Below are 49,084 nucleotides of genomic sequence, written 5' to 3'. Positions count from 1 at the left end.
ACACGTCTCGCTCTGTCGCAGTGAAAATAATACGTGGCCTATGGGTCGTAAAATTAGTGAGTGTTCCACTTAAGATTCCATTCTGCGCACTGATGGTCAAACCAATGTCAGAAAGTTGACCTGTTCCGCTTGCACCTAAGGTGTAAAGTGTTCCATCGGCATTCACCAGACGGGCACTGTAAACCAGTGCATCACTTTCTGGGTCATAGAATAAGCGACTGGCATTGTAGCTTACGCCTCCTAAACCACCAATGACTTGCGGATCGTAAGCACTAGAACCTCTTTCTGGAACAACTACTGAAGCATCCAAGGCTTTCCAACCATCCCAGCATGGGCCTTGACCTTCGTTATTCATATCAGAATTTGTAGGATCACAGCTGGGCTCTTTGTAGTTGTATTCGAATTCAAAGTGAACTCCCCCGCCCCCTTCGCCAAAGCGCATTTCAAAAGCGTACACGTTACCTTGACGTAAGTGAACATAACCATCGCGGCGAGACTGTGTGATGCTATCCATGTCAAAGAACAGGCTCGTGTCATAACCAAGGGCTTGGTAATTCGTAAACGAACCCCCTGTGCCTTGCCCTGCGAATTCGCTGTTACGACTTTCTGGGCTTCCAATACCTGGGGCTAAACTTTGTAAAACAGCTTCTAAGGCGGTATCCTGCCAGTTTGCCAAAAATACATCAATGGCATCCTCAAGATATTCCGTTGGTGCCATTCTAAGCATAATGGTGTTGTCGATCAATCTGGTTCTAAATTTATAAACACCTGTCTTTGCAGGAACAAAGTATCCAGAGTAAATCTCACCATAAGATCGGTTGGCGTTAATACATGGGATGATCTTACCATACTGCCCTGTAAATATAGTATTGTTACAATAACTGTAACTGCTCAATGGATACTTATCATCCGTATGCACAGGATTTGAATTCCACCCATTATGAACTTCACTACCATAAACATCGCCTGTAATATGAACCGTTTGCTCTGGGTCAGTTGTAATATCATAATACCCACCATTTAGGGTGATGTAGGGCTTAAAGATAAAATTATCAATTTCAATGTGAACCACATTGTTTCCTCCGCCCGTTCCCCCAAAACGCATTAACGACACACCACCACGATCTTCATCACTAAGTGTCAACAAGGATAAAGGAGATTTATTGATATAAGTTCCTGATCCTGTACGCGTGATCGTGAATGTGGTAAAGGCTGCGGCCCCACTTGGATCTTGAGCCAACACACCTACAGCTTGATTTGTTGTACCTGGAGGCGGAATAAAGCGAAGTTCATTTCCAGAAATCCACACCCATGCTGGTGCAGGTCCCTCACCGTAAATGTCTGTGGCGTAGTAAGTTAAGGCTTCTCCATCAGGGTCCGTAAAGTGAAGATCTAAATCAATGGATGTGACAACCGCTTCAATACCTCTGACTTGAATGCGGTTCACATCAATATAATTATGCCCCGCTGGATTCATCGACCCATTGGGACGAATGATCTTCACCTTGCTCGCAATCACTTCGCTTGCTAACGGAATAGTTAGACTTGTGCCGCTTTCATCTACGGGTAAAACTTCACGCGTTAAAACTCGATCATCCTCTGCTAGCACTTGTAAAACGGCGTTCCCCAATGAATGTCCTGAAGTCACATCAATGACAAAGTCTTGCACTTCAAAGAAAGGACTTACAGTAGGAAATGGCATTTCAATCCAGTGAGCTTGCCCCGCAGATGCTGATGTTTGAAAACCAGCTCCACCTGCAGCAATGATATTTGCAAGCGCCCCTGCCCCAGTTCCTGAAGCCGAAAGGTCTCCCGCTACAAATGGAATCGACACCACTGTGTTATCAAAAGCTACTGTTCTGTTACCGATAACTGTTGAAAGCACTGGAGGTTGGTTTTCCCCAGTCACTGTAATGGTCACCGTAGCAGGTGCACTTGTAGTGGGGGTTTCATCTGTGATGGTGTACTGGAAAGTACGCACATAACTGTCCCCTGCACCTAGCATTAAAGACGCGGCATTGACCTTAAACAAGAAGGTTCCATCAGGATTAAAACTTAGAGACCCTAAAATGCCACCCGTTCCTGTGTGTGAAGCAGGAACGACATCAAAGGTATGAGCTTCAGAAGAATCTAACCCTTTATCGTTGTACGACACATTCCCAATCACATTCACATCACCACTTCCGTCCACAATAGATTCTGACACTACATACTCATCACTGTGAGCTACAGGTGCTGAGTCAGGAACGTCTAAAATTCGGATAGTAAAGGCACGATCATACTCTGTGGCATCAGGAAGAACGATTCTTACAGTGACTTGTTCATTGGCCTTAACTTCGGTGTCTATGCTCCCCGTCGCAGAACGAGTTAAAGCCCCCGTATTTGCATCTAAACTAAAAGCATTTCCAGTAGATGTATCTCCGTCTAAGTGAAACACACCGCCAGTTCCGTCAGCGTTGATGAGTGACACTGTACCTACCAGTGTACCACTTGACGCACCTTCAGAGATTTCAGCATTGTCGATCACAAGTCGCGGTTGGTTGACACCATAACCACAAGTAAAACCTGTAGGAGTATAATTCACATTGATCAAATCACCTTTTGCAGGCAAGTAGTCCGCCGTGAACTCTAGGGTCACCGCTAAACTATTATAAATCCACCCCCCAGAAACTCCAGTCGCTTTGGGAACGCTAATCTCTACCCCACCAGCTTTTACAAGTTCAACTGTGATCGAGTTCTCTACGGCAGGACACTGAAGAGGGTAAGCTGTGGCACTTACTAAAATTTGATCTTTAATGCTATTTAAGTTGGTGACATATTCTTCTGTATTAGCGTTGATATCAAACGCGACTCCCCCAGAAAGCGTAGCCGCAGTTCTAGCGATGTTGTCTGATATATTCATATCCACAATAGAATAAATGGCAAATTGGCCCGACGGCTTAATGTCGTTTTCAATAAAATCAATATAATCTTGGGCAGAATGAGCATTAGCATCGACCGCTCTGTTATAGGAAGATTCTGGATTTAAACTGTCACGAGACGCATCTTGTTCGTCAGTGATGATAATAATAGCTAAAAACGCATCATCACGAACAAATCGAGTAGGAGCATGGTTTTTATCATAATCTAAAAAGGCCCGAATACTTTGTAGTGGACGCTCATCGTTGATGTAGTCAGAGATCGCACCACGATATAAATCATAAGCCGACTCGGCAAAGATGTTGTTAGGTACTGGCGAGAAGTCTCCAAACGGAGGACCAACTAAACCGCAGCCTGAAGTTCCTAATTTCACACCATAGACATCAAAATTTGTTTGGAAGTTAGTGATGAACTGGCCCAAACTTGAAGAGTTCAAGTGATCCAAAATGGCCAAGTCATCATCCACGTTAGGATAATCCACACACTCCCCTTTATGCAGCCTTGCAAAAAGAGGTTCAGAACCCTCACGCAAATAAGTCAAAGAAGGATTAGCTAGGTAAGCCTCTTCTGACCAAGCCGAAGTGCTGATCACACCCATACGATATTCATAACCATTAGTGATAAAATCGGTGATGAAGGCTTGAATGTTGCTTCGTACTTTTTCAACCTCTTCATACATACTTTTAGAAGGGTCCACCACCCACAAGATGTCCATCTTGGGATTAAAATTCAAGTCTGAATCATCAAAAGCGTCAGAAGTTGGCAGAACAGAAACACTCCCTCCGCCACCGCAAGAATTCAGCACAATCACTGAACAAATAAGTATAAGAATTTTATGGATGACACTCATATACGTTCCTTTGTTTTAAAAAACTTTGGTTTGAGATTTATTTATGCTTATTAAAAAGCTGAATCCTCTTTAGGGTACCAAAAAAGAGTCCAGCAAGAAATCGACCTTGGTCTAGGTCGAAGGAGTGTATAGGGGGCGTCAAAATCCCCAACCCTCTCCTCCGCTCTGTGAGGTCAAACCCCAGAAGACCATACATTCAAAATGTAGCTGTCTGACCTAAATATCTTGTTATAAGCTTGGATGATTTCAAAGATGAAAATTTTAAATCCATAAAAAAAGACACCCTCTTGTGAGAAGGTGTCTTTCATTACAAACCCAAGTCGCTTAAGGTTGTAATTTGATCGCTAAAGATTCCACTTCTGCTTCTGCTGATGTGAATCGCTCTTTAGCTTTAAAGATGACTCTTGGACGCTGGGCTTCAGGAAGACTGGTGTAAGTTGAGTTGAGAGTTCCTGATAACATTCCACTTGAACTTCCCATACTTAAACCAATTTGCTCTACTGCACCAGAACCGTACTGAGTTCCGTTAGGATTGACCAAGCGTGCTGTGTATTCCAGAGCATCATCTTCGGCGTCATAGAATAAAGCTTTGGCATCAAATGGTAGAGATGAACCTACAATGATCATGGGGTCGTGCCTGTCGCCACCCTCTGATGGCACCACGACTGAAGCGTCTATGGCCTTCCAATCATCCCACGTGTTTGTACCTTGGTCTTTACGGCTGTACTCGAAGTCAAAGGCCACGACACCACCACCTTCAGCAAAGCGAATCTCGATCACATACACGTTACCTTGTTTGAGCAAGACATATCCATGCTGATAAGAGGTCTGATCGCTACCAAAGAAGATCTGTGTCGGATGACCCGCATTTGGTGTTGTGGCAAATTCATTACCTGATGATGGGCTTTGTCCACCTAAAGTGCTGTATAAACTGGCCATCATCGTGACCATTACCCCATTGGCGTGGTTAGCTGTAAAGACAGGTAAGAGGTCTTCTTGGTACTCTGTAGGTGCCATTTGCAATTGAACCACGTCATCCACAGACTGTGTTCTAAATCTATAGACACCTGTTTTTGCAGGTACAAAGTACCCTGTATAGGTTTCGCCGTAACCACGAACGTCGTTCGGTCCATCGTTACCTGTACCCGTAATACATGGATAAATCTTACCTGAGTTGTTAGAGCCAGTCATAAACGCAGAACTGTAACATCTTCCAGAGAAGTTACGGTTCGGGTAGGCGTAAGGAGGAGTCGTACTTAATGGATTTAAACTGTCCCCTGATGGATACTTTTCATCCACAAATATAGGAGTATTGCTCCAACCATTTTCTCCACCATAGTTATCACCAAAATGTGGCGTTTGGTTACTTATACCTAAAGTCACAAACTCACTTCTAATCGCTGAAGGAATCGAATTAGGATTTGTTCGGTAACCTGAAGCCTGTAACGAACACACTCCTGAACTTCCATTACAATCTCCAGCCATTATAGCCGCGCGTATAGCTTCACCCGCATAAGGGTCTAACAAGAAGTTGTCGTTCTCACCGTGACGGATTTTGTTATCCGTATTAGGATTGGTGGTTTCATTTTCTCCACCAAAACGTTTTAAGGTGATCCCTCCACGTTTTGCATCATCTAGTGCCAATAACGAGATCGGCGAAGCATTTTGAATGCTACCAGAGCCTATTCTTTGTACTCGGAATTTTTGGAAAGCCGTAGCTCCTAACTTATCCACAGCGAGCACACCAATCATGGCATCAGCACCTGCCGGTGGAATCAGTCTTAAGTTATGACCATCGCCTGCAAGAGTGGCCCATGCAGGAGCCGCACCCTCACCGTACTCATCCGTAATATAATAAGTTAAACAGTCTAAGCGTGGGTCCGATGGACTTGCACAATGCTTGTCTGGATCAGCAGGTAACATATCTGGATCAGAAAAGTAAGTATTTAGGTCAATGTTTTCAATAAAGGCTTCTCGTCCATAAACTGTCACATTGTCCAAACTTAATCTTTGATCACCCTGAGGGTTCACTGAACCTTGAGGTCTTAAGATTTTAATCTTTCTCCCAATCACCGCACGTTGTACAGGGATAGTGAGGTTGGCTCCACTTGATCCTCCCCCATCATCAACGCCAATGATCTCACGCGTGAGCACGCGATCGTTAGCATCTAGCACTTGAAGCACCGCATTCCCTAAAGAATGCCCACCCTCAATACGGAACTCTAGAACTTCAAAGTAAGACTTCACACTTGGGAAACTCAATTCCACAAAAGGCGTTCCTAGAAAGCCAGGTTGAGTACCTGTACGTGTTGTAAGACCACTTGAGGAACCTGTATTAACAAGGTCCGCAATAGAACCTGATTCAATATGGAAAGATGTCACATCACTGGCATTGAACGCCAAGACCTCTTCAGAAGCCGTAAAGTTAATAGTTCTATCTGGAAGAACCGTGGCAATGATAGGATTTTGGTTATCACGTAAGATGGTGATAGTGACCGTGGCAGTATCTGATGCTGGGGTAGAAGCAGGAGGTGTCGCCACAGTTCCTGCCACTTCGTAAACAAAAGTCACTACGGCTTCATTGCCTGTAAATGTCAGCTCAGAAAAGTTTACGTTGTAATTGAACACACCGTTAGAAACAAAGCTCGCATTGCCTGCACTGGCAGGAGTGGTTACAGAAAACGTATGAGTTTCTGAAGCATCTAAGCCTGTGTCGTTGTAGGAAACGTTACCTGTGACAAAGATATTTCCTGAAGGGTCAGCATTCGAAGCGGAAACGGTATAAGCATCATCATTGGCAATAGGATCACTATCTGGAACATCCAAAATACGAATCAAGAAGGTTTTGCTAACTTCTTCTGTACTTGAATCTTCACGAGTGACAGTAAGTTTAACTTCCACTTCATGACGAGATTTATCGTCAGCGTCTAATCTGCTGGTGTCAGCCACAAATAGCTCTGCGGTTTCTCCATTGGTGGTGATTCCAAAACCACCCGTAGACGTGTCGGATTCGATCGTGTACGCAAAAACTCCCACATGGTCTGCATTGCCGTTACGAAGACTGATCGTACCCACAGTGGTGGAGTTCGCACTGCCTTCAGCAACATCTGCATGGGTTAAATCCAACCGTGGTTGTTTACTCACTCCTTGCACAAAAGTTGCAGGGGTATAGTTCACCACAATGGCATCTTTAGGAGTAGGTAAATACTCTTCAGAAAAGCTCAGTGTCTGAGTGGCGGGGTTATATGTCCAACCTGGGCCGCCACCTACGCTTTGAGGCACTGCAACTACTGTTCCGTTTTCACGAATGATCTCGACAACAATAGAATTCACAACAGGTGCATAATTTAAAGGGTAAGCCGTAGCTTCTACTAAGATGGCGTTCTTAATACTATTTAAGTTATTGATATAATCTTGCTGAGTACCGTGAATATTTAAAGAACTTCCACCTGTTAACGCCGCAACTTGAGCGGACTTATGATCGGTAAAAGCAGGATCAGTAATAGTGTATACAGCAAACCTGTCTGTCGATCCTTTAATGGTTGTTAAAAAGTCGACATACTCTTGAGCGGTACCTGCGGAGCTGTCTGGTTCATCGGTAATGATGATCACCGCCAAGTAAGCATCATCACGTAAAAATCTTGAAGGACCACTGGGCTTAGCATGATCTAAAGTTAAAAACGCACGCATACTTTGAAGAGGTCTTTCTTCATCAATATAGTTAGCAATTAAACCTCTAATTGAATCGTCATAGGGTGGCTCTTGTGAAAAGATGTTTCCACTTGGGGGCGTAGTATAACTGCTTCTGAACGGAGGCCCCACTAGTCCACAACCTGATGTTCCGATACTTACACCGTACACATCAAATACCTTTTGGAACTTCTGCATAAACGTACTTAAGTTATCCGCAGTCAAATAATTTAAAATGGGGTCGACTGTGTTGGCATAATCCACACACTCCCCACTGTGCAATCTTGCAAAAAGTGGATCTGAACCATCTAACAGATAGGTCAAACTGTTGTTCGCCACATACTCTTCGTGGGACCACGCGGCCGTACTGATCACACCCATTTGGTATTGGTAACCTTCGTTAATAAAGTCGGTCACGAAAGCTTCGATGTTGTTTCTGACCTTTTCCACCTTGTCATACATACTTCTGGAAGGATCGACCACCCACAAGATGTCCATATTAGGATTGAAATTTAAATCCGATTCATCAAAGGCATCTGATGTTGGTAGAATAGATACACTGCCTCCACCACCACAACCAAAGATGATGAAGTTTACAAATGCAATTAGACATAGTTTTTTGAAATTGCCCATTAAGCCCCCTTCAACGTTCCACAGTATCAGCATACTACCAATGTGCCATACCTTTAACTTATCGTAAAAACACAGACTCTACTTAAGTCTAGGGATGACAAAATCTAAACACTGGCGACACACAGAACACAACTGAGCGCCTCAAAATACACCGTCACAAAACGAGACTCCCGCCCCACTCCAAAGCAAGACTACTTAGCGTCCTCCCTTAATTTGGAGTTCTGATTTTATCTTGTTATTCCCTTCTAAAAGGACCTCAAAAGTGAGCAATGCGTATCCGACATGCGTTGGCCTGTGGGGCCGAAAGGTCCCATAGGGTAACGCGTGCCGAAGACGCTTTGCACCCGTCTTTGCTGGGCCTTTTAGAAGGGAATAACAAGATAAAATCAGAACTCCAAATTAAGGGAGGATGCGGGCGATAAGGTCGTACTCCATGACATCGGTGATTTCTACAGTGACGAGGTCGCCTTGTTTTAAGATCATGCCCTCGGTGTCGTTGATGATGACTTGGCCATCTATGTCGGGGGCTTGGCCATAGTGGCGGGCGTTGATCAGTAAATCTGTCTCAGGGTGATACCCTTCAACAAGAACTTGCAGTTTTTTGCCTAACCATTTGGCATTTTTTTGCGTAACTATTGCTTTTTGTAGTTCATAGATTTCAGTAAACCGTCTGTCGATGGTGTCTTGATCTACTTTGCCACCCAGACGATAGGCAGGCGCGCCCTCTTCGTCGGAATATTTAAAAACACCCAAGTGGTCAAACTGACATTCGGCAATGCCCTGATACAGCTTTTGAAAGTCCTCTTCGGTTTCACCTGGAAAACCTACGATGACAGAGGTGCGAATCACAATATCAGGAATTCTTTCTCTTAGGCGTTTTACGCGGTCAAAAATAAGTTCGCCTTTAATTTTTCGATTCATTCTTCTGAGTGTTAAATCAGAAAAGTGCTGGATAGGCATATCCAAGTAGTGACAAATCTTTTTAGAAGCTGCGATCTTTTCGATCACCTCATCAGAAAGCTCGTCGGGGTAATAGTAAAATAATCTCACCCACTGCAAGCCCTCAATATTTTCCAATCCATCTAAAAGCTCATAAAGTTGGTGGGATTTTTTATCTTCGCTTAAGTCCATGCCGTAGCTAGACAGGTCTTGGGAGATCACATTGATCTCTTTCACCCCTCTTGCCACTAAGTTTTTGGTTTCTGCCACTAGAGACTCGACACTTCGACTTCTTAAACCTCCACGCAATTGAGGAATAATACAAAACGTGCATTTGCGATCACAGCCCTCTGACACTTTTAACCATGCCGTATACTCAGGCGTAGTTTGCAGACGAGGGTCAAACTCGGTGTGGATGTACTTGGGCACTTCCACAAAAGACTTCTTTTCAATGCGTCCTTCTTCGATGGCATTAAGGTACTGGGTGATTTTGTTGTACTCGCCCGTACCGATGATCAGGTCTACTTCGGGCATTTCAGCTTCGATGTCTTTAGCGTACATTTGAGCCATACAGCCTGACACCACAAGCACTTCACAATTTCCTGTTTCTTTGTTTTCAGCTAAATCTAAAATTTCTCGGATCGACTCTTTACGCGCCTCTTCGATAAAAGAACAGGTGTTGACCACAATGACCTGGGCCTCTGAGGGTTCGGTCTTAAGCTCATAGCCCGCAAGTCCCATGTGCCCCAACATGACCTGTGAATCCACAAGATTTTTAGAGCATCCTAAAGAGGAAAAATACACGGACTTTGCCATATCGTTTTTAAATGTAGAGCTGGCTTGAACTTCTTTCATAGCGGCCAGTTTTACTATAAAAACCTAGGGCCGCATAGAGGGAATGTAAAAAAGATTATCTGGTTTTAGCTTTAAGTGGTCGACAACCGTCAAGCGTAAAAAGCTTTATCTGACGGCGCGACCTACCCCAGACAAAATAGATCACTAGCACTTATCAATGGCCAAGGGAACTAAGACCTTACCACAGTTCAATGTCTTCTTCGATAGTGACTCTCACCACTCCGACGTCATCGGGGCCATAGGCATTAAAGTGATGTCTTTGTTTGACAAACTCTTCATCCAAAACGCGGATAAAGATGTGCATCTCGTTCTCAATAGCCCATGACTTTAGGGTCCCAGCTCCACCGCTGCCCACCACTAACTTCGGGGCACCTAGTTTAGGATATAAAGCCTTAATGGCTTTTTCTGCCAATTCAAGAGAACCTGCTGAGGGTTTAAAGTCAAAAGACATGTGTTGGGTATAGCTGTCCTTGCCGTCTCTCATAAATTGAGCGTGAAAGTTTTTAACTCCTGGCAAACGCTTTTTAGTTCTAACAAAAAACATAGAAGCGTCATCAGCGTTGGCATTACGCATGACCCAAGGGTCTACACCCATGTCTCTTAAGGTTTGTGATAATTTGTCATACCCCTTTGAAGAGTCTAATCCAAACTGCAAAAGTGTACCGACCATTTGTACAAGGCTTTGCTTTTCTTCGGCAGAAACCCCTTCGTACACTTCTGGCAATAACTGACTGGCGTCCACCACCACTTCACCCGTAATCAGGTCAGTGACATAAGGAACTTCAGTATCTACAGGAACGGTCTCGCCAGGTTGATTGAACTTTTCTTTTGGAATGTCCTTATCCCCTTGGTATCGCATACAGCCCATAAAGACCAAAAATAAACCCATAACCACCAAACCGTAACTTTTGACGGCTTCTAGATGTTTAATGACTGTATCTTTAAAAATGTTTTTCATTTTATTCCTCATTCTTCTAAAAAAGCTCAATACTGCTTTTATCTTCTTTCTAAACGTTTCATCAACAACTAAAATCTATCCCATATATACTAGGGTTTTACCAATCCAAACCTTCTTAGTAAGAAGTTCCAAATTTTTTGCGTTCCCATTTTCTCATATCACTGGTGGGGTTTTTTAAATCTGAACGACGTTTATACTTACCACCACCACTTAATGTTCCTGATCTCTTAGAACTGTACATTTCAAAGTGGAGCATAGGTTTAACATTAAGTTGACGAATCTTCCAGATCCAACCTAAGTTTTGACCCATTCTTACAGGGCGGCCCACTTTAAGACCCGCAGGCATCTTGTTTAACACCTCACCGTAACGGATGATAAAGTTATTGTGAGTCACTTCGATGGCATACACATCATAGTAAAACTTATAGAATCCACGTAAAGTCCCAGAGTCTACCGCGTACACAGGCGCACGATCTTTAGAATAAAGGTCCACACCCGCATGTAAACGTTTCCCTTTGCTTCTGTTGGCACCAAATCGTCTCATTCCAGTGGTGTAGTCATGGGTAGGGCGTGTTGCTAATGGGAAGTTACAGCATCCCCCACTTGCCGCATTGGCAGTGGATTGGGTATTGTAAGGAGTACATTCTTTTTTCTTTTTCACGTACTCTTTAGTAATCCAGCCCTCTTCGCTACCACGATCAATGAAGGTCACAGGCACCATTGTATAAGTGTCGTCCCCTGATTTATATTCTTTTTCGATATCAGAAGCATCTGATCTGATCGCTAAAGGTTCAAACTGATCCGCTTGAAAGAGCACGTCTGTTAAATCTTCGTTTCTAACATTGACAGTCCCACTTGCGGTACACACGATAGGCTGGTCGTCCCCTAGTCTTTGTTGGTAACTCACACATCTTGATATTTCAGAGACATAACTCTCAGCAACCCAACCTATAGCATTATCGCGATCAGGGAACTGAACTTTAAGAAACGTATATTCCGTGCCGTCCACTTCTTGAGTGAATCTTTCGTCATTATTAAAAGACTCCATAGGAATGATCGCCTCATAAGGGTTGGCTTCAAACAGCACCGTGCTCACATCATTAAAGGGGCGCACATTCAGTTTAGTTTGTGAAGTGCAAATCATGTAATCCATATTGCCTTCATAAAGCGGAACATCGTCAATGACGTATTCGTTATCTGACTCTTCCACGTTGGCATCATAATCATCATCTTCGAGTTCATCCTCATCGTCTGAACTTCCTGATTGGCCTTCATCATCTTGGCCCAGAATGACAGAGCCACCACTTCCAGATTTAGGATCTTCATCACCCAGAAGTACTACCCCACCCGAATTAGCGTTTGAGCCAGAACTTCCTCCTGATTGAAAGTAGGCTCTGGTTTCACTGAAGGTTCTTACTTTTATATTTCTAAAAATAGAAGCGTCTTGAGGGTCGACCGCCACAAGTCCCAATCTTTTAGAACCTGAGGAATCATAAACTTCAAACACCACAAGCTTTGATTTACCTGAACTTGATGGACAGTCTACGATTACAAATCTGTCGTTAGACTCTTTGGCCATCCAAAAGGTATGTTTGGCCGAAGCGGCGTTAAATAGTTTTTCTTCGGAGTCTAAAACTTCAAAAACGTGGTTTTCAATATTACTTAAGGAGTCATTAAAGACGTAGCCTTCATAAACTTTAGAATCCTCAGAAGTGTCGATCACTCCTCTTTGAGAGACTTCAGCTTGATGGGTTCCCACAACTTCTGCAAAAGAGTAACGATTGTCCTCAGCAGCTGGACGACCTTCCACTAAGCGTACAAGAGAGAAGTTAGGCATTTTATAAAGGACAGAACCGCCTTGATCGCGAATGTTTTCTACATGAGAAGTCCCGCTTCCTGTGTATTGCACCACACGAAATGGACTGTCATCACTTTCTGAAAGTGTACATGCGGAAGATGACACAAGTCCTGCACCTGATTTTAAGACGGAAACGTCTTGAATGCTTACAGTGGCTTGGGGATGTCTAGCATCGGGTTCATCTACGAGTGAAAAGAACTGGGCTTCTCCTTGGTAAGCGTGCCATGACAACGACACTAAGGCCGTGAACAGGCTAAGGCTTAGGGCCCACACACCATGCTTTTTAAATCTTACAACCATTGGTCTCCCCCTATGGCGTTAAAAACGGATGTCTCCAAACACTTAAGATTCAAGTTCTGTACCAAAAATTGTCACCCCCACTAACACAAAAGAACCAATATAGAAGAGGTGGCGGTGGTTTTTGTATTTTCAGAATGCAGTGTTTAGAGTTTGGATAGGCAGGTGTTTAGTTTTTGGACGGAGAAAAATTGGTTAAATATATATCTTATGGGAATCAAATAACTGGAGGATAAAATAAAAAAAACCTCTTTATTAGCAGAGGTTTTCTAAAAATATTAAGCCTAAGGGAAATGTTGTTTGCGATATATATTAAGTTATCGCAAGTGTTTGTTACCAACAAAATCGGTAGCGAAGTTCCAGTCTAAGTAATCGTCTGTAGCTGGAACAACGTCATTACCCTGAAAGCTACCCATATGAATTCCTCGAAGTCTTAATTCACCATCTTGCATCACTGCTAACATGGAACCACTGGAACCACTAACGGCATCACAATCATGGCTCAAACCTACAAACTTGACACCTTTAAATCTACACGTTTGGTGTAAAGTTGCTAATCCTTGACGAATGTCTGGAGCAATACCGATCATATGTAATTCACCAGATCCCATAGCAGATCCAGTAGCATAACTCATAGCTCCTCGAATATTCCCATTAGGCATAACATCTTTTGTAATATCTTCTTTGAGATAAATAATTACAAAGTCATCTTCTGGCCTAAAGCCCGCACCTAGTTTTTTTCTTTCCATAGGTACAGGAGGCATTTCTAAACCTATTTTTTTATGTGTAAGGCTTTTTGGATATTGTCCATTTTCACTGTCATAATAAGATACATTAGGCATATAAGAAGCACTTTGAAGCTCTTTATTGGAACATTTTGGTTTTCCAGTTTTAATATCATAAAACATATGAGACGAAGTCACAATCGCAGGTCGACCGTTGTGCATAATCAAAGTCGCATTGCCCCCTGCTTTACTACAAAAGCCTACGTTACCATATCTATCCGCCGCTTGCAGAATAGCTTTCTCTTCAGCAGTTAATGAGTTCTTTGGTTTTCGTCTAAGATTATATAAAATATTTCTGTCATTTCCGTCGTCAAAAATAGCCGTATTTTGACATTGCCAATCTTGAGTCCAAGAGGCTCGGTCTTTTAACTCTTCACAGAATTTCATGATATTAGATTTTTGGGATGTGGCTAAACAGCGGCCACTCTCACAGGAGCTGGCGGCTTCTGTGGTGGAACGACTCCATGGGTTGCTGGGCATAGCCCACACGGTGGATGTAAGGATTGTGCTTGCGATTAAAACTGATATATAGATTTTTGTTTTCATACCTCTTCTATATACAATAAGCATGCCCAAATCATAGGTTTTTAAAGGCTTGAATTTACTGTCTTATTTAGGCGTATATCATCCTAGTACGTAGATTTTTTTTACAAGCTTATATCTTCCTTAACATTTTTATCTTTATCATACCCAATTTCTATCTTTGCTGGCATACATTGTGCTTTAAACTGAGACAGTCTTTCTTAGTATTGGAGTATTTATGCGCTTTAACGTCCTTAAAAGCCTTCTGGGTTTAAGTGTATGTGTCAGCTTTATGACAGCCCATGCCCAGCCCTCTATTCAATCGGATTTACTTAACACCTTAAAGTCCTTTAATGAATATCTAACAGGTACAGGGCTTACTAATCAAAGCTGTCAAAAGACTTTGCCTCAAATTATGAACGAGCTTAGAGGCAAGGACCCAAGATTTTTTAATCTTGCCCAAGGAGTTCGTGATTTTGATGCTATTTTAAAAGAGTCTTTTGCTTTAAAACGCAATCTACGCGACCAACTTAAAAGGTTATCACAACCAGGATGTGTGAGTGCCATTCGTGAAGCGCTGGTGATCACCCGTTACTTTGAAGATTATTTTTTGGTGACCACCCTTGAGCCCGTTCCCTTTAACGCCAAAACTGATGCTAATGCAGGTCCTTTATTGATGTCCCCCAAAGAGGCTCTACAGTCTCTCAACAAAACCGTGACTCTACGTTCAGGGGATCTTCTGTTAAGCCGTGGTAATGCCTACACCAGTGCGGCGATTGCAAGAATTGGTCAAAGCCCTGCGCAGTTCTCTCATCTTTCCCAAGTGTTTATCAATGCTCCTGTGGGGACAGAGATTCCTATTGCTCAAGCTTTAAATGATCCCAGAGTTTTTACTATTGAGGCTCATATTGAAGTGGGGAGTTTTACCAGAAGCTTTGCCAAATACGCTCAAGATGGAAATGCTCGCGTAGCGCTGTTTCGTTTTAGAGGCCAAGCCAAGGCCGCACACCATGCAGCACTGTCTATTTTTAATTATGTGACCAAATACCAACGTCAAAGCATGCAAGCCCATAATCGTTCCTCCTATTCTGTTAATGACAATCCTCCTTATGATTTTGCCATGAACTCTTATGATCATAGCGAAATCTTTTGTGCCGAGATCATTTCAATGGCTTACGATGCCGTTGGCATTCGCTTACCTATGTTCCCCACAGTGATGAAACAGAATGACATGACTCAAACTATGGGCATACGAAGTAAAACCACTTTTGCTCCTGCAGATATCGAAGTCGATCCTAACTTTGACTTGATCGCAGAATGGAGAGACTTAAGAAAAACACCTTCGATCTTAAAAAAGGATGTGGCTCTGACAGCCATGTATGATTGGATGCAAAAGCATCAATATCGTTTTTATTATTACCCTGTGGATTATATCAAAGCCCAAATTGCGTGGACTGCAAGACAACTGGATTTAGGTTTTTCAGAACGCTTGCCTAAAAATATGGAACAAAAAGTGGTACGCTTAACCTTTGCTATTGATCGTGTCGGAGAAAAACTAGAACGCGAACTTAATGAGTTTGAAAAACGCCATCGCCAGTCAGGTCGAAAATTTAGACCGACCTATCCTGAACAGATGCAGGCCCTAGAACAATTTCGTATTAAAGATGCGAAGGCTTTTAAAGAAGATCAACGCGGACTATTTCATGGCTTTCATCATACGTTTAGAAAATAAAGCTTAAGCACTTAAAAATTAAGAGACGAATATTAACTCTCTTTTTTATAAAATGATTGTTAGAAATAAGAAATTAGGAGTTTCCACAAAAGGAACTCCTATTTTTTTACATCAGAACTTTTATTCTTTAAAGATTTTTTTCTTGCAGATGCTTTTTGTAACCTTTTAACATTAAGTTAAATATATCCTGATCACGCTGTCTTGAAATGTCATTAGGCCACTCTTTACTATTCGAGTATCCTGCTAATTTACCTGAAGCTCTGGCTAAAGCCAGTTTTTCTGCTGCTGTTTTTGGAACATACTTATCGGGATCAAAGGCATCTTTACCCGCCAATTTACTTTCTGCTTTTAATTTGTCCATACGGGCATCAAGTGCAGCTTTTCTGGCTTGCTCACGACTGGTTAAACTTGTGCCACTGCCACCTGCTTTTTCGCTTTTAGCAGAATATAATTGTTTATTGCCTTTTTTATCAGGACGGCTTGCACCTTGGCTGCCATTATTATAACCGCCGCTTCCACCACCATCATTCATCGGCATATAGGCAGCTCCACCTGCTGATCCGCCAGAACCCCCTCCAGCACTTCCCGAGGGTGAATATCCATTATACCCACCTGATCCAGAATCTACACTAGCTAAGTTTCTTGTAGGACCATTACTTACTGAGGGACGGTTAAAGCCATTATATCCACTAGGTGTGTTTCCTGAAAATCCACCACCCTCAAATCTATTAGCTATACTTCCATATTGATTGGTGTAATCCGCAGTCTTACCAAATGAAGAGTCTGCTGCTGTATTGCTACCCAAAGAAGGCATTCCAAACCCACCCATGCCGTTGTTATCGCTACCTGTTTTGGCCATGGCATTCGTTTTACCATTATCAGACCCATCACCTGTTTTATTGCCGTTATTTCCACCGCCATAAGCCGCACCATCTTGAGGACCTGGACGAGGAGTATCTACCACTACTCGAGAACCTCCACCTGGGCCAGAACAATTGGCTCCAACACAACCGCCACTTTGTATTTTATCAACATCACTATCTGTGATGCCTTGCAACTGTTGAATTTGTCTTAAAGCAGCTTGTGACTCTACAAGTGTTGGCTTTAAACCATCTGTTTGCTGATTGCCACTAGGTAAAGTTCCACCAGTGATTAAAACCTCTGTATCACGAGCATCTGCTGTTGCAGTCGCAAGACCTGTACGAATGTTCTCACGAGACGTTTCTAACTCAGGGCTATCCTCTGTCACGTTTTTCACCAGTGCCACATGAGCTTGCGCAACGGTAACATCTTGAAGTTCAGCCACTTGCATTTGCGCATCATCGATATTTCTTTTGGTCTCTTTACACTCATCATCACAAGACGCATTGAATTCATCTTTTTTCAATTCGGCAGGAGCACACTCTGAAGTCAAAAGGGACTCGATACATTTAAGTCCTTTTGCTGTGTTCCCTCTTGCAGACGAACAAGAGCCACTGCCATCCATAAGTTTTTTGATTTTTGTCAATAGCTGATCTGCTTTAGTCTGTAGTTCACTTATACGTTTATAAGATTTAGCCAATAGAGTCGTCATTTCTTCTTTAGATACATTTTTGTCTCTTGCATCCATAACGGCTTCAACAAGCTTTTGAATTTCTTCTTCCGCCTGTGCCACTTCGTCTTTAGTAGCTTGAATTTCACCTTCAGTTTTAGTTTTATCTGCTTCTAAGTAAAGGCAAGCTCGCTGCCGTTCTTCAAGCTTGGCTAACATAGCATCGTCCGCTTTATCTAAGGCTTCAAAGGTCTTATCCTGAAAGACCTGATTACAAAAATTTTCATCCTTATAACCATAAGCTCCTATGCATTTACTGTAAGCCTCGGCCTGTAAAGCTTCAACTAATCGTATTCGTCTACCAAAGGTGTCCATCTGTTGAGCTGACATACCAAACATGCCACCATCGCCATCAGCCAAGGCTAACTGAGGCAAAAGAATTATGATAAGTACACGAATTACACTTTTCATATATTACTCTTCGGTTTTTACTAGACCATTCAACACAAATACGTTTCATTATGTGACAAAATATAGAAATAAAACCTATTTAATTAAAAACATCACTGTTATTCGCAACAGTTTATGCAAAAAACATAAACTATTTGAATTGTTTTTGATAACCATTGCCCATCAAATTAAAAATGCTCTGATTGCGTAGGCGTGAGATGTCCTTAGGCCATTCCTTACCATCAGCTTGCAAGCCACCCAGCTTCCCTGAAGCTCTTGCCAAAGCTAATCTTTCCGCTGCTGTTTTTGGAATGTACTTATCAGGATCAAAGGCATCTTTACCCGCCAGCTTGCTCTCGGTTTTTAATTTGTCCATACGAGCACCCAGGGCCGCTCTTCTTGCCTGTTCACGAGCAGCCAAACTAGTGCTTCCCACTTTTTCATCTTTAGCAGTGTAGAGTTGCTTGTTGCCTTTTTTATCTGGTCTTGAAGTCACTTTACTAGACGAAGCATAATAAGTCCCATCACCGCCACTTTGTCCCGTTAAATTTCCAGCAGCTCCCCCTGCACCACCACCATGGTGTGAAGCCCCATTATTTCCTGCAGGGAGAAATCCTGCATTAGCAGTCCCTGACCCACTATCAGTACTACTAGGACCTCGATTTGCCGTTCCAGTATTATTATTTAAACCATTAAAAGCATTGGACCCACCATTCCAATTGCGCGTAAATCCACTAGGTGCATTTCCATTATTTATATCTGTCTTGGCGTAATATGTCGGCGAATTATAGTCCGTCTTAGATCCACCAGTACCTGATCCTAGTCCACCCAAAGAGGGCATATTAAATCCACCACTTCCATTGTTTCCTGAGGTTTTTGCCATGACACCTGTATTATCTGTTGTGGTGTCTTTTTTACCTGGGTCAGAAGGATTATTTCCTCCATAAGCTGCTCCATCGTTAGGTCCTCTTTGAGTTGGAGGGGCTGCGGCTACGACTGGAGGAGCCGCCACGGGTGGTTGTTCCGTAGAGCAGTCTAAACCAACACACACACCATCGTTATTATCAAGGTTGCCGCCACCACGTCTAAGCCCCACTTCAACAGCTGCAATAATTTCTCTTGCTTGGTTGATTTGTGGAATCACACCTGTGACTTCACCCTTTCTCGAAACTGTACCTTGAATCAAAGTGATTGCTGAGTCGGCCTGAGTATCCGCAACCGTTACTGCCTGAGAAATTCTTTCTTTTTCGACATCAACTTCAGCCGCTGGCTCGACAATTTCACTAGCCACTTCAACCTCAATCTCGGCCTTTGTAGCTGGCATTACAGGATCATACTTAACCTGCAAACGACTTCCCGTCTGTTGCTCACCAAAATCGCTGGGTCGAACAACCACAGGTCCACAATAATCATCTAATCTTTTCTTTATATAAGATAAATTCGGGCCATCCCTTTCATAAGGAGGCTCCCCCGTTCCTGTTTTTAAAAACTCAATATTGCTTTTGAACAATTTAGCTTTATACTCCAGACTGTCCAGCTCTCTCCTTCTGGCCTCATAGAATTTTTTTGTTTTTTCGTCGTCATCAGCACCTGCAATACCAGTCAAATCAGGTTCTTCAAGCTTCGCAACTACAGATGCGATTTGACCATCAATACTTTTAATTTCTGTGGTAATATCCTGGATTTTACTTTTTATCTGTGCATAAACACGATCAAGAGTTCTGCATTCTTTAATTTTTTCTATTATTTTTTCTCGGACTTTCTCATCAATAATCCCTGCATATTGCCCAACTAAATAACCTCTAATCTCGGACTGAGCTTTATCACAAAATTGAATATCTTTACCATTTGAATTACCCCCTAAACTATCACAAGTGGGAGTAAATCTTAAGGCACCGAAACGCCCATGACTACGTGCTAACTCTTTACCAAAATAATCCTTTGCACCTTGAAATCTGTCGTCAAACCATTCTGAAAAATTTTCTTTACTTGGAATAAAATTAGGTGCAGCAAAGCCAAAAGCACCAGTGTCTTCAGATTCTTCTGCGCCCGAATAGGAAATTGGGAACACCATTAACGCAGAAACTATAAAATACTTATATAAAAAATTATACTTTCCCATAATATCTGTTTCGGACCTTTGTCTGACTATATAAGAAAATTTCGTTTATTTGAATCAGTTTGATACGGTATTGTAATGAATTTTGAAACTGTGACTTGGATATTTAGATTTTCGCAACATTCTTATTTTAAAACTTATGTGTAACACTAAAATTTTTAAAATTCTACATTCTGTTCAAAAGTGTTACCACCCGTTCTTTAAACATTTTCATCGACCGCTTAATGTCCTCATTGTCATGGTTGTTAAAATCAAACCATAACATCAGGCGGTCTTCGGGGTGGTACTTGGACTTGATCTGCTTTGCGATCTCTGTAGGGCTTCCGTAAATCGCGTTGCCCACAGCCTGAGCCACCTTTGCTGGGTCAAGTGTTCCTTCCATGGCCTTCCAATAGTTGGTCCATGCTTTTTCGGCTTTGATTTTGGCCTTGGCGTTTTTTTCCTCTTCACTTGCACCTTCGGTGTCATCCATAAAGATTAAAGCCGTGCGGGGCATGTGACCTCTGGTCCACCCTCCACCTTGAGCATTGAACTCTTCAGCCATACGTTTATGTGTGGCTTCGATCACCTCTTGTGGCGTGATAGATAAATTAAATACGGATACAGGCAAAAACTCGTTGGCTAATTTTTGTAGATTAGGATCATGAGTGCCAATCGTTAAATCTAATAAACTTAAATCCACCTCTTTGGGAATCAGTTCTAAAATTTCAAAAGTCCAAAATTTGGGAATGGCAATGGAACCATCTTCAGAAAACTGAGGATCAATGGCGATGTAGTCTTTCACTACCGTTTGCCAGTCTTTGGGGGTTCTAAAATCTGAGGCCGATAAATATCTAATAGGTATATCTTCAGAACTGATCACCTCACCTTTTAAAAGTCTTAAAAAGATTTCGATGGCTTCAGATAAAATTTTTCCCTTTAGAGCAGGCCAAGCTGTTTTTTCCCAAGTGGACCGTGGGCGAATTCCGTAAGGCTCGTTGGCAAAGTCAAATCGGCCTGAAGCAAAACCGATTTGCAATCGGCGCTTCTCATCTGGGTTTAAAGAGTGTAATTTTAAAAAAGTTCTAATACTTTCCGCATGAGCAATAGGTCCACCATTACATAAAATATTTCTAATAGCCGAACCGACATTGATGTTTTTGGTTATAGAAAATGTCTTATGGGCCATTTGTAAAACATCTGTATTTAAACCTATCTCGCCTTGAAACTCTGGCACCACAGCAAAACTAGTTTTTTTCTGAGTCTGACAACTTAAGTGAGTCTCTGCGATCCAAGCTGTCCCATAGCCTAACTCGTCTGCTAATTTTACCTGATCAAAAAACTGCCTCAACATAGTGGCTTCATCAGGCATATAGCCATCGACTTCTGTCTGACAGATCGAAAAAAAGATATCAAATTGCATAAACCTCACCCCAAATCAGACATCTAAAACATAAGGGTACTCGCCCGCTAACCCATCTGTCACTTGAACGTTTACCCACTTATTTTCTTGGACGTTGCCACTGTCACCGCCCCAAATTACGCATAAGGAAAACACATATCTTAGTCCGTCAAAGTTGGCCAGATTTTCAGCACTTAAAATATGCGTCACGTCCTCCTAGACCATATTTTATGAGACTCACGAAAAAAATTTTGCTAAAATCTAAGCCTCAACCTAAGAATTAAGCACCTCGGAGGCCTAAATTGGATTTCAGAAACAAAAGACCCACTAAATACCTTTGGATGGACCTCGAAATGACAGGCCTTGATGTCACCAAAGAAAAGATCATCGAGGTTGCTGGAATCATCACTGACACCGACTTTAACGAACTTAGCGAGTACCATGCGGTGATCCAACAAGACCAAACCATCTTAGATGCCATGGATGACTGGAACAAAACCCATCACGCCAAATCAGGTCTTTTAGAGCTGATTCCAAGTGGTAAAGATCAAAACACTGTAGAACAAGAGCTGATCACTTGGACCAAAGAGTTTTTTACCGAAGAGCGCGCCATCCTTGCAGGAAACAGCATCGGTCAAGATCGCCTGTTCATCGACAACCACATGCAAGATTTTGCCGCCACACTTCACTACCGTTTGCTGAACGTCACGTCATGGAAGATCCCTTTTTGGGTTCAAGGCATTGAGATGAAAAAAAGAAACGGCCACCGTGCCATGGATGACATTCGCGAAAGCATTGAAGAACTTAAATTTTATTTATCCTATGTGAATTTTTCTTCTAAAAACAAATAAACAGATAGAATCGATGAATTGTTGGAAAAACATTTTGGATTCCTGGCTGAAGCTATTCTTTTTATTTTTATGGCCAATGTGCCTGTGGGCTGAAGAGCCTGCACCCGCAGAAGCAAAGGCGCAGAAGAAAGTTTTGGAAAAAACATCTTATGAACGGGCACGATTTACCCCTCATATTACTGCAGAAGCCGTGACTCGTCCTAAAGGGAAATTTGCTGTTCAACGTGCTGTAGGAGCAAATTTAAAAACTCATGCCCTGTTTTCGTCTACAACCTATGCTGTCTTAAATCGTATAGAAATAGGTACAATCCTTACATACTATTTTCTTGAAAATCACCGCTATAATTTTAATATCAAATACAACTTTTATCGTGGAAAAGAATTCTTTTGGTCTTTGGGCTACAGTCTAACCAACTACAAAGTAGAAACTGTAGATGATGGCTCTTCGACTTCTACTTATGAGGGTGTCGATTTAGAATTTATGGCTTTGCAATTTCTCTTCAACTATATTCCTCAACATTCCCGCTTTAAATTTGCTGCGAACTTAAACATCCTCGATGCTATTTTACATAATTGGGATGGAACAGATCGCAAAATGCTTCTAGGCCTCACCTCCGAACTTGGAGTAGACATCAGCTATAGTTTTGACGAACCCTATGATCTGACTTTTGGTTTTGGATGGCTCAGAGAAGCTGGAATGAGCGCCCTCGAAGAGCGAGCCTTTGGATTTGGGGCCAGTGTCAGATGGTATAGACCAGAAAAGTTATTCTCCTCACCTACTATAGGCGTACACTATACCCCCCAAAACGGACAGATAGAACCCCTCTTCTCAACCACTTTCTACTAAAAGCTGAAGTCCCAAAATATAATTTCACAAATAAAAAAGGAGCCCCATGGGACTCCTTTTTTCCTAAAGTTTGTAACAACAAATAAATTAGTATCTATAGTGCTCGGGCTTAAATGGGCCTTCAGGCTTAAGTCCCAAGTACTCTGCCTGCTTAGAAGTAAGTTGAGTCAACTTCGCCCCTACTTTTCCTAAATGCAAGGCCGCCACTTTTTCGTCTAAATGTTTAGGCAACATATAAACGCCGATTTCATACTTCTTAGGATTTTGATAGAACTCAATCTGTGCCATCACTTGGTTGGTAAAAGAGTTGCTCATCACAAAAGAAGGGTGTCCCGTAGCGCAACCTAAATTCACTAAACGGCCTTTAGCTAAAACAAGAATACGGTTGCCATTTTTTAAAGTGTGTAAGTCCACTTGTGGTTTGATCTCACGCACTTCAGAGTTGGCACTTAACCACTTCATGTCAATTTCAATATCAAAGTGACCAATGTTACATACAATGGCGCCATCTTTCATCTTTTCAAAGTGTTTGCCCACAATGATGTCGCAGCATCCAGTTGCAGTGACAAAGATGTCACCCAACGCAGCCGCCTCTTCCATGGTCATCACTTCGTAACCTTCCATCGAAGCTTGCAAAGCACAGATGGGATCAATCTCAGTGACGATCACGCGCGCGCCTAGACCTTTAAAAGATCCCACAGAGCCTTTGCCCACATCACCAAAGCCATTCACCACAACCACTTTACCTGCGATCATTACATCCGTAGCACGTTTAATCGCGTCCACTAAAGATTCACGGCAGCCATACAGGTTATCAAACTTAGATTTCGTGACCGAGTCATTCACGTTGATCGCTGGAAATTTTAATTTTCCATCTTGAAGCATTTTATACAAGTGATGCACACCTGTTGTGGTCTCTTCAGTCACACCGATGATCTGTTTGGCCTCTTCAGCAAAACGGGGTTCGTGCATCATATTAGTCAAATCCCCACCGTCATCTAAAAGCATATTGGCAGGAGTGTTGCCCCAACCCACAATGGTCTGTTCGACACACCAGTTGTACTCCTCTTCTGTTTCACCTTTCCAAGCGTAAACAGGAATCCCAGCTGCCGCCATAGCCACAGCCGCATGGTCTTGGGTGGAAAAGATATTACAAGAACTCCAACGCACTTGTGCGCCTAAGTCCACTAGAGTTTCAATCAACACAGCGGTTTGAATGGTCATGTGCAAACATCCTGTGATGCGAGCACCCTTAAGAGGAGATTTACCCTTGTACTCAGCTCTTAAAGCCATAAGGCCAGGCATTTCGGTTTCAGCAATGGTGATCTCTTCTCGTCCCCAACGTGCTAGCTCTTCAAATTTTTTAGGGTCTTCCATAGCCTCTTTGCACACGCGATAGTCCACAGTTGCTTTGGCCTTCATCTCAGTATTACTCATAATCTCCACCTTTTTCTCCTTAAGTAAATTTTATCTCAATTCTAATTCCATGTTTCAGATTCAAACTGTTTTACATATTAGGGGTTTCTTAAATACCGTATTGTGACATACCTCAAATCTAACCCCAAGTTTAAAGCGCACCTTCCTGTTTAAAAAGTTCGAACCTCTTTGCCTTCTGAGGTCAGTGTCATGATCTCATACCCTTTGTCTGTCACTAGCAATGTATGTTCAAACTGTGCGGATAAACATCTATCAGCAGTGAAGTACTCGTGATGGGTGGAGCCAGGAATAGCGCGCTCATCTAAATGGGCCGAAGTTTCATTGACCATGGGTTCGACTGTGATGCAGGTCCAGGGCTTTAACACATAACCTCGCCCTTTTTTACCCACTGAAGGCACAAAAGGTTCTGAGTGAAAGACCGTTCCGATACCATGCCCCCCAATGTCTTCGACAGGGAAGAAGCCCTGACGGGTACAGTATCTGTTTACAGCATATCCAATGTCCCCAGTGGTCTTGCCCGCAGCCACCTGCTCTATGCCTTTGTGCATAGCCCAGTAAGCGGCCTCAGTGATTCTTTTAGCAGCGTCAGACACCTCACCCACATAAAAAGTCGCGGAGTTGTCTCCGAAAAAGCCCTTATACGCGCTGGTCACATCAATATTGATAATGTCCCCTTCTTCTAAAGGGCGATCGTCAGGAAGACCATGACAGACCACTTCGTTGACCGAAGTGCAGATCGACTTAGGGTAACCATGATAATTTAAAGTGGCAGGGGTAGCCCCGTGGTCCATAGTGTACTCATAGACCCACTTATCAATCTGATTGGGGGTCACTCCAGGTGCTACGAGTTCACCTGCTCCACGTAAAGTGTCGGCAGCCAAACGGCCTACTATTCTCATGCCTTCAATAAAGGCTAAGGTTTTTTCATCCATAGAGGGAACCATACCCTAAAAAAAAAAGAGCCTCAACCGAGACTCTTTTCTTTTCAGAATATTTATACGCCTTGAGCGCAAAATATGCTTATTTTAAGTGTTTGCTTACGATTTTAGTCATTTCAAACATAGAAACAGATGGCTTACCGAATACTGGCTTTAGTTTCGCATCAGCAATGATGTTTCTTTTGTTTTTTGGATCTTGAAGATTGTGCTTCTTGATGTAAACCCAAAGTTTTTTAACAACTTCAGTTCTTGGTAGTGGGCTAGAACCTACTACTTCAGCTAACTGAGAACTTGGAGTTAAAGCTTTCATGAAAGCTGCATTTGGCTTTCTTTTTGTTTTAGCTTTAGCTGGTTTCTTAGCGGCTTTTTTTGCAGTTTTCTTAGCAGCTGGTTTTTTAGCAGCTTTCTTAGTCGTCTTTTTCTTAGTTGCTTTTTTAGCAGCTTTCTTTGCAGGCTTTTTCTTCGCCGCTTTTTTTGTTGTTTTCTTAGCTGTTTTTTTCTTAGCAGCTGGCTTCTTAGTTGCTTTTTTCTTTTTCGCCATGGTTAATTCCTCCTATAACCGTACATAGAATATGATATCTAAAAGTTTTATCTTGTAAACACTTAATTAGATATTTTTCTATAACGAATCCTCTTCGGTTGAAGAGTATCAACACCTAAACGTTTTTTTAGGTTCTCTTCATACTCAGAATAGCTTCCGTGGAAGAATTCTACATGGCTTTCCCCCTCGAATCCCATAGTGTGAGTGCACACTCTATCAAGGAACCAACGGTCATGACTGATGATCAAAGCGCAACCCCCAAATTCCTCCAAAGCCTCTTCCAGAGCGCGCATCGTGTTCACATCAAGATCGTTTGTCGGCTCGTCAAGAAGGATCACATTGGCCCCACCAGCTAATAATTTTGCAAGTTGCACGCGGTTTCTTTCCCCTCCAGAGAGGGCTCCTACTTTTTTCTGCTGGTCACCCCCAGAAAAATTAAATTTCGACACATACGCTCTGGAATTCATCTCTCGATCCCCGACCTTCATAACGTCTTCGCCCCCAGATATCTCTTCCCATACTGTCTTATCAGGGTTTAAAGACTCACGAGACTGATCCACATACGCTAATTTGACGGTCTCTCCCACTTGGATTTCACCTGAATCTGGTTTTTCTTGTCCCACAATCATACGAAACAAAGAGGTTTTACCCGCACCGTTAGGACCCACAATCCCTACGATTCCGCCAGGAGGAATATCAAAGGAAAGGTTTTCAAATAAAAGCTTATCACCATACTTTTTCGAGATGTTTTTCGCCTCAATGACCTTCTTACCTAGACGAGGACCAGGAGGAATATACAGTTGCAGCTCAGAGAGTTTCTCTTTAGAAGGCTCTTTCAGTAAACTTTCATAATTTGAGATACGAGCCTTAGCTTTGGTTTGACGCCCCTTAGGGTTCATCTTGATCCACTCTAATTCTTTTTCCAGAGTCTTCTGACGGTTGCTCTCGGCCTTGGCCTCCTGCTTTAGACGTGTGTTCTTCTGGTCTAACCAAGATGAGTAGTTGCCCTTAAACGGAATTCCTTCACCGCGATCTAGCTCTAAAATCCAACCCGCCACATTGTCCAAAAAGTATCTATCATGGGTGACCGCAATCACAGTCCCAGGGAAGGTCGCTAAATAATGTTCCAGCCATGACACCGACTCGGCATCCAAGTGGTTGGTAGGTTCGTCTAAGAGTAGAATATCGGGGCTTGATAAGAGAAGCCTAGCCAAAGCCACACGACGCTTTTCTCCTCCAGAGAGCTTAGTCACATCGGACTCAGCATCAGGACAACGAAGAGCCTCCATCGCCTGCTCAATCTTTTGATCGGCCTCCCAGCCATCCACAGACTCAATCTTTTCCTGAACCTGCCCTTGCTTCTCAATCAAGGCCTCCATCTGCTCTGGGGTGATATTTTCATCACAAAGCTCCATACTGATTCGGTTAAACTCTGCTAACCACTTGGGAAGGTCACCCATCCCATCAAGAATGTTGTCTTTGACATTTTTCTCAGGATTCAACTCGGGCTCTTGTTTTAGATATCCCACTTTATAGTCTTTAGAAGGGAAGGCTTCTCCTAGAAAATCTTGATCTTCACCTGCCATAATTCTTAGCAGAGTACTTTTTCCCGCTCCGTTTAGACCCAAAACACCGATCTTTGCGCCATAAAAATACGATAAATAGATGTCTTTCAGAATATATTTGTTGGGAGGAATCACTTTCCCCACACCTTTCATCGTATATATGATCTCTTCAGCCATTACGCCCTCACTTTTTAGTAGTTACTCTGCCCTGTTTGATTACAGAGACTTTTTTAATGGTTATTACATCCTGTTTAATAACAGAGACTTTTTACTTGTCAAAAGCCCAATGACTTCTAACAATATATGAATGTCATCAGGAAAAGAAGGGAAAATCCCTAGTTTATGCCAAGAACTTATGAAAGCCTTAGAGGTCTGGGACATCATAGAGCCCACAACAGAGGTAAAGACCCCTAAGCCTGAGACTAAAAAAGAGGAATCCTCTCAGAAAAATCAACTGTTTACTTCGATTAAAAATCAACTCGACAAGCTCTCTCTATAAAAGCTTTTTATGAGAAGCGGAAGCACACTTAGGGCTTTCAAAACCACTAGCTTGGGACTGGTGTTCAGATCTTGTAACCGCCTTAAGAGTAAAAGCATGAATTGAAGTCATAATATCACCCAAAGCCGCGAAAACTATACGTTGCCTTTGGATTCTAGACATATCTGAAAACGAATCAGAAACCAAATACACTTTAAAATGCGACTCTCTGCCCTTGGGGCCATGGTGCATGTCGCTTTCGTTCACAACCTCAAGCACTGAGGGTGCAAACTCTTTTTCTAAAATACGGATGATTTCTGCTTCAATAGGCTTCATAGGTACTAATTAACAAAATTTCTGAATCTAGCAAGCTGTTTACGGGCATCATTAGTTCCTTTACCCAATTTGGCTTCACCCACCTCTATGACCTTACAGGTGGCTCTTTCAAAAACCACAATATCAAGCTCGCCTTCTGTATGATTTTTGCCATAGGCAATACCACCAGTTACAAAATAATGCGGCAATGGATAACTCTCTTCTTTTTTAGCGATAGCTAACGCCTCCAGAACATCGCCCTCAGAAGAAAATTTAAATCCCTGCCACATCTGGCCTTCCGTCAACACATCCACATAATCAGCAAGACGATCCCCTTTAGCTAAAATCTCCTCTTGTAATTTAAGACGTGCGTCTTCAGATACCTTAGGGTTAAAAGCTCTCCATAGCATACGAGCCTCATCACGATTTAAATCTATCTTTTCATCTGCACCTTTAGTGCTACGAATACCTTGGACAAAATATCTAACATGGTTGCCCTTAAATTGATGCACGTTAAAAGGTTTGCAATCACAAGGGACATGACGGTCTTTCCTTGTTGTTCTCATAAAACGTGACGAGGTCTGTTCATGGCAAGCGGCATTGACATCAACAGTGCTAAATCCAGTTCCAGACACTTGCGTACTTCTGGCTTGAGTTAGACTAGGTACTACAAAAAAACTTAAAAGTAGTCCGAAAATTACAGGTAATACTAAACTTTGTTTTAATCTTTCCACATGCTTCATGATTTCCCCCTCTTAAGCGTGACTTGATTATTTTTTAACAAAAACTGGAATGGGTTGCTGCAAAGATTCTTTACGGATGAACTCAGGACTTAAGAAGTACCCTCTGTCGTTGTCTTCCAAAAGTTTTTGCATACTCAAAAGACTTTCTAAATTTTGATGATCCACAATGACACCTGAAGGTTCAAACCTTTCTTCAAAATGATCATGATACTTTTTAGTGAAAAAACTTTCCCAAACATAAGGGTCAACATTGCACTGGTATGTGATGGTTTTTGCATGTGAATGCACAGGCGTATAGGCAGTTAACATTTTTATATCACCGTAATGACAATGCAGTTTAAGTGCTGGACTTCCCCACTGAGTCATCCCACATAACTTTTCAATATTGCCATACCATAAACCAAAAGCCTTACTTAAAAACCCTAAACCATAAAACTGATCTTTTTTCTCTAGGATGGAGTTCACACTCATTAAATTGTGAGCCACCCACTCTCCAGGGCGTTGAGTAGGAATAGTGATAAAGAGAGAGATAGGTGTCCACTCGCCCGTAATAGGTCGACCAATGGCTTTCTTAACGGCTTCAGGCAAAGTCGACGTGCGATGAGCAAAACCAGCAACAAAACCAGGCATGATCGCGCAGTCAAAAAACACCCAGCGTGGCATAGCCATTCCCGCTTCATGAAAGGCGCGACTCTCTACATCCATGATCAAATCTGAAAACTCAAGTTCGTCCACATGAAAAGGGTTTTTTACCACCACATCTAAAGAACGAAACCAATCAAAATCCTCAACCTCTGACCCAGGATATTCAGGAATATTTTTAGGTCGAGACAAAATGTAAGGTCTGACGTTTTCATTATCTAACCATGGAATATACTGTGTAAGCTCAAAGCTCATCTTTTTTGCTCCTTAAAACTACGCCTTTGGCCCCAACATGTCTTCAGGTCTAACCCACTGTTCAAACTGCTCGGCAGTCATAAATCCCAATTTAATGGCTTCGTCTTTGAGGGTCGTATTGTTTTCAAAAGCGGTTTTAGCAATCTTTGCCGCATTGTCATACCCAATATGAGGGTTAAGAGCCGTCACCAGCATCAAAGAGTTATTTAAGTGCTTCGTGATTTGATCTGTGTTGGCCTCAATGCCATCCAAACAGTTAAGTCTAAAACTGTCGCAGGCATCGGCAAGCAAACGAATTGAATTTAAAGTATTAAACACGATCAAGGGTTTAAAGACGTTAAGCTCAAACTGTCCCATACTCCCACCTACAGTGACAGCTACATCATTGCCCATCACTTGAGCGGCTACCATAGTCAGAGCCTCACACTGAGTCGGGTTGACCTTACCAGGCATAATACTGCTTCCTGGTTCATTGGCAGGCAGTTGGATTTCACCAATCCCGCAGCGAGGGCCACTGCCTAGCATACGAATGTCATTAGCAATCTTCATTAGACTCACAGCCACAGTTTTTAAGCTTCCGTGCATTTGCACTAAAGCATCATGAGCTGCCAGAGTTTCAAACTTATTCTCCGCAGAGGCAAACTTTAAACCTGTTTCTTTAGCAATCTGCTCACAGGCCTTGTCTGCAAACTCTGGATGAGTGTTTAAACCTGTACCTACTGCTGTTCCACCTAGAGCTAAACTTAAAACATCAGGAAGACTTGCCTCTACTCGAGCAATGCCCAGTTCCATCTGTTTGGCGTAAGCAGAAAACTCCTGCCCTAAAGTGAGTGGGGTGGCATCCATAAAGTGGGTGCGACCAATTTTAACAATGTCTTCAAAGTCTTTGGCCTTCTGTTTTAAAGACTGCAAAAAGTTTCTTAAGGCAGGCAGAAGCTTATTCGTCACCTGTTCAGCCACAGCAATGTGCATGGCCGTGGGGAAAGTGTCATTAGACGACTGCGCCTTATTGACATCATCATTAGGGTGAACTTTTTTATCTCCGCGAGCAAACCCCAAAACTTCTGCCGCACGATTGGCGATCACTTCATTGGTGTTCATGTTCGTCTGAGTGCCACTGCCTGTTTGCCATACAACCAAGGGAAACTCGGCGTCCCACTTCCCTTCAATCACCTCATCACATGCAGCGATGATGGCTTTGGCCTTTTCAGCCTCTAATAATCCTAAGTCAGAGTTAGCGGCAGCAGCGGATTTTTTCAAAATTCCTAATGCACGGATCATCTCGCGAGGAAATTTGTCCCCACCAATCTTAAAGTTTTCTAAAGACCTTTGAGTTTGCGCTCCCCATAGTCTTTCTTCAGGAACATTGATCTCGCCCATAGAATCTTTTTCAACACGAAAACCCATACACTTATACTCCTTAGGTACACTCATTTTTTTGAATGAATTCACCTTATCACGACAGTTAAAATCCTGTCACCATCCCCCTATGTGTCATTTCTGCGCTTGGCGAGGAGTTAGACTCTCTGTTTAGGTCGTTCCCAGAACCAGCGGGTGCGAAGCGTCTTCGGCCTGCATCAACCTCTGGGACCTAACGGTCCCACAGGCTAACGCAGGTCGGATACGCATCGCTCGCGCGGTGAGGGAACGACCTAAACAGAGAGTCTAACTCCTCGCCAAAGGGGTGCACAGATTGGGAAGTTTTTATTTAAATTTTGATAGTTTATTCTCTTTTTTTTTGCTTGTTTTTATTTAAGTTTTGGATTTTGATATTTTTTATTTCTTTATGGAGAGCCTTTATTATGAGCAAAAAGTATTGGTTGATGAAGTCAGAGCCCGAGGTGTTTTCTATTGATGATCTGAAGAAAGACAAGACCACCTTGTGGGAAGGGGTTAGGAATTATCAGGCTAGGAACTTTATGACTCAAGAGATGAGCATAGGGGATGAGGTTTTATTTTATCATTCTAACGCTAAACCTCCTGGAGTGGCGGGGCTTGCCAAGGTGTCTAAGCCAGCCGCCCCTGACCCTACGGCCTTTGATAAAAAATCCACGTACTTTGAACCGAAAGCCACACCCGAAAGGCCCATTTGGGAGTGTGTGGAAGTGAAGTTTGTAGAAAAGTTTAAAACCTTACTTAGTCTTGATGAATTGCGAGAACACAAAGCCCTGACCGACATGATGCTCTTAAAGAAAGGGTCTCGCCTTTCCATTCAGCCTGTTACTCCTAAGCAATTTGATTACATCTGTAAACTGGCAAAAAAATAAGAGAGATGTTTTTAACCCACCTCTCTTATTTTTCTTTATCTTTAAAGCCTGTATTGTTTTTACAGAATTTAGTTATCATTTCATATCAACTACACCTATGACTTTTTGCTGCCTAGACAAGCTCCCTATTTTTCGTCCGCACATCCATTAAAGATCACTTTATGACTTAAACTATCCAAGGCTTGACTAAAATCTTTAAGCCCTATGTCGGTGGTATAATGATCACCCTTGTTATAGTTTATACTACTGAGTAAAATCACAGGCCCTTTATCAACTTGTAAAGTATAAATGGCCATGTCAGCCCCATTGATTTCTGAAGGCTTTGTGGCAAAGTTGATTTTGGCCTCTTTGATCTTTTTTAAGACTGAACTGAGGTCATCCCGAGAAACACTATAGCTCATGGCACAAGTTCCTTTGCCTGCGATGATCTCTTCTCTAGTGATCAGAAACTGATTTTTTATCAAAATCACCTTGCCATCAACACCTGTGGCAGAATCTAAAGATGCTTTAATAAACGAAGTGTACTTATGTCCTGTCATAACATGAGGATGCTCTTTAATTGTAACGGCAAAACTGTCTATCGCTACATCTTCACAGTTTTTGGCTATGATGTTGTCTTCTAATTGCTGAAGTAGCTTTTCAAAATCAGAAAATTGAATATCTGTCGTGTACAAATCACCTGCTTGGTAATTCTTGTTACTGAGTAAGATTTTTGTCTCATGATTGACACTTAAAGTATAAATAGCGGCATCGGCAATCCATAGATCTGAGGACTTGAGAGCTTTCACCACGCGAGCATCTTCAATATCTTTAAGTAGGGTTCTGATCTCATCCCTAGACACACTGTAGGAAGTGGTGCAGGTGTTTTTACTTGTGTCTGATGTTTGCTTGGTGATAATAAATTTATCCTTAGCCACAATCTGATGGCCGTCAATTCCTGTGGCTACATCTAATTGCGCTCTAATTTGAGTGGTGTACTGATAGCCTTCAAGCACATGAGGATGCTCCTTAATGTCCACCGAGAAATGGTCTACTGACGTCACTTCCTTTCTTTCGACCTCTGACGAATCAAAGCTTTGAAATTCACAGTTCTGAAAGGTCAATACTGTAACCAATAATGCAATCCATACCAGTGCTTTTTTAAAAATCATAAGTTCCCCCCAACAGATTGGGTAAAGCAAATCTGAAACCAAGTGTATGTGCTCTGATTTTTAAATCAGTGCGTAGACTTTTAACAATGTCATGATTCTGGGCAAGACTAGTTATAATGTTGCTGTTTCAATATGATAGAGTAAGGTCTCTATTATAAGCACACTCAACATGTCTTGCACGCTCAAGGTTGACAACGGAAAATCAGGAACTCGCCAATTATCGTGTGCGCCACGGACTCACAGCCAGAGTCTGTCTATGACATTTTTGGTCCTTGATTTTACGGGGGGACTCTATATGTACTTCTAAAAACACCTAGACAGGTCCTAAGTGGGCATAATCTTTGTATAAAACAACCTTTAAGAATGTGAATCCTAGAGAGGCCGCAAACATGTTTAAAGCTCTTATTATTATAGGAATGTTATTGTGGACGACATCTGTCTTTGCCCAAGGCCGATGTGTGGAGTTTTTAAATGTGGAAGGGGCCAAACTTCTGGATTCCACAAACCCTTTGCTCGACATTTACAAAGGAAATCCTTCGCCTGAGGCTAGTGACAAAGCGATTATGAGTTACTTTTCTGTTGAAAAGAACCCTATGCAGGTCTTTTTGACTCAAAAGCTATCCTCTGAAAACTATGTCCTAGGTAGCAAAAGATGGGAGCTTGTAAAAACCGAAGACAATGAAAATACTCCCTTAGGGGAAGCCATGGTACTGCACTTTTTTAATCAGCAAGGTCAGAATGTTCTTCGCCAAACACAAATCGGAAAACTAGAAACTGACATTACAAAAACAGAAACTGAGTCTGCCAAAGAAACAAACCAAGACATTTGGTCCACATACTATGTGGAGCCTGTGATGAGTTACATTTCAGGAAAGCCTATTGTTGATAACGGGGTCCGTTCACAAGTCAGCTCCACTGACCCTAGAACTTTACAGATCAGTTTTATCTCTCGTGTCAGAACGGCGGTGCAAATGAATGAACGTTCTGTTTGGACATTTAAAAAACTAGATGACGGAAGGTTACTTTTAACCATCGACAACTATCGCATCACCCATGATGTGTTCAGTGCGGGAGGCGAAAGAAACACCACCACAATACTTTTAACCCCAGTCATGCAACAAGAAAGATTAAAGACTTACGTTGATCTGTATTTAGGTCGCGACTCTCAAACCCTCAACTAAGAACAGCTGCGTTCAGGAAAGATATCAGAAAGCATAACGCGGTTACCACCTGATTGTATCTTGTTATCCAAAATATTTCTAATGTCTCGAGGTTTAGGTATCAAGCGGACTCCCTGACCACAAGAAGGATAAGCACTGATCACTTCGCCTTCTTTGGCTGCGGGTAAGCCATCACCTCTTGAACAAGGTTGCTTAGAAGTGCATATACGAACCACGTAGGTGTCCCCGTTGACTACCGCACTGTAATCCGTAGCTCCACGCATAGTGTTTCCCGTACCGATCTCTTTTAATTCTACGTTTTTTAAATTTTCAAAAAATTTATTGATGTCTGTCCCTCGAGGGAACATCGTCGTCACTCCATTATCCAAGTACGGTACACCATGTTTATCTAAAATGCGCAAAACCTCTTCTGTAGAAATATGACTTCCTTTAGGAGTTCGTGCCATAAGTTGATTGATTTCATTTAAGGCTTTGTTCATATTTTGTGTGGCCAGATTGTGCATTTCATGTCTAGCGGCAATATGTCCTCTTGCCACATCATCCACTTTGATTCTTGAAAAACCGCAACTGCTACACCGTACAGCGTATGAGCTGCCCTCATCCCACAAGGCCATGATCTCTTCAGTGTAATCTCTCACTGCAAAGGTGCGTCCTAAATGTTCTCCCCCACTCTGCATTTGCCCAACAATTCCTCTTTCCATCAATAGGCGGCGCTCATCAGGAGTGAAGGCTTCTAAAATTCGTGCTTTTTCGGCGATCTCTTCAGGTGTGTAATTAAAATACCCTGCCCCCGCTCTACCGTTTCCCACTTTATGGGCGTCTAAAATCTGTTTGGCTTCATAGGCTTTAAGTTTTCTACCTAACAGCTCCGAAGCCTCACTGATTCTTTGGGCGTCACTTAAAGCGGCGGCTCGTCTTAAGTCTCTAAAATTATCGGCAAGTCCAAGCATCTTTCGACCTAAACGTCGCTCGATAGCAGAGATTCCTTTTTTACCCAGTTTTTTTGCAGCAGCAATGGAAAGACTGCCCCCTAATGTGCCTGCAGCCAGAGCCAGTTCGCATTGCAGTTCTCGTCGTGATCCCTCATCATAACATTGTAAGGCATCAAGTTGTCCCGTGAGCTGTTCCACCAGACCTCTTCCACTTTTTTCCAACTCTTGACGAAGTTCGGGGTTGCCCTTGGTCTCTTCGTTCACACAATTATTAAAAAGCTCAACGGCTCTTTTGCTAGGCTGAGCCTGACTGAGGGCTATAGCGCTCGCACCATAAAGGGGTACGGCTAACATTAAAACTTTTTCTGTCGTACTGTAATTAGGCATTAGATGAGTTTTACAGACATCATACACTCGATCCATCTCGGCTTTCTTAGATTGGGCGATTCTTTTTTGTTCTTTTTGTAAGGTTTTGATCTCTTGCGCTTCTTTTAAGGCCTCTTGTCTTTTTTCTTGTCTGAACTTTTGGGCTTCAGAACTTTCATGACAACGAATGGCCTTATAATCCTCTTCATTGATGATATCAAAACACATTTTTTCAGCCATCAAATCACCAGGTTCAAGTGACTGATACAAAGTTTCACACACTTGCTCGTGATAGGCCGAATAGCTTTCGTGTTCTGGGGTCATTCCACAAATTTGAGTGACCTTTTCCGTGAGCAGATACTCAGTGATCTCTTCTAAAGTTCCTTCTTGAGATACATAGGCAAAAGTATTTTTATTTGGAAATATAGTGCTCCAACCCATTTTGGCCAGCTGGTAGGCCATGATCGGAAGACCCAAGATGGCCTTCCCACAACTTGACACTGTGGTGGAAGAAAAAAGCCCTGAACAGTCATGGACCGAGCGACGTTCATTTTCGGGTGGTTTTTCGATCTCCCATTTTTCCCAATTCGCATCACAGTAGGCGATCACTTTTTTGTTTTCTTCTATTTGCTCTAGGGTACAAGAGTGTGCATTGCTAGAAGCACTCGGTCTTCCTTGTGGCGCAGGCGCTGACACTGCACCTGTTCCATGGCCCACCTCTTGAGAATGGGCCTTGGGTATAAACATGGCTGTAAAAAATAAAACTATGTATATTTTTTTACTTTTCCAGATCATGTCTCCCCCCCAGATTAACAATTGCAAAATAGAGACCAAAAACGTCACTTTATATTGGATTTGTTAGTCACTGGAGCTTCTTCTGACTAAGGTTTTGACATTCTTTTTGCCCCTTGAATTTAAGTAAGATATAAGTCCACCCTATTTACTTCTGAAGGCTAGGATATCAAAATTTTCTATGATAAGACCCTAGCTTATGACACTTTCGCCACCCCTTAAAGCAATCAAAATTTATCTTGCACCGATGGAAGGTGTGGTGGACCCACAGATTCGAGACATCCTCACGGGCTTTGGAGGAATTGATGTATGTGCTACAGAGTTCATTCGTGTCACTCAGTATTTAAATCCTGCTTCGGTGTTTTATAAATTTGCTCCTGAGCTTCATACCCAATCACGCACTCCTCATGGGACACCTGTGTTTTTACAACTCTTAGGAAGCGATTTGAATTGCATGGCAGAAAATGCCCAATTGGCCTGCGAGCTTGGAGCCCACGGCATTGACATCAACTTTGGCTGTCCTGCCAAAACTGTGAATCGTCACGATGGAGGCTCTGTCATTTTAAAAAATCCCGAACGGGTTTTTGCGATCACTCAGGCCGTGAGAAAAGCTGTGCCCACACACATCCCCGTCACCACTAAGGTGCGTTTAGGGTTTGAGCATAAAGACTTTCATAAAGAGATTGCTCTTGCCGCACAAGAAGCGGGCTCCGCCAATTTAGTAGTTCACGCACGAACCAAACTAGAGGCGTATCGCCCCCCTGCGCACTGGGAGTACATTGCCAATATGAAAGATGCGGTCACCATGCCCGTTGTGGCCAACGGTGATATCTGGTCCGTGGAAGATTATTTTAAATGCAAAGAGATCAGCGGTTGCTCAGATGTGATGTTAGGTCGAGGACTGATGGCTCAGCCTTTATTGGCCTTACAGATCCGTAGTGCCTTAGGGGAAAGTGTTCCTCATCCTGAAACCGCGTTACTGCTCCAACCTCAAGCCAGTTCCAATCCTCACATGCCCAATGATCTGGAGCGGTTTTATATTCATCAGTTTATTTTTAAATACTATGAACTGAATGCCACAAGCCCTGTGCCCTTACTGCTCGGACGGTTAAAGCAGCTGATCAAGCTGCTCTCTAGGCACTCTGTATTTTTTCAACATGCCTTTGAGCAAATCAAAAGACATCGTCAAGTGGAAGATATTTTACAGCACCTAGCTTAACTTTTTATCTAACTCGCCAGAAGCATCCAGAGCAGCAAGGTCTGTGTACCCTCCGACTAGCTCATCGCCTATAAAAATTTGAGGTACAGTTCGCATGCCTGTTTTTTCTCTTAAAGCATTGAGTTCATCATCTTTTCCATCCAGATTGATCTCTTTATAGTCTACACCTTTGGATTTTAAGAGAGCTTTCGCACGATCGCAATAAGGGCACACTGTCCAAGTATAAATGGTCACCTGACTCATAACTTTGCTCCTTTGTTACTATGGATGTATCGAGGTTTTTTGCTCCTGTCAAATTTACAAAAACACTGATTCTTCTTAGGTTTAGCAAGGTGTTGAGATACACCATCACCTATCAAAACAAAGTGAACTCTTAAGTGGGCAACGTCTCTCTTAAAGAGGCACAAAATACTTATCCCTACGAGGTGAAATTATGAAAACAAGTGTTCTTTTTGTATGTCTTTTCGTGCTTGGCTTTAGCTTTTCAACTTATGCCAAATTAACTCCTAACGGCGCTTTACAAGAAAGTCCCGCTCAAAGAGGATATTATCGTGTGACATCTGCACAAGGTTTACCTGTTTTTGGTTCTACTGATGTACAAGAGTCCAACATCTGTGGTTGGCTGCCAGGTAAAGCTTTTGTTGAAGTGCTCAGTACTAACGTTGAGGGAGTCGTTCGTCTTTTAATTTCCACACCTGTGGTAGAGATTGACTCTACGATCAATGACTGTGGACTTAAAAATGCGTTTTACATTTTAGACAGCGAGTTAGCTCCTAGCTTATTTGCAGAATAAATTGTAGTGTCCTTTCCAATTAGAAAGGAAAACCAAATCCGTATGACTCACCATCATTGCCCTTTATGTTTAAGCCTTAACATTCATGAGCACGGCACTGGTGAGCAATGGCCCCTTAAGGGGGCTTTTTATTTTTGCACGAATTGTAAATCTGTTTTTAAAGACCCCAAAAATCACCTTGTCCCAGAAGCAGAAAAGGCCAGATATGATCTGCACAATAACTCTATCGAAGATTCAAGATATATTCAGTATCTAAAGAAAAGCTGGAATGAGTTTATACAAAACACCCCTTCCTCCATAAGCAGGCAAGGAGTCACTGTGCAAGAGAAACCTTCAATGTTGGAACTCCAAAGCCCTAACCTCTACACCAAAGAACTCCCTCTATCAGATAATGGGGAGATGTCATTTAAAACCATTTTAGATTATGGTTGTGGGCCCGTGAAAGCCTTAGAATACATTTTACAATCTTCACCCTACGAAGTGCAAAGCTGGGATAAGTACTATCATACCCAAGCCCCAACACGTGACACCTTTGATGTGATCTTCTGTCACGAAGTGGTGGAGCACTTCACATACGCAAGTCGTGACTTTGATCAATTGTTACAATTTGCTCACCAAGGCAGTTTTTTATTTCTGAGCACAGAACTCTATCCTCAGGACTTTGAGAGTTTTAAAAAATGGTATTATAAAAACGACCCCACACATGTGATCTTTTATCAGAAAGAAAGCTTTGAATTTTTGGCCCAAAAGCACCAACTTAAGTGTCTAGGAATCTTTGGGAACAATAAGATCCTTCTTCAGAAGTTATAAAAAAAGCTTTCAGGTGTAAATAATATACCAGTAAATCTACCCTTACAGATTTTGCTTTAAAAACGACAGCATTCGTAATACTTTATCCACCATGCTATCCCCCTCTATTAAACTTTTATTTTTTTGCGGAATCAGTTTGGTTCTGCCCTTCTCTTGGGCTTATGCTTTACAACCTGATCTTTTGCACAATGTATTTATGTTTGAAAACACTCTTCGTCGAGATGGCACTTTTGACGAGGCCAAAAGCATTGTTTACATGAGTAGTGGTTGCACTGGGTTTTTTGTTAAAAACAAAAACAACAAACCCTACATCATGACCGCTCGTCATTGTTACAATTATAATTTCACTCAGCAGTGCCAAAAAGGATTGATCTATCTTTACGCTATCAGCGAAGACCACACTCCCCATATAGGCCGATGTCAAAATATCATTGCCAGTTCGGCGTTGGATGATGCTGTGATCTTTGAAGCTCAATTTGAAAAAGAATTTTATCCCCCACTAGACAGCTATAGCCTAGCAGGTACAGAAGCACCCACATGTTCCAAAGCCGAACTTATTGGTTTTCCTGCCGACCCTGAACGCCAAGGACGCTTTACTGTTTCAGAAAATTGCTGGACTCAACCTTCAGACTCTTTACATGCGGAATATATGTTTACTGATCCTGACAAGGAACAAGAAGCCATAGAAGACACAAGAAAGTACTGGGAGGAAAATCCCGATTTGCTTGCACAACTTACATCCCTATCTATTAAACCTGGTTATCACAATTGTTCTGTTTATGGCGGAAACAGTGGTGGCCCCTTAAAACTTGCAGGACAAAAAATTGCCATTGGGCTTCCTTTTCAGTATTTGCATGTTGAAGGCACCCTGTTTTCTGCCGATGCCCACACAGTCTATGAATCTTTAGACGAGTTTGTAAATCGTCACCACAGCACCCTTAAACAGCACGGGATCAGCATCGTAGATCAATACAAAGTGGAAACCGTTAAAGAATGCGGGATCAATATTTGAAGAATTGTGTGCCTCGATTATGGTACAATTATAAATTTCCCATCGGGTTTCAATCGCTCTATGGCAAATACTATGTCAGCATCATTACTCACAACGAACCCATATTTAGACTGAATCAATAAATTCACGATCATAGCATCAGATGAGCCTATAGCTGTTCGCTCGACAATGCTGACGGCATCACTCCAGCGGAGTTCATCTATCAGATGATAATAACTTTCGGCATACCTTAAATTTAAAAAATTGATACCGAAATCTTCTTCTACCCAATTCCATTCAGATGCAATTTTGCCAACTAAATGATCTTCACAAAACCAATCCCATAAGTCCTGATGTTGATCAGGATAGTAATTTATAAATAAATTTCTTACAGATTCGATCTCGCTGTCTTGAATACGAAATAACGAATCAATATTCTCTTTATCCAATGACCTCTTGCGTATAGATTTAAGCTTATTGTAAACATCGTAAGGAAGCCTTTTCCCTTCAGCATGAAAGGCATCCATGAGCGCATGAGCTATCACAACCTTTCTCGTTAAATTGATAAATTCTGATCGAACGTTCACATTGACAAACCGTGGTACACGTTCTTTGATCAATGTATCAAAAATTTCAATAGCTGGTTCATGAAACCGATCAAAGCTATAGTTCGCAGCAAATAGAATGTTTGTATCGACAAGACAACCTTTTTTCATAGATGGATTACTATTCAAAAATGTAAGCAAATCTTTAGAACGAATTACGGACATTAAATATCCAAGTCTCTTTGGCGGTTTGAATTCTGAGCTATCTTCTTGTCTGTAACTTGCTCTTTTTCTTTATTGCTTTCTTCTTTTAGAAAATCCACAATGCGTTTACTAAGTGGTTGTTTATAAATTTTCTCAAATCTTTTAGCTGATTCACGAAGTTTATCTTTTCTTCCCATCTTAAGCTTTAACATCTCCCAATCCTCTTTTATCTAAATCAATATAGCACGGAAGTTTCACCTTACAACTTATTGAAATTACTCATTATTTATCCGAAATCTGAATTCCTATTCTAAATACGGTGGCAGTTCAGATAATCGGACAAATAATAGTATTATCGGCCTCAACTAGACATTATGTAGGTCTTTGAGGAACGTCGACTTAGCTCCTTGCACCTCTAATACCAGCTTTGACTACTATCATTTTTGTTATAGCTACTTGAGTACATTTTCGAGGAATATCCTTGCGAAGCCAGTAAGAGTTTGGCTATAAGTGGGTACGGCAAAGGATGTTCCATGATTCCCAATAGAGTTAATTTTCCAGTGACCTTAGCACCTATGGTGGGCTTAAGTCATATTGGGCTTCGTTTGCTGATCAAAGAGTATATGCCTGAGGGTGCCAAGACCTTTTGGCCTACAGAAATGCTTTCTAGTTTTAAGCTGCCCAAAGAAGAACTTTTTGAACTTTTTGAAACTCAAAAACTCAGTGTAGAAGATGATTTGGTGCCACAGATTTTAGGTAACGAAGAAAGCTTTATTCAAAAGTCCGTGCATAAGCTTCAGGACTGGGGAGCACTGGGCATCGACATCAATATGGGATGTCCTGTGAAAAAAGCCCTTAGACATAATTATGGCGTGGCCCTTATGGGTGACCCTGACTATGCTGCCGAGGTGGTGCGCATGACAGTTAGAAATGCCAATGTGCCTGTCTCAGTAAAACTCCGTGCGGGCAAACAGAATGATCCAGATTTTTTGATTCAGTTTATTAAAGGTTTGGTCGATGCAGGAGCCTCTTGGATCACCCTGCATCCCAGAACCAGCGATCAAAAACGCAGAGGCAAAGCCGATTGGGAGCAGATTCGTCTGGTCAAAGAAAAACTCCCCATACCTGTCATAGGCAACGGTGACATCCAAGTGGCTCAAGATATTGTAAACATGTTTGAGCAGACTCGCTGTGATATGGTGATGGTCGGTCGAGCCTTAACAGTCAGACCATGGCTCATGTGGCAGTACGGAGAAATCTTAGGACTTAAAAATCCAAAAGCTAAATCAGGGCCCGCCCCCAAAGATCCCTATGAAGAAGGCGAAGAATTATACAGAGCCATGATGCGTTTTATAGATATCATGCAAGAGCACTGCGAAGAAAAACAAGGTGTCAGAAAAACAAAATTCTACATCAATAACGCCCAACCCTGGCTAGAGTTTGGCCACACACTTTTCACATGGACTGTAAAAGCCACGACCTACGACGAACTTCGTGAATCTTTGCACAAATTTTTCAAAACCCCACAAAAAGTCTACGCCAAAACCGAACTGCGCAACTAATCCTCCACCTCTATATACTATAAACACCCCTTGGCGAGCTTTGTGGTAGTAAGGGAAACTTTAAATATTCCCTTAGATTGTCACCTCACCTCGGGCGATGTGTATCCAACACGCGTTTGTTGGTCTGTAAGTCCGAAAGGTCCAGTTTGTGGAGTTTTGTTTTTGGGTGTCTCACTATGTGACAACTTCAATTTACTAAGCTTCCTAAAAAGTCCGATGAATGATCTATGGTGCGTCTGTTTCAAGCTTCCTTCTACATACTTATGATTTCATTTTCCTTTGTCGGGCACGCCAAAGATTTTTCACGTGTTTTTAATAACGAGGATTTTCAAAAGCGCGTACAAAAAAAAGCTTCACATAAGACCGTAACCACAGCAACAGAAACTCTCCCCCAGTCTGCGGATTTAAAGTCCAGCCAAGTCGTCCCCGAGTGGAAAGTGTGGACACAAGCCCAAGATAAACGAGTGACCGTCATGTCAGAATCAGAGTTTTCAGAGAATCGCTTTCACAAAAATCAACCCCTAACCATGTTTCACCCACAAACCAAAAATGTAGGAACACTGACAGGCAATCTTAAACTGAATATTTCTAAATCTAATCAAGCTCACCTTGATGACGTGCTTAAAACTCATGACCTTAAGGTTCTTGCTTCTTTTCCTCATATTGACACTTACTATGTCACTCCCAAGCAAGACGAATTTGATTTTGAACAGCTCACAAACCAAATCAAAAACGATTCACGCGTAAATGCCGTGACACCAGAAGTATTAAGCAGGGTTTATGAAAGAAAATAAATTTAATTTTCTTCTTCTTGTTCTGCTGGCGGTGTCGACGGGAACTCTGTTCGGATGCAGTGCGGGTTTCACTCCTGCGGGTGGCGGAAGCTCCACCCAGCCCTCCACCTCCCCTGGCCCTGATCCGCATTTCGATTATGCTTGGCACTTAAAAAACACAGGCCAATCCGTGTTTGCCACAAACGGTGGTGTGGCAGGTATGGATTTGAATTTAGACAACACGTGGATGGATGACATTTTTGGCGCAGGTCTTCATGTTCGCATTTCTGATGATGGTGTGTCTGACGAACATCCCGATTTAAGCGCAAATTTTCTGACAGGCGTATCCAGAGACTTCACTCGTTCTTCGCCCTATGTGAGCACCAATGCGCGCCCTAAAGCTTCAGATGACATTCACGGAACAGCCGTCGCAGGTCTTATTGCTGGCATTTACAATAACAGCATCGGAGCTGTAGGGGTCGCACCACTGGCCAAATTTTCCAGTGCTAACTTTTTATCTAGCCATGTCACACAGAATGAATTGCTGCTTGTCGCGCAAGCCGATGGCAATTTTGACATTTCTAATATGAGTTGGGGCACTTCACAAAACACCTTCTTCCCCATTGAACCCACTTACGAAACTATACTGCAAAATCGTGTCACCAATGGACGAAGCGGTAGAGGTAGCATTTTTGTCAAAGCCTCTGGCAACGACTACTTTGTCACCTGTCGAGGCAGCACAAGCGAACCCTGTGTGGGCAACGCCAACATGGACCCCGATGCGGCCAACCCCTTCACCATTTTAGTGGGAGGACTTGATGCCAAAGGAGTAGCCACCACATACTCTTCTACAGGTTCTAACCTGTGGATCAGCGCATTTGGTGGCGAAGATGGCGTGAGTGATCCAGGAATTTTCACCACAGATCGCCCTAGCTGTTCAGTGGGTTATGCAAAAACCAGCAACTCCACCACTGTCACTTTTGAAAGAGGACAAAATGGAAACTCAGGTTGTCGCTACACCTCTGCTTTTGGGGGAACCTCTGCGGCGGCTCCTCAAATTTCTGGAGTGGTAGCTCTAATGCTTGAAGCCAATCCCAACCTGTCATGGAGAGACGTCAAATACATCCTTGCTAAAACCGCGCGCAAAGTGGACCCTGATCGTGACAACCCCATCACGGTCCACCCTCTAAATAGTTTTAATGGAAGAACCATCCCTTCAGGCTATGTGTATGAACTGCCATGGATCACCAACACCGCAGGCTTTCACTTTCACAACTGGTATGGCTTTGGACTGGTCAATACAGACGCTGCCGTGACAATGGCCAAAACCTATTCTGTCAACTTAGGCACCTATCAGAATCATAGTGTTTCAAGCAGCATAAGCCCAGCGCTCACTATCCCTGACAATTCTTTAACAGGCGCCACACACACACTAAGCGTAGCCCAAAATCTTAAAATTGAATCCGTGCGCGTGTCGATGCAGATCAATCACAATGACATTTCTGATCTGGCCATCGAACTCACAGCCCCTAGTGGTACAAAAAGCATTTTGATGAACATCAATAACTCTCTAGAGGGTGTTTCGGGATACACCACTTCTAATTACCTGCTTTCCAATGCCTTCTATCAAGAGAGCAGTACGGGCAATTGGACTCTTAAAGTTGTAGACGGAGACACAGGAGTCACAGGGCAACTCGTAAATTGGACCCTCCATCTTTCAGGCGGCCCCAACTAAGTCTTCTCAATTTCCCAAACTAAGGCTATAAGGAACCAAAGGGAGCCTTTATGAGCCTGAACAGTCAGACCCTACGTTCTCAAGAAGATGCACAAAAACTCAGCATTGGAGTTTTAGGTGATGGACAGTTAGCCCAAATGCTGTCTGAAGCCGCAGAGGATTTAGGATTAAACCTTCATGTCTTTGCATCCAGTTCTGATAGTCCAGCCGCTCAGACCAGCACCCAAGTCACTTTAGGTCTTTTAGATAACTCTTCAGATTTTTTGAATTTTTGCAAAGACAAAGACCTTCTCACTATAGAAAGTGAATTTATTGACCCCGAACAGCTCAAACACGCAAAGACTAAGGTCTGGCCCTCGCCTGAAACTTTAGAGTGCTTAAGAGATAGGCTTCCTCAGAAAAAATCTTTAATTGAAAACGGAATTGCCACAAGCCCTCTCTACCCATTCTCTTCCTTTGACGACGCCAGAAAAACCTTAAAGCAAAAGCCTCAGGGTCTGGTTTTTAAAAAGCGACTGTTTGGCTATGATGGATACGGTACACGAGTGATCAAAACCCCAGAGGACCTAAACTCGTTCGAGCAAGAACTCCTAGCCTTAGACCACAGCTGCTCGCCATCTTCTGCAACCCCACTTCAAAACACACACTCAAAGACTTCAGAACAGAACTCAGAAATAAACTCTCAATCACAAAATACAATAAGAGGGTCTGATGCCCCAAGTGACTCTTCACTTTCCATTAAGGAGTGGATCGCAGAAGACTTTGTGCCTTTTACCAAAGAACTAGCTGTGAGCTTTGCGCGCAACCCTTCAGGGCAAATCTTAAGTTTCCCTTTAGTAGAAAGCTATCAAGAGAACTCTAAATGTCTTTGGGTGAAAGGGCCCATCGCTGAATCCCCTTATCAAAGCACTTTAGAAAGCCTTAAGTCTTATGTAAACAAGATCAATTTTGTAGGACTGATCAGTTTTGAGTTGTTTTTAACCCAAGACGGAACGCTGTTAGTGAACGAAGTGGCCCCTCGGGTGCACAACTCTGCCCACTATAGCATTGAGGCCCTGAATATAAGTCAATTCACCGCCCACCTTATGGCCATTTGTAATATGGAATTGCCACAAAAGCCCATTCTGCAACAAGAGGGCTTTGCCATGTACAATTTGATTGGCGAAAGGGATTGCCCAGCTAGCGCATTGACTCTACCTCAGGCATTAAGTCCAAACATTTATCTGCATTGGTACAAAAAAACACAAAGCCGAAAGGGCAGGAAATTGGGCCATCTGACAACTTTAGCTGACACTCCAGAAAAAGCCTTGTTAGAATTAGAGAAAATAAGAGCGAAGTTTCAGTTATAAGATCGCTCATTATAAAAATCAGTAAGCGAGGCACCCTATATGAACACATCCTCCTTCACTGATCTTATTACGGAGTTCAATCTATGAGCGCACTATCTCTTATTGAAATCATCAAGGAGTCCACACTATGAGCACAACACCTCTTATTGGAATCATCATGGGAAGCGATTCGGATCTTCCCGTTATGGAAAAAGCCTGTGAAGCTCTTAAAGCAGCACAAGTCCCTTACGAAGTGCAAATTGTCTCTGCTCATCGTACTCCTGAAGAGATGATCGAATACGCCAAAACAGCTCGCGATCGTGGACTTAAAGTGATCATCGCTGGAGCAGGAGGAGCCGCACACTTACCTGGTATGGTAGCCGCTGCCACCACCCTGCCCGTGATTGGGGTGCCTGTGAACATCACCCCCATGCAAGGATGGGATGCTCTACTATCTATCATGCAAATGCCCAAGGGCGTACCTGTAGCGACCGTGGGTATTGATAATGCCGCTAATGCCGCACTTTTAGCTTTAAGAATTTTAGGTGGCTTTCAAGATAACGTGGCCCAGTGGCTTACTGAACACCAAAAAGAGCAAAAACAAAAAGTGATCAACGCCAATCGGAATCTGAAGTCATAGCTTATATGATCCCACAAGGCCAATCACATCTCCACGTCGAACCTCTTCATCTTCTTTTTACATCGGAACAACACCGTACAGGCTGGCAAACACATAATTTTTTCTTATCCGCCTACAGTATTTTTTTATATCAATAGATTTTAGTTATCTAGTGCGCCTTAAACACTAATATGAATAACAATTCTTTATAAAGGTCATGGACCTCGTACAGATTTTTTAAACGCAAGTAAGAGAATCACAGATAAAATTTTTTGACTTACATCTGTACTTTTACATAAAAGGACCACTGCATTTTGTATGCAGTAACTAAAATCAAGAGAGGGGAACTCATGAAAAAAATAATAATCGTTTTGTGTTCTATAGGACTAACAGGCATGGCCTCCATAGGTTGTAGCGGCAACAGAGCTGCATCCGCAGGTGGTGCCACACCTGAAGCCCAGCCTGAACAAACCATAGAAGTCGTAGCAGAAGCTGAGGCTGTAGAAAATAAAGTGAAACCCAAAGTGGACTTAGTCTTTATTATAGATGATTCAGGAAGCATGCACACACACCGACAAAACGTTGCTAATAATTTACCGAAACTTTTAGATCAATATAAGGATACAGATTTAAACTTTTTAGGACTCACTTCATCTTGGGTAAATACTTTACAGTACTTTGATACTCGACAAGCCAGCTCTCCCTATGACATCGGTCTTCTGGTAGCCACACAACTGAGCACTGGTGGAGATGCAATTGAAAAATACTTCTCCTCTATTCTAGGTGCTCTGAACAATGCCAATTGGTCAGGTTTTATACGCCAAGATTCAGAGCTTGTGATACTGATTGTTGGTGATGCTGAAGATCAAAGTCCCATTGATACTGGGGCGTTCTTAGTTACATTAACACAATACAAGTCTCTTAAAGACATCAAGGTCAATGCGATTCTACCTTTAAGCAAACCCTGTGCAGCAGATTCAGGGATTGATTTTACCAAGATCTTAAGCGCCGTTCAAATCACTGGAGGGGCATCATATACACTCTGTGAAACAAACTGGTCTTCATTTGCGTTGTAGTTGCTGGTGCAACGCTTTTGAAATGTTCAGGCAACAACTTAAGAACAGTTTATCAAAAGTTCTCATTCTGCTACAGACACCCCCACATAAATTCATCATCACAAGGTGATATACCGCTAAGTTCATAGGATGGGGGTGCAAGAATGAGAAAGTCATTGTCTTTTTTATTAGGTCACAAATACTTTAAAACCGTTAGCACCCTTTCACTTTTATTTCTAACTTTATTTGGTTTTCAAAACTGTACTGGTTTTTTTGCAGGGACAGAATTTAGCTCTAAAAGACCTATCGAAGAGGTGATTCCATTTTGTGTGGATATCACTGCCAGTAACTTTAATCCCAAACTCACTCATAATTTTAATACTTTTACAATGCTGCCTGACTACAATCAGGTGATGTCATCTCCTGTTGTAGGTGACCTTAACGGTGACGGCTATCCTGAAATTGGTTTTGTCACTTTTAATAAAAACGGAGCCTACACCACCGAAGGGGTTCTTAGAATTATTGATGGATACAGCAAGCGTGAGTATCTGACAATCGGTGGTGCTAACTCTCCTAATGCTCCTTTTGCGAGTACCTCTCCGCTTTTTATTGATATTGATGGCAATGGAC

The 49,084-nt window shown here is 42.4% G+C and carries 39 protein-coding genes; 16 read left to right on the top strand and 23 right to left on the bottom strand.

Annotated features, from left to right (window positions below; genetic code table 11):
* From M9899_10850 to M9899_10825, 6 genes are all read right to left on the bottom strand, one after another.
* Positions 1-3,769, bottom strand: a 3,769-nt coding sequence (locus tag M9899_10850; protein MCO5114655.1) for an Ig-like domain-containing protein, incomplete at its 3' end; no start/stop codon positions are given.
* Between the two features lie 324 nt (positions 3,770-4,093).
* Positions 4,094-8,092, bottom strand: coding sequence for a hypothetical protein (locus M9899_10845; GenBank protein MCO5114654.1), 3,999 nt, complete (start codon positions 8,090-8,092; stop codon positions 4,094-4,096).
* 399 nt (positions 8,093-8,491) lie between these two features.
* The gene (gene rimO / locus M9899_10840; protein ID MCO5114653.1) at positions 8,492-9,886 is read right to left on the bottom strand and encodes a 30S ribosomal protein S12 methylthiotransferase RimO; all 1,395 of its coding nucleotides are present in this window, start codon (positions 9,884-9,886) and stop codon (positions 8,492-8,494) included.
* 178 nt (positions 9,887-10,064) lie between these two features.
* On the bottom strand, positions 10,065-10,844 hold the full coding sequence (locus M9899_10835; protein MCO5114652.1) for a hypothetical protein: 780 nt from the start codon (positions 10,842-10,844) through the stop codon (positions 10,065-10,067).
* Positions 10,845-10,959: 115 nt separating this feature from the next.
* Positions 10,960-13,002 carry a M23 family metallopeptidase gene (locus tag M9899_10830; protein MCO5114651.1) on the bottom strand — a complete coding sequence of 681 codons (2,043 nt, stop codon included), beginning with the start codon at positions 13,000-13,002 and terminating at the stop codon, positions 10,960-10,962.
* Between the two features lie 314 nt (positions 13,003-13,316).
* On the bottom strand, positions 13,317-14,330 hold the full coding sequence (locus M9899_10825; protein ID MCO5114650.1) for a hypothetical protein: 1,014 nt from the start codon (positions 14,328-14,330) through the stop codon (positions 13,317-13,319).
* Between the two features lie 214 nt (positions 14,331-14,544).
* Between M9899_10825 and M9899_10820 the strand changes: the two genes are divergently transcribed.
* Positions 14,545-16,038 carry a hypothetical protein gene (locus tag M9899_10820; GenBank protein MCO5114649.1) on the top strand — a complete coding sequence of 498 codons (1,494 nt, stop codon included), beginning with the start codon at positions 14,545-14,547 and terminating at the stop codon, positions 16,036-16,038.
* Positions 16,039-16,165: 127 nt separating this feature from the next.
* Here M9899_10820 and M9899_10815 read toward each other — a convergent pair whose 3' ends face one another.
* The 4 genes from M9899_10815 to M9899_10800 all read right to left on the bottom strand — a co-directional run bounded on the left by M9899_10815 (position 16,166) and on the right by M9899_10800 (position 21,729).
* Positions 16,166-18,040, bottom strand: a complete 1,875-nt coding sequence (locus M9899_10815; protein MCO5114648.1) for a hypothetical protein — start codon at positions 18,038-18,040, stop codon at positions 16,166-16,168.
* A gap of 130 nt (positions 18,041-18,170) precedes the next feature.
* A complete protein-coding gene (locus M9899_10810) occupies positions 18,171-20,141 on the bottom strand; it encodes a hypothetical protein (protein MCO5114647.1) in 1,971 nt (656 codons plus the stop codon).
* A 163-nt stretch (positions 20,142-20,304) separates the two neighbouring features.
* Positions 20,305-21,540 (bottom strand): LLM class flavin-dependent oxidoreductase, encoded by a 1,236-nt coding sequence (locus M9899_10805; GenBank protein MCO5114646.1) that lies wholly within the window; start codon positions 21,538-21,540, stop codon positions 20,305-20,307.
* Between the two features lie 15 nt (positions 21,541-21,555).
* Positions 21,556-21,729: a hypothetical protein gene (locus tag M9899_10800; GenBank protein MCO5114645.1), complete on the bottom strand. Its 174-nt coding sequence runs from the start codon at positions 21,727-21,729 to the stop codon at positions 21,556-21,558.
* 143 nt (positions 21,730-21,872) lie between these two features.
* Between M9899_10800 and orn the strand changes: the two genes are divergently transcribed.
* Together orn and M9899_10790 are read left to right on the top strand one after the other, a co-directional pair.
* Positions 21,873-22,370: an oligoribonuclease gene (gene orn / locus M9899_10795; protein MCO5114644.1), complete on the top strand. Its 498-nt coding sequence runs from the start codon at positions 21,873-21,875 to the stop codon at positions 22,368-22,370.
* A gap of 133 nt (positions 22,371-22,503) precedes the next feature.
* Positions 22,504-23,217, top strand: a complete 714-nt coding sequence (locus M9899_10790) for a hypothetical protein (protein ID MCO5114643.1) — start codon at positions 22,504-22,506, stop codon at positions 23,215-23,217.
* An 87-nt stretch (positions 23,218-23,304) separates the two neighbouring features.
* Here the strand turns inward: M9899_10790 and ahcY are convergent, their stop codons facing one another.
* The 8 genes from ahcY to fumC all read right to left on the bottom strand — a co-directional run bounded on the left by ahcY (position 23,305) and on the right by fumC (position 31,538).
* Positions 23,305-24,654 carry an adenosylhomocysteinase gene (gene ahcY / locus M9899_10785; GenBank protein MCO5114642.1) on the bottom strand — a complete coding sequence of 450 codons (1,350 nt, stop codon included), beginning with the start codon at positions 24,652-24,654 and terminating at the stop codon, positions 23,305-23,307.
* 149 nt (positions 24,655-24,803) lie between these two features.
* The gene (gene map / locus M9899_10780) at positions 24,804-25,586 is read right to left on the bottom strand and encodes a type I methionyl aminopeptidase (GenBank protein MCO5114641.1); all 783 of its coding nucleotides are present in this window, start codon (positions 25,584-25,586) and stop codon (positions 24,804-24,806) included.
* Positions 25,587-25,674: 88 nt separating this feature from the next.
* Entirely contained in the window at positions 25,675-26,133 is a 459-nt protein-coding gene (locus M9899_10775) for an SWIB/MDM2 domain-containing protein (protein ID MCO5114640.1), read from the bottom strand.
* A gap of 62 nt (positions 26,134-26,195) precedes the next feature.
* Positions 26,196-27,875 (bottom strand): energy-dependent translational throttle protein EttA, encoded by a 1,680-nt coding sequence (gene ettA / locus M9899_10770; GenBank protein ID MCO5114639.1) that lies wholly within the window; start codon positions 27,873-27,875, stop codon positions 26,196-26,198.
* A gap of 316 nt (positions 27,876-28,191) precedes the next feature.
* Positions 28,192-28,512: a BolA family transcriptional regulator gene (locus M9899_10765; protein ID MCO5114638.1), complete on the bottom strand. Its 321-nt coding sequence runs from the start codon at positions 28,510-28,512 to the stop codon at positions 28,192-28,194.
* Positions 28,513-28,517: 5 nt separating this feature from the next.
* Positions 28,518-29,234, bottom strand: coding sequence for a hypothetical protein (locus tag M9899_10760; protein MCO5114637.1), 717 nt, complete (start codon positions 29,232-29,234; stop codon positions 28,518-28,520).
* Positions 29,235-29,261: 27 nt separating this feature from the next.
* Positions 29,262-30,131: a hypothetical protein gene (locus tag M9899_10755; protein MCO5114636.1), complete on the bottom strand. Its 870-nt coding sequence runs from the start codon at positions 30,129-30,131 to the stop codon at positions 29,262-29,264.
* Between the two features lie 18 nt (positions 30,132-30,149).
* Complete coding sequence (gene fumC, locus M9899_10750) at positions 30,150-31,538, bottom strand: class II fumarate hydratase (GenBank protein ID MCO5114635.1); 1,389 nt, start codon at positions 31,536-31,538, stop codon at positions 30,150-30,152.
* Positions 31,539-31,933: 395 nt separating this feature from the next.
* Here fumC and M9899_10745 point away from each other — a divergent pair, with 395 nt between their 5' ends.
* Positions 31,934-32,398 (top strand): EVE domain-containing protein, encoded by a 465-nt coding sequence (locus M9899_10745; protein ID MCO5114634.1) that lies wholly within the window; start codon positions 31,934-31,936, stop codon positions 32,396-32,398.
* Positions 32,399-32,523: 125 nt separating this feature from the next.
* On the opposite strand, the gene M9899_10740 is transcribed toward M9899_10745, so the two are convergent.
* Entirely contained in the window at positions 32,524-33,549 is a 1,026-nt protein-coding gene (locus tag M9899_10740; GenBank protein MCO5114633.1) for a hypothetical protein, read from the bottom strand.
* Positions 33,550-33,890: 341 nt separating this feature from the next.
* Between M9899_10740 and M9899_10735 the strand changes: the two genes are divergently transcribed.
* Complete coding sequence (locus M9899_10735) at positions 33,891-34,730, top strand: hypothetical protein (protein ID MCO5114632.1); 840 nt, start codon at positions 33,891-33,893, stop codon at positions 34,728-34,730.
* Here the strand turns inward: M9899_10735 and M9899_10730 are convergent.
* Positions 34,727-36,823: a hypothetical protein gene (locus M9899_10730; protein ID MCO5114631.1), complete on the bottom strand. Its 2,097-nt coding sequence runs from the start codon at positions 36,821-36,823 to the stop codon at positions 34,727-34,729. The genes M9899_10735 and M9899_10730 overlap by 4 nt on opposite strands.
* Positions 36,824-37,019: 196 nt before the next feature.
* On the opposite strand from M9899_10730, the gene M9899_10725 reads away from it, so the two are divergent.
* Positions 37,020-38,039, top strand: coding sequence for a tRNA-dihydrouridine synthase family protein (locus tag M9899_10725; protein ID MCO5114630.1), 1,020 nt, complete (start codon positions 37,020-37,022; stop codon positions 38,037-38,039).
* Here the strand turns inward: M9899_10725 and grxC are convergent.
* Positions 38,031-38,282, bottom strand: coding sequence for a glutaredoxin 3 (gene grxC, locus M9899_10720; GenBank protein MCO5114629.1), 252 nt, complete (start codon positions 38,280-38,282; stop codon positions 38,031-38,033). The genes M9899_10725 and grxC overlap by 9 nt on opposite strands.
* Positions 38,283-38,472: 190 nt before the next feature.
* Here grxC and M9899_10715 point away from each other — a divergent pair, with 190 nt between their 5' ends.
* The 3 genes from M9899_10715 to M9899_10705 all read left to right on the top strand — a co-directional run bounded on the left by M9899_10715 (position 38,473) and on the right by M9899_10705 (position 40,654).
* On the top strand, positions 38,473-38,832 hold the full coding sequence (locus tag M9899_10715; GenBank protein ID MCO5114628.1) for a hypothetical protein: 360 nt from the start codon (positions 38,473-38,475) through the stop codon (positions 38,830-38,832).
* A gap of 42 nt (positions 38,833-38,874) precedes the next feature.
* Entirely contained in the window at positions 38,875-39,642 is a 768-nt protein-coding gene (locus tag M9899_10710) for a class I SAM-dependent methyltransferase (GenBank protein MCO5114627.1), read from the top strand.
* A gap of 136 nt (positions 39,643-39,778) precedes the next feature.
* Positions 39,779-40,654: a hypothetical protein gene (locus tag M9899_10705; GenBank protein MCO5114626.1), complete on the top strand. Its 876-nt coding sequence runs from the start codon at positions 39,779-39,781 to the stop codon at positions 40,652-40,654.
* Between the two features lie 17 nt (positions 40,655-40,671).
* On the opposite strand, the gene M9899_10700 is transcribed toward M9899_10705, so the two are convergent.
* Positions 40,672-41,403: a hypothetical protein gene (locus M9899_10700; GenBank protein ID MCO5114625.1), complete on the bottom strand. Its 732-nt coding sequence runs from the start codon at positions 41,401-41,403 to the stop codon at positions 40,672-40,674.
* On the bottom strand, positions 41,403-41,594 hold the full coding sequence (locus tag M9899_10695) for a hypothetical protein (protein ID MCO5114624.1): 192 nt from the start codon (positions 41,592-41,594) through the stop codon (positions 41,403-41,405). Before M9899_10695 ends, M9899_10700 begins: the two co-directional genes overlap by 1 nt.
* 321 nt (positions 41,595-41,915) lie before the next feature.
* Between M9899_10695 and M9899_10690 the strand changes: the two genes are divergently transcribed.
* The 7 genes from M9899_10690 to M9899_10660 all read left to right on the top strand — a co-directional run.
* Positions 41,916-42,944: a tRNA-dihydrouridine synthase family protein gene (locus M9899_10690; protein ID MCO5114623.1), complete on the top strand. Its 1,029-nt coding sequence runs from the start codon at positions 41,916-41,918 to the stop codon at positions 42,942-42,944.
* 227 nt (positions 42,945-43,171) lie between these two features.
* Complete coding sequence (locus M9899_10685; protein MCO5114622.1) at positions 43,172-43,738, top strand: hypothetical protein; 567 nt, start codon at positions 43,172-43,174, stop codon at positions 43,736-43,738.
* The gene (locus M9899_10680; GenBank protein ID MCO5114621.1) at positions 43,725-45,452 is read left to right on the top strand and encodes a S8 family serine peptidase; all 1,728 of its coding nucleotides are present in this window, start codon (positions 43,725-43,727) and stop codon (positions 45,450-45,452) included. Before M9899_10685 ends, M9899_10680 begins: the two co-directional genes overlap by 14 nt.
* 50 nt (positions 45,453-45,502) lie before the next feature.
* Positions 45,503-46,801 carry an ATP-grasp domain-containing protein gene (locus tag M9899_10675; GenBank protein ID MCO5114620.1) on the top strand — a complete coding sequence of 433 codons (1,299 nt, stop codon included), beginning with the start codon at positions 45,503-45,505 and terminating at the stop codon, positions 46,799-46,801.
* Between the two features lie 127 nt (positions 46,802-46,928).
* Positions 46,929-47,420: a 5-(carboxyamino)imidazole ribonucleotide mutase gene (gene purE / locus M9899_10670; protein MCO5114619.1), complete on the top strand. Its 492-nt coding sequence runs from the start codon at positions 46,929-46,931 to the stop codon at positions 47,418-47,420.
* Positions 47,421-47,749: 329 nt separating this feature from the next.
* A complete protein-coding gene (locus M9899_10665) occupies positions 47,750-48,475 on the top strand; it encodes a hypothetical protein (GenBank protein MCO5114618.1) in 726 nt (241 codons plus the stop codon).
* A gap of 143 nt (positions 48,476-48,618) precedes the next feature.
* Positions 48,619-49,084, top strand: a 466-nt coding sequence (locus M9899_10660; GenBank protein ID MCO5114617.1) for a VCBS repeat-containing protein, incomplete at its 3' end; no start/stop codon positions are given.

It is taken from the genome of Pseudobdellovibrionaceae bacterium (assembly GCA_023954155.1).
GTDB lineage: Bacteria > Bdellovibrionota > Bdellovibrionia > Bdellovibrionales > UBA1609 > JAMLIO01.
This window is presented reverse-complemented; position numbering and strand designations above follow the sequence as displayed.

What these genes read in the sequence shown, in the direction of transcription:
- M9899_10690 (MCO5114623.1), top strand. Translation starts at nt 41,916, where the DNA reads ATGATTCCCAATAGAGTTAATTTTCCAGTGACCTTAGCACCTATGGTG.
- M9899_10815 (MCO5114648.1), bottom strand. Translation starts at nt 18,040, where the DNA reads ATGAAAAGTGTAATTCGTGTACTTATCATAATTCTTTTGCCTCAGTTA.
- M9899_10685 (MCO5114622.1), top strand. Translation starts at nt 43,172, where the DNA reads ATGGTGCGTCTGTTTCAAGCTTCCTTCTACATACTTATGATTTCATTT.
- map (MCO5114641.1), bottom strand. Translation starts at nt 25,586, where the DNA reads ATGGATGAAAAAACCTTAGCCTTTATTGAAGGCATGAGAATAGTAGGC.
- M9899_10745 (MCO5114634.1), top strand. Translation starts at nt 31,934, where the DNA reads ATGAGCAAAAAGTATTGGTTGATGAAGTCAGAGCCCGAGGTGTTTTCT.
- M9899_10805 (MCO5114646.1), bottom strand. Translation starts at nt 21,540, where the DNA reads ATGCAATTTGATATCTTTTTTTCGATCTGTCAGACAGAAGTCGATGGC.
- M9899_10760 (MCO5114637.1), bottom strand. Translation starts at nt 29,234, where the DNA reads ATGAAGCATGTGGAAAGATTAAAACAAAGTTTAGTATTACCTGTAATT.
- M9899_10740 (MCO5114633.1), bottom strand. Translation starts at nt 33,549, where the DNA reads ATGATTTTTAAAAAAGCACTGGTATGGATTGCATTATTGGTTACAGTA.
- M9899_10845 (MCO5114654.1), bottom strand. Translation starts at nt 8,092, where the DNA reads ATGGGCAATTTCAAAAAACTATGTCTAATTGCATTTGTAAACTTCATC.
- M9899_10680 (MCO5114621.1), top strand. Translation starts at nt 43,725, where the DNA reads ATGAAAGAAAATAAATTTAATTTTCTTCTTCTTGTTCTGCTGGCGGTG.
- grxC (MCO5114629.1), bottom strand. Translation starts at nt 38,282, where the DNA reads ATGAGTCAGGTGACCATTTATACTTGGACAGTGTGCCCTTATTGCGAT.
- M9899_10675 (MCO5114620.1), top strand. Translation starts at nt 45,503, where the DNA reads ATGAGCCTGAACAGTCAGACCCTACGTTCTCAAGAAGATGCACAAAAA.
- M9899_10820 (MCO5114649.1), top strand. Translation starts at nt 14,545, where the DNA reads ATGCGCTTTAACGTCCTTAAAAGCCTTCTGGGTTTAAGTGTATGTGTC.
- M9899_10835 (MCO5114652.1), bottom strand. Translation starts at nt 10,844, where the DNA reads ATGAAAAACATTTTTAAAGATACAGTCATTAAACATCTAGAAGCCGTC.
- purE (MCO5114619.1), top strand. Translation starts at nt 46,929, where the DNA reads ATGAGCACAACACCTCTTATTGGAATCATCATGGGAAGCGATTCGGAT.
- orn (MCO5114644.1), top strand. Translation starts at nt 21,873, where the DNA reads ATGACAGGCCTTGATGTCACCAAAGAAAAGATCATCGAGGTTGCTGGA.
- M9899_10830 (MCO5114651.1), bottom strand. Translation starts at nt 13,002, where the DNA reads ATGGTTGTAAGATTTAAAAAGCATGGTGTGTGGGCCCTAAGCCTTAGC.
- M9899_10810 (MCO5114647.1), bottom strand. Translation starts at nt 20,141, where the DNA reads ATGGGAAAGTATAATTTTTTATATAAGTATTTTATAGTTTCTGCGTTA.
- M9899_10700 (MCO5114625.1), bottom strand. Translation starts at nt 41,403, where the DNA reads ATGTCCGTAATTCGTTCTAAAGATTTGCTTACATTTTTGAATAGTAAT.
- M9899_10775 (MCO5114640.1), bottom strand. Translation starts at nt 26,133, where the DNA reads ATGGCGAAAAAGAAAAAAGCAACTAAGAAGCCAGCTGCTAAGAAAAAA.
- M9899_10725 (MCO5114630.1), top strand. Translation starts at nt 37,020, where the DNA reads ATGACACTTTCGCCACCCCTTAAAGCAATCAAAATTTATCTTGCACCG.
- M9899_10730 (MCO5114631.1), bottom strand. Translation starts at nt 36,823, where the DNA reads ATGATCTGGAAAAGTAAAAAAATATACATAGTTTTATTTTTTACAGCC.
- M9899_10825 (MCO5114650.1), bottom strand. Translation starts at nt 14,330, where the DNA reads ATGAAAACAAAAATCTATATATCAGTTTTAATCGCAAGCACAATCCTT.
- ahcY (MCO5114642.1), bottom strand. Translation starts at nt 24,654, where the DNA reads ATGAGTAATACTGAGATGAAGGCCAAAGCAACTGTGGACTATCGCGTG.
- M9899_10710 (MCO5114627.1), top strand. Translation starts at nt 38,875, where the DNA reads ATGACTCACCATCATTGCCCTTTATGTTTAAGCCTTAACATTCATGAG.
- fumC (MCO5114635.1), bottom strand. Translation starts at nt 31,538, where the DNA reads ATGGGTTTTCGTGTTGAAAAAGATTCTATGGGCGAGATCAATGTTCCT.
- M9899_10765 (MCO5114638.1), bottom strand. Translation starts at nt 28,512, where the DNA reads ATGAAGCCTATTGAAGCAGAAATCATCCGTATTTTAGAAAAAGAGTTT.
- M9899_10695 (MCO5114624.1), bottom strand. Translation starts at nt 41,594, where the DNA reads ATGTTAAAGCTTAAGATGGGAAGAAAAGATAAACTTCGTGAATCAGCT.
- M9899_10755 (MCO5114636.1), bottom strand. Translation starts at nt 30,131, where the DNA reads ATGAGCTTTGAGCTTACACAGTATATTCCATGGTTAGATAATGAAAAC.
- M9899_10715 (MCO5114628.1), top strand. Translation starts at nt 38,473, where the DNA reads ATGAAAACAAGTGTTCTTTTTGTATGTCTTTTCGTGCTTGGCTTTAGC.
- rimO (MCO5114653.1), bottom strand. Translation starts at nt 9,886, where the DNA reads ATGAAAGAAGTTCAAGCCAGCTCTACATTTAAAAACGATATGGCAAAG.
- ettA (MCO5114639.1), bottom strand. Translation starts at nt 27,875, where the DNA reads ATGGCTGAAGAGATCATATATACGATGAAAGGTGTGGGGAAAGTGATT.
- M9899_10665 (MCO5114618.1), top strand. Translation starts at nt 47,750, where the DNA reads ATGAAAAAAATAATAATCGTTTTGTGTTCTATAGGACTAACAGGCATG.